Origin of the sequence: Chryseobacterium sp. OSA05B, assembly GCF_019970065.1 — a bacterium.
GTDB lineage: Bacteria > Bacteroidota > Bacteroidia > Flavobacteriales > Weeksellaceae > Chryseobacterium.
The window spans coordinates 1-43,250 of sequence record NZ_JAHXYH010000010.1 but is presented as its reverse complement, the minus strand read 5'-3'; the positions used below and the strand labels follow the sequence as shown (position 1 = coordinate 43,250).

At 34.5% G+C, this 43,250-nt stretch carries 37 protein-coding genes and 1 pseudogene; 25 read left to right on the top strand and 13 right to left on the bottom strand.

Annotated elements, in window-relative coordinates:
- The 14 genes from LC419_RS23000 to LC419_RS22935 form a co-directional block, all read left to right on the top strand.
- A partial coding sequence (locus tag LC419_RS23000; protein WP_223609552.1) for a hypothetical protein occupies positions 1–806 on the top strand: 806 nt, incomplete at its 5' end.
- A gap of 6 nt (positions 807–812) precedes the next feature.
- Positions 813–1,349, top strand: coding sequence for a hypothetical protein (locus tag LC419_RS22995; RefSeq protein WP_223609551.1), 537 nt, complete (start codon positions 813–815; stop codon positions 1,347–1,349).
- Between the two features lie 315 nt (positions 1,350–1,664).
- Entirely contained in the window at positions 1,665–2,621 is a 957-nt protein-coding gene (locus tag LC419_RS24220) for an RHS repeat domain-containing protein (protein WP_306666595.1), read from the top strand.
- 1 nt (position 2,622) lies between these two features.
- The gene (locus LC419_RS22985) at positions 2,623–3,297 is read left to right on the top strand and encodes a hypothetical protein (RefSeq protein ID WP_223609550.1); all 675 of its coding nucleotides are present in this window, start codon (positions 2,623–2,625) and stop codon (positions 3,295–3,297) included.
- Positions 3,298–3,571: 274 nt separating this feature from the next.
- Positions 3,572–4,174 (top strand): RHS repeat-associated core domain-containing protein, encoded by a 603-nt coding sequence (locus LC419_RS22980; protein WP_262901744.1) that lies wholly within the window; start codon positions 3,572–3,574, stop codon positions 4,172–4,174.
- A gap of 42 nt (positions 4,175–4,216) precedes the next feature.
- The gene (locus tag LC419_RS22975; RefSeq protein ID WP_223609549.1) at positions 4,217–4,627 is read left to right on the top strand and encodes a hypothetical protein; all 411 of its coding nucleotides are present in this window, start codon (positions 4,217–4,219) and stop codon (positions 4,625–4,627) included.
- Positions 4,628–4,630: 3 nt separating this feature from the next.
- Positions 4,631–4,957 carry an enoyl-CoA hydratase gene (locus LC419_RS22970; RefSeq protein WP_223609548.1) on the top strand — a complete coding sequence of 109 codons (327 nt, stop codon included), beginning with the start codon at positions 4,631–4,633 and terminating at the stop codon, positions 4,955–4,957.
- Between the two features lie 636 nt (positions 4,958–5,593).
- Positions 5,594–5,935 (top strand): hypothetical protein, encoded by a 342-nt coding sequence (locus LC419_RS22965; protein WP_223609547.1) that lies wholly within the window; start codon positions 5,594–5,596, stop codon positions 5,933–5,935.
- 3 nt (positions 5,936–5,938) lie between these two features.
- Positions 5,939–6,529 (top strand): hypothetical protein, encoded by a 591-nt coding sequence (locus tag LC419_RS22960; protein ID WP_223609546.1) that lies wholly within the window; start codon positions 5,939–5,941, stop codon positions 6,527–6,529.
- Positions 6,530–6,807: 278 nt separating this feature from the next.
- A complete protein-coding gene (locus tag LC419_RS22955; protein WP_262901743.1) occupies positions 6,808–6,975 on the top strand; it encodes an RHS repeat-associated core domain-containing protein in 168 nt (55 codons plus the stop codon).
- A gap of 18 nt (positions 6,976–6,993) precedes the next feature.
- Positions 6,994–7,470, top strand: a complete 477-nt coding sequence (locus LC419_RS22950) for a hypothetical protein (RefSeq protein ID WP_223609545.1) — start codon at positions 6,994–6,996, stop codon at positions 7,468–7,470.
- Between the two features lie 305 nt (positions 7,471–7,775).
- Positions 7,776–8,486 carry a hypothetical protein gene (locus LC419_RS22945; RefSeq protein WP_223609544.1) on the top strand — a complete coding sequence of 237 codons (711 nt, stop codon included), beginning with the start codon at positions 7,776–7,778 and terminating at the stop codon, positions 8,484–8,486.
- A gap of 641 nt (positions 8,487–9,127) precedes the next feature.
- A complete protein-coding gene (locus LC419_RS22940; RefSeq protein ID WP_223609543.1) occupies positions 9,128–10,432 on the top strand; it encodes a DUF3945 domain-containing protein in 1,305 nt (434 codons plus the stop codon).
- Positions 10,433–10,510: 78 nt separating this feature from the next.
- Entirely contained in the window at positions 10,511–10,825 is a 315-nt protein-coding gene (locus tag LC419_RS22935; RefSeq protein ID WP_223609542.1) for a hypothetical protein, read from the top strand.
- Between the two features lie 700 nt (positions 10,826–11,525).
- On the opposite strand, the gene LC419_RS22930 is transcribed toward LC419_RS22935, so the two are convergent.
- The 3 genes from LC419_RS22930 to LC419_RS22920 are packed head-to-tail and all read right to left on the bottom strand — an operon-like array spanning position 11,526 to position 14,825.
- A complete protein-coding gene (locus LC419_RS22930) occupies positions 11,526–13,298 on the bottom strand; it encodes an AAA family ATPase (protein ID WP_223609541.1) in 1,773 nt (590 codons plus the stop codon).
- On the bottom strand, positions 13,298–13,771 hold the full coding sequence (locus LC419_RS22925) for an ABC-three component system middle component 2 (RefSeq protein WP_223609540.1): 474 nt from the start codon (positions 13,769–13,771) through the stop codon (positions 13,298–13,300). Before LC419_RS22925 ends, LC419_RS22930 begins: the two co-directional genes overlap by 1 nt.
- Entirely contained in the window at positions 13,758–14,825 is a 1,068-nt protein-coding gene (locus tag LC419_RS22920; RefSeq protein WP_223609539.1) for an ABC-three component system protein, read from the bottom strand. The genes LC419_RS22925 and LC419_RS22920 overlap by 14 nt, the downstream gene beginning before the upstream one ends.
- Positions 14,826–15,090: 265 nt before the next feature.
- Between LC419_RS22920 and hsdR the strand changes: the two genes are divergently transcribed.
- Genes hsdR through LC419_RS22900 form a run of 4 tightly spaced genes read left to right on the top strand, consistent with a single transcriptional unit; the run spans position 15,091 to position 22,422 of the window.
- Entirely contained in the window at positions 15,091–17,445 is a 2,355-nt protein-coding gene (gene hsdR / locus LC419_RS22915) for an EcoAI/FtnUII family type I restriction enzme subunit R (protein ID WP_223609538.1), read from the top strand.
- Between the two features lie 14 nt (positions 17,446–17,459).
- A complete protein-coding gene (locus LC419_RS22910) occupies positions 17,460–18,905 on the top strand; it encodes a class I SAM-dependent DNA methyltransferase (RefSeq protein WP_223609537.1) in 1,446 nt (481 codons plus the stop codon).
- Positions 18,906–18,911: 6 nt separating this feature from the next.
- Positions 18,912–20,537 (top strand): restriction endonuclease subunit S, encoded by a 1,626-nt coding sequence (locus LC419_RS22905; protein ID WP_223609536.1) that lies wholly within the window; start codon positions 18,912–18,914, stop codon positions 20,535–20,537.
- A gap of 4 nt (positions 20,538–20,541) precedes the next feature.
- The gene (locus LC419_RS22900; protein ID WP_223609535.1) at positions 20,542–22,422 is read left to right on the top strand and encodes an ATP-binding protein; all 1,881 of its coding nucleotides are present in this window, start codon (positions 20,542–20,544) and stop codon (positions 22,420–22,422) included.
- A gap of 89 nt (positions 22,423–22,511) precedes the next feature.
- Here LC419_RS22900 and LC419_RS22895 read toward each other — a convergent pair whose 3' ends face one another.
- Complete coding sequence (locus LC419_RS22895) at positions 22,512–22,760, bottom strand: transcriptional regulator (protein ID WP_223609534.1); 249 nt, start codon at positions 22,758–22,760, stop codon at positions 22,512–22,514.
- A 653-nt stretch (positions 22,761–23,413) separates the two neighbouring features.
- On the opposite strand from LC419_RS22895, the gene LC419_RS22890 reads away from it, so the two are divergent.
- Genes LC419_RS22890 through LC419_RS22880 form a run of 3 tightly spaced genes read left to right on the top strand, consistent with a single transcriptional unit; the run spans position 23,414 to position 30,316 of the window.
- Positions 23,414–26,437 carry a SusC/RagA family TonB-linked outer membrane protein gene (locus LC419_RS22890; RefSeq protein ID WP_223609533.1) on the top strand — a complete coding sequence of 1,008 codons (3,024 nt, stop codon included), beginning with the start codon at positions 23,414–23,416 and terminating at the stop codon, positions 26,435–26,437.
- Between the two features lie 11 nt (positions 26,438–26,448).
- Positions 26,449–27,840: a RagB/SusD family nutrient uptake outer membrane protein gene (locus tag LC419_RS22885; protein ID WP_223609532.1), complete on the top strand. Its 1,392-nt coding sequence runs from the start codon at positions 26,449–26,451 to the stop codon at positions 27,838–27,840.
- Positions 27,830–30,316 carry a prolyl oligopeptidase family serine peptidase gene (locus tag LC419_RS22880; protein ID WP_223609531.1) on the top strand — a complete coding sequence of 829 codons (2,487 nt, stop codon included), beginning with the start codon at positions 27,830–27,832 and terminating at the stop codon, positions 30,314–30,316. The genes LC419_RS22885 and LC419_RS22880 overlap by 11 nt, the downstream gene beginning before the upstream one ends.
- 15 nt (positions 30,317–30,331) lie before the next feature.
- Here LC419_RS22880 and LC419_RS22875 read toward each other — a convergent pair whose 3' ends face one another.
- From LC419_RS22875 to LC419_RS22865, 3 genes are all read right to left on the bottom strand, one after another.
- Positions 30,332–30,592: a DUF6520 family protein gene (locus tag LC419_RS22875; RefSeq protein WP_223609530.1), complete on the bottom strand. Its 261-nt coding sequence runs from the start codon at positions 30,590–30,592 to the stop codon at positions 30,332–30,334.
- A 23-nt stretch (positions 30,593–30,615) separates the two neighbouring features.
- Positions 30,616–32,109, bottom strand: a complete 1,494-nt coding sequence (locus tag LC419_RS22870) for a MauE/DoxX family redox-associated membrane protein (RefSeq protein WP_223609529.1) — start codon at positions 32,107–32,109, stop codon at positions 30,616–30,618.
- A 218-nt stretch (positions 32,110–32,327) separates the two neighbouring features.
- Positions 32,328–32,531: a hypothetical protein gene (locus LC419_RS22865; RefSeq protein ID WP_223609528.1), complete on the bottom strand. Its 204-nt coding sequence runs from the start codon at positions 32,529–32,531 to the stop codon at positions 32,328–32,330.
- A gap of 279 nt (positions 32,532–32,810) precedes the next feature.
- On the opposite strand from LC419_RS22865, the gene LC419_RS22860 reads away from it, so the two are divergent.
- The 3 genes from LC419_RS22860 (at position 32,811) to LC419_RS22850 (ending at position 35,861) form a co-directional block, all read left to right on the top strand.
- Positions 32,811–34,529 carry an AraC family transcriptional regulator gene (locus LC419_RS22860; RefSeq protein ID WP_223609527.1) on the top strand — a complete coding sequence of 573 codons (1,719 nt, stop codon included), beginning with the start codon at positions 32,811–32,813 and terminating at the stop codon, positions 34,527–34,529.
- Positions 34,530–34,576: 47 nt separating this feature from the next.
- Positions 34,577–35,422 carry an RteC domain-containing protein gene (locus tag LC419_RS22855; RefSeq protein WP_223609526.1) on the top strand — a complete coding sequence of 282 codons (846 nt, stop codon included), beginning with the start codon at positions 34,577–34,579 and terminating at the stop codon, positions 35,420–35,422.
- A gap of 142 nt (positions 35,423–35,564) precedes the next feature.
- Positions 35,565–35,861, top strand: a complete 297-nt coding sequence (locus LC419_RS22850; protein WP_223609525.1) for a helix-turn-helix domain-containing protein — start codon at positions 35,565–35,567, stop codon at positions 35,859–35,861.
- A 1,109-nt stretch (positions 35,862–36,970) separates the two neighbouring features.
- Here the strand turns inward: LC419_RS22850 and LC419_RS22845 are convergent.
- Complete coding sequence (locus LC419_RS22845) at positions 36,971–37,222, bottom strand: hypothetical protein (RefSeq protein ID WP_223609524.1); 252 nt, start codon at positions 37,220–37,222, stop codon at positions 36,971–36,973.
- A 518-nt stretch (positions 37,223–37,740) separates the two neighbouring features.
- Here LC419_RS22845 and LC419_RS22840 point away from each other — a divergent pair.
- A pseudogene (locus tag LC419_RS22840) lies at positions 37,741–38,292 on the top strand (RteC domain-containing protein); the annotation flags it as partial.
- 751 nt (positions 38,293–39,043) lie between these two features.
- Here the strand turns inward: LC419_RS22840 and LC419_RS22835 are convergent.
- From LC419_RS22835 to LC419_RS22815, 5 genes are all read right to left on the bottom strand, one after another.
- Positions 39,044–39,568, bottom strand: a complete 525-nt coding sequence (locus LC419_RS22835; protein WP_223609523.1) for a hypothetical protein — start codon at positions 39,566–39,568, stop codon at positions 39,044–39,046.
- A 74-nt stretch (positions 39,569–39,642) separates the two neighbouring features.
- On the bottom strand, positions 39,643–39,885 hold the full coding sequence (locus tag LC419_RS22830; protein WP_223609522.1) for a hypothetical protein: 243 nt from the start codon (positions 39,883–39,885) through the stop codon (positions 39,643–39,645).
- Entirely contained in the window at positions 39,839–41,086 is a 1,248-nt protein-coding gene (locus LC419_RS22825) for a hypothetical protein (RefSeq protein WP_223609521.1), read from the bottom strand. Before LC419_RS22825 ends, LC419_RS22830 begins: the two co-directional genes overlap by 47 nt.
- 522 nt (positions 41,087–41,608) lie before the next feature.
- Positions 41,609–42,088, bottom strand: a complete 480-nt coding sequence (locus tag LC419_RS22820; protein ID WP_223609520.1) for a hypothetical protein — start codon at positions 42,086–42,088, stop codon at positions 41,609–41,611.
- 122 nt (positions 42,089–42,210) lie between these two features.
- The coding region (locus tag LC419_RS22815; protein WP_223609519.1) for a PDZ domain-containing protein at positions 42,211–43,250 on the bottom strand (1,040 nt) is incomplete at its 5' end.

Below are 43,250 nucleotides of genomic sequence, written 5' to 3'. Positions count from 1 at the left end.
TTGGATTAGGTGACGGAATGGGCCTATTTTATTTTAGAACCGATGGGGGTGGCAGTCCAAAAACCTTTGGTGAGACACAAGAGTATAGAAATGCAATGGCAGCCTTAGGTAACAATCCCTCTCCAAAACCTACTTTTTGGCAAAGAGCTGCAAGTTTTGTTGGAGGTTTGTTTGGTTCCAATAAAGGTGCTGGTATCACAACTATTTTAGCTGGAGCAGAGGTTAGCAGGATTGTTCAAGTTGGTGAGATTATTAATATAAATGCAAAGGCATTTTATTCTGTAACTGGTGCTGCATTAACCCGTAGCCTTTGGGCATTGCCGTTAATGTTAAATGGAGATAGTTCTCATGCACGAGGTTATGATATACCTCTTACGGGAGCAACAGATGTACCATCAGATGAATCTAGTGAGGTGGAATTTTTTTACAGAGCAATGTCTAGTAAAGAATATCTAAGTACTGGTGGATTTTTACAACAGAAGAGGGATCAAAACGGCAATTATAGAGGAGAAGGACCATTTGTTACAGACCGTTTGGATTATGCAGAAAGAGCTCTAAATGGCTTTAGTAAAAAAGACAAGTATGATATAATAGTCCAATACACGACACAACAAGGTACAACAAGCCTTCTTAATTCTATCTCTTTGCCTCATGGCCCTGGTGTAACTGGAGCATATTCTGAGAAATTAGGTTTACCTATTAGAAAAATTGAACTTGGAGGAACAAATTACGGATTTTATGGATCTAATGTTAATATTTTCAATACTAGATTAGTTGGACCTCCTATACCTATAAGATATAAATAATAAAATATGTTAAAAGAAATATTAGAAAAAACAGACGATGAGTTGATTATGCTTGGCGAACAATACAAAAAGTATTATAATACTAATATTGAAAATTTTAAAATTGAATATGAAATTTATTTTAATACGACAAAAAAGGATGTTTCACTATTAGTATTAGATCTTATCAAGATTTATCAATTGTTTGGTTATAACGAAGATGAAATATCAGCTTTTATACGTAAAAAAATAATTTCTTTCTACTTATCTAATATATCTAATTTTATTAAGGAAAGGGAAGAATTTGCAATATATTCATTTGTTGATATTTTTTATTGTGATCCTTTGTTCTTCGAAAACAAGGAAGATTTAATGATTTTTTTTGAATCTACTTATCCAATATTGTCGTTAGAATCTGAAGATATGTCATCATTCATTGCCATAGCTTCTATGAGATATATTGCTATATTAGGTGGTGAAAAAGAAGGAAAAGTATTTTTAGAAAGGTATTTACATGAAAATAAGAATGGTATTTATATAGAAGACATAAAAGAAGAGTTATAAAACATGTGATACTACCGATGAGATTGTCCAAAAAGTCTCAAAAAAATGATTTTCAACTGGAGTGATTGTTTCGTTCATATTCTTTTTAAATAAGCCACTGTTTTTTACAGTGGTTTATTTTAAACAAAGAACTATTATATAAACAAGCTTGAGAATACAAAGAGTAAATTTCGCTAGAAACAGCGCAGCTACTCTTGAAATTTTAGATACAAACAACTACGGCTTAACCATACCGTAGGAAACGGGTTAAGCAGCAGCAGATTTGGGAACTGGCAGAGTTATAAATACAATGGAAAGGAGCTTCAGGAGACAGGAATGTATGATTACGGAGCCAGAATGTATATGTCAGACATTGGCAGATGGGGCGTAATAGATCCCCTTGCTGAGCAGTACAGAAGATTTACCCCTTATAATTATGCAGCAGATAATCCAATTATGTTCATTGATCCTGATGGAAGAAAAGTTCAGGCACCAGGTAGAAATGGAGAAAGTCTGATGACGCAATATCAGGATACAACTGGAATGATCAGTTATCTAGGACCTGGAGACAGAGCCAGTGTTTCCGCTTTCCTTGGGTTGGGAGATGGAATGGGATATTTTTACGATATCGCAAATAGTGGCGGTGGCGGCGGTGGATCATATTCTGGGCTATCTATTACCAGCTTAAGTGGAATTATCTTTGCTCAGGCTTATTTTGGAAATGGTGGTTCTGTTAGTAGTTTATTTTCAATGGTTGATCAATTAAAGCAGGCTGGATTTGATAATCCAGCGAATACTAAAGCAAAGTATGCAGACAAAGATGTCCTACTTGAAAAGGTACCAGCTTTAGCTGAGTTATTTAAAGTTACAGAAGCTAGATTTGTAGAAGATTCCAAAATAAAGAGTCCTGCAGTTACACGTGGACAATTAGTACTAATAAACATTAACAATATTAATAATATTTTATCTTATGCTTTCACACTTGGACATGAAATGTATGGACATGTTTTTGCAAATCGTTTTTTTAAAAGTACATTTAGTGAGATAACAAGAATTCCTGAAGCTAGTACAAGGAGTTTTAATCTTTTTCAGGAAGTTATGGGAATTGAATGGGAAATTTCTGCAGGTAGTACAAGATATGGTAGCAAGAGTGTTTTCGAAGCTGTATCACTTTACTATGGTCCAAAAGGTGTAGGGCATGAACAATCTATAATAGATCGTGTCAACAAAGATTTAGGTCGTCTAATGTACGAATGGAAAATTATGTATAATAACAAAATAAATAAAAAATAATATGTACTCGAAATACTATACATTAATTCTGATTTTCTTTTTTTATTCTATATTTGGTCAGTTAAGACTAGAACTTAGATTAACAAATTCAATTGCCAAAGTAACCATTTATAATGAGTCGAAAGAAAACTATGTTCTTCCTATAGATGCATTTCATTTTCGTCCTTACGAAGATGATTGTAATAACTTGTCTGATCATGAATTAGAGTTTCCTTCTTTTGGGCTGATGGTTAATATTATCAAATCAACTGGTAAAAAAGAAGATTACACTATTGGTTATTACAAGACTTCAGAAAATTTTGATTCTATTAGTAATAATATCAATATAAAAAGATCGAGTTTTCAAAAAAAAATATCGAAATGGGGGAAAAATAATAATATCAAAGATTATAATGTTTCACTTATTAATTATAATCTAATTAATAATCTAATTTATTTGAAGCCAAAAGGAAAATTTTCATTTAATATTAAGCTCGATTTATACAATATTACAGCTCAAGAATTAATTTTTTATAATTATATTCTTGAAAAATCAGAAAACTATAAGTTTAATTTAAGCCTTTGTGAGTTTAAAGAAATTGATAGGTATTTAACTTCTTCACAAAAATATAAACTAAAAAAATATAAATTATTTACCAAAAAACTTGAGAGTAATTTTGTTGAATTAAAACAATAGTTCCTAACACTAATATATACTCAGGTCATAAAAATAAGCCATTGCCTTTTGCCGTGGTTTTTATTTGAAACAGAACTAATATATTTACAATTCTATCTAGAAAATTTAAGGGCAAGTTTTACAAAAAAAAAGCGTAGGTGCAACTGAAATTTTAGATACCAGGGATTATTATCCTTTTGAGCTAAACCATACCGGAGGAAATGGGCTCAACAGTAGTGGTTTTGGAAGCTGGCAGAGTTATAAAGACAACGGAAAGGAGCTTCAGGAGACAGGAATGTATGATTACGGTGCCAGAATGTATATGTCAGACATTGGCCGATTGGGCGTAATAGATCCGCTTGCTGAGCAGTACAGAAGATTTACGCCTTATAATTATGCTGCTAATAATCCGATCATGTTCATTGATCCTGATGGAAGAAAAGTTCAGGCACCCGGTAGAAATGGAGAAAGTCTGATGACGCAGTATCAGCCTACTACTGGAATGATCAGTTATCTAGGAGCTGGAGACCGTGCTAGTGTCGCGGCTTTTCTTGGATTAGGTGACGGAATGGGCCTATTTTATTTTAGAACCGATGGGGGTGGCAGTCCAAAAACCTTTGGTGAGACACAAGAGTACAGAAATGCAATGGCTGCCTTAGGTAACAATCCCTCTCCAAAGCCTACTTTTTGGCAAAGAGCTGCAAGTTTTGTTGGAGGTTTGTTTGGTTCCAATAAAGGTGCCGGTATTACAACTATTTTAGCTGGAGCAGAGGTTAGCAGAGTAGTTCAGATTGGAAAGATTATTAATATAAATGCAAATGCATTTTATTCTGTAACTGGTGCTGCATTAACCCGTAGCCTTTGGGCATTGCCGTTAATGCTAAATGGAGATAGTTAATTTGCAGCCAATTCAAAAGGAATTGTAGATATACCCATAACAATGCCAGTAGATATATCTGGAGAAGATGTTAATAGAAATGGGATACTTTTATATAGAGGAGTCTCTTCTAATGCACATTCAAAAACACAACAAATAATGTATAATGAAGCATTATTTGGTATAGCAATTCCAAATGGTTTGAGAGTAGGAAATATGGCACATTGGAATATGGATGACCATGCAATGGGAGATAATTATTCAGTTTGGACATCTTGGACAACTGATTCTAGGACAGCAAGAGACTTTGCTACAAATTATGGAACAGCGCCTGGTGTGATAATGTCAAAGAGATTTAAAGTAGGTGTAAACGCTATTCCTAATATATCTGCTACAGGAAAACAAATGCAGGAAGCTGAATGGCTAATTTTCGGGCCTGTTATTAGAGCTAACGTACAACACGTAAAACCATAGAATATGAAAACAATAGAAGATATTTTTAATTTAATAAAACAAACTGTCAATCTACCAGGAGAAATTAATGACTATCACGTGAGGCTAAGTAATGGCAGATTTGAAAGAGAAAATTTAATTGGAATATATAAAATAAGAAAAGGAAATGCAGTCGATAATAAACATCATAAACTCGCAGAACAAATGAATAATTTACTTTTCGGACTGAAAAATTATTCCGGAAGTCTTTTAAAAGGAGTAAATATTGACAATAACAATTATATAGGGACTTTTTATTTAAGTGAAGATTCGGGGGAAGTTATTGGCTACCTAGAAAGTGAAATTGATTAAAATACTATATAAATATTAATAGAAATAGTATGTAAAGGATTGTTTTCTATATTGAATTTTAATTTTTTAGAAAATTATTGTTAAACTCCTAAGAAGCTAGTTTTATTGATCCCGAAATTAATTCAATCAAAGATTTCGATGAAATGATTAATATAATCAATTCAAATTCTTTAGTATAGATTTTTTAGATATAAAGGGGAAAATTATTGCTAGGGTATTTTATTAATTTAGGGCGAAATAATGATGAAGTTGAAATCTTATTTTTCTTTGATTTAAAGGATTTGAAGGAATCTAACTTTAAGATGTGTATTCATTACTTAAAAGATTGGATAGAGGAATTTCAAAAAAAATAAAATTTCAACTATTTTATTTGCCAGCCTGATAATGAAGACTTAAATGAATATTATTTTGATATTCACGGAAAAGGAAAATTATACAATACTATTTAAATAAAATAAACCACTGCTCTCGCAGTGGTTTTATTTTAAACAAAAAAAGACATTTATATTTACAGCTATACCGACCATTTGGAAAATGCCAGATTAAGCTACTCCAGACACACCTGTAGAATTCCAAGATAGAGGAACTAAAGCACCGGGACAGTTATTAAATAATTCAAACATTATTGCTTTTAATATGAATAAAGTTGATAATGTGTTGTCTTTTGCCTTTATTATTGGACATGAAATGATTCACTTATATGATTCATACAATATAAATAAATCATTGAGAAATCATTTTGGAAATGGAACTGTAGGGTCAAATGCTATTTTATTATACAATGAGTATAGAGCATATACTTGGATGGATAATTTAGGTTATAAAACACTAAGCGGGAATAATTTAAATATTATTAATATTGTGAAAATAGGATATGCTGATAGACTTAATACAAACAAAAGTGATTTAGGGACGAAAGCCTATAATTTATTTATAGAAAAATACAAATTTCTAGATTCAATTTATAAAATGCCATAAAATATGAAACTTTTAATATTTCTTTTAGCCGTAATAAATGTAAAATCTCAATTATTGCTAAATATAAAATCTTTTGAAAATAAGAATAGTACTACAATAATTGTATTGGAGATATTTAATTCTGGTGATAAAACTTGTAAGATTCCCATAGATACAACAAGTTTCAAACCTTTTTATCATGATCATAGTTTTGATAATTTAAGACCTCTAATCGAATTAAAATATAAACATAAGACTATAAATTATGGTACGAAATTACTAGAGTTAGAGGAGAAGGAAATTGATTATGCTAATAAGGGTGAAAAAATTCCAGACGAAAAAAGTAAAAATAGTTTATTTGAAATTAAACCAAAACAAAAATTAGTAATTCCTATCAAATTTAATCCATTTGAATTTAATGTCGAAAATGGAAAATATGATTATTTTAATATTGATAAAAATAGAAATTATAGCATAACAATTTATATTGATAACGAAAAAAAGAAGGAGCAAAATTCTAATAATAATGAATCTCTTTACTTTACAGGTCAACTTAAAAGTAATTCTATTAAGGCAAAGTGGAATTTAAAGAACAGAAAAGATATAAAGTGGTAATTTAACTTTAAAGAATTAATGTCCTCATATAATTATCACTTTTATATCTTAGAAAAAGATAAACCATTATATTTACAACTATGCAACCCGTTTAGAAAATGAGCGGATATGCTATACTAAACCTCAGCATGTAGCCCAGAAGTTCTTGAAGAAAACATTTATTACCCATTTGGTTTAAACATCAAGGTTATAATGTACTTACCCGGATCAATGCCTACAATTACGAGTACAACGTAAAGTAGCTTTAGGAGACTAGAATATATAATTACGGTGCCAGAATGTATCTGGCAGATATTGGTAGGTGGGGCGTAATAGATCCGCTTGCTGAGCTGTACAGAAGATTTACACCCTATAATTATGCTGCTAATAATCCGATCATGTTCATTGATCCTGATGGAAGAAAAATTCAGGCACCCGGTAGAAATGGAGAAAGTATGATGACGTAATATCAGGATACAACTGGAATGATCAGTTATCTAGGACCTGGAGACAGAGCCAGTGTTTCCGCTTTCCTTGGGTTGGGAGATGGAATGGGATATTTTTACGATATCGCAAATAGTGGCGGTGGCGGCGGTGGATCATATTCTGGGCTATCTATTACCAGCTTAAGTGGAATTATCTTTGCTCAGGCTTATTTTGGAAATGGTGGTTCTGTTAGTAGTTTATTTTCAATGGTTGATCAATTAAAGCAGGCTGGATTTGATAATCCAGCGAATACTAAAGCAAAATTTGAACAAGCTTCAAAAATATTAAGTGTAGGCTTGCTTAGTGATCTAAATTCTATACTCAATGTTGTTGCCAATCAAAAGCCAGAAGCCAGTGTATTTTTTGAAAAAACAAAAAGAAGAGATATTATAGCAAAGGCTGAAGGCTACATAATTTTATTAAACATGGATAATATTTCTAATGTATTAGCGCTTTCTTATGCAATTGGGCATTAAATTAACCATTCAATTACTGATCATTTTTTACTACAATTTTATGAAGTCATAGGAAGGAAGGGGCGTAATGAAAGTAATGCTTTTGGGTATTTTTCAGAGTTTATTTCCTATTCTTGGGATGAAAAATGGGGTAATCCTAAAATATCAAATGCTAAGGATTATCTTTACAGAGTTCATGGTCCAGAGGCTAAAAATGAAAAAGCTGGATATGAACAAATATCGATTGATATTATCAATAATAATATAGGTAATTTAATTCAAAGATATAACATCTTTATTAACAGTGCTAAATTAAAAATTGAAAATTGAAAAAAATAATAATTCTTACGCTCTTCTTTTCATCTATTATATCTTTTGGACAAATTGATCTTAAAATAGTTTCATTAGAGAAAAGTTCCTCATCCAGGGGAGAAATGGTAATTGATATTACTAATTTAACTAATGACTATTATGCTTTACCTTTAGATAAGGAAAAGTTTAAAGGTTATAACGTAGATGAACTTAGTAATGAAATTACTTCTTTTGATCATTCGTATAATTTTTTCGCCCCTACTTTACTATTTAAGGACACCACAACTAATGAACCTCTTACGGTTTTAATGCGGAGTTATGATATAGGAGAGGATGAATATTTAATTAAAAAAATAGATAAAAAAGAAATTAAAGAAAGAAGGAAAATAGCTAAATGGAAAAAGGAAAATAACCTGAAAAGTGATTTTGAAGCTAAGAGAAATATGTTTGTGATGGATCACCTTATTTTTTTTGCACCAAAACAAAAAATGAGACTAAAAATAAAATTAGATATTTTTGATATAAGACGCGGAGATACATTCTTTTATGATTATTATATATTAAATGACAAAACTAACTATGATTTAAGTATTCAGCTAACAATAAATAATAATATTTATAATTATTTGACAGATCAACAAAAGAAAGGACTTCAGAAATATATTTTCTTTACAGGTAACCTTAAAAGCAATTCAATTTCGTTTGTATATAATTTTTTCAGTTAAGAGAGTTTATAAATTGTAAATAATATCCATCTTGTGAAAATATTAATTATCCATTGACTAGTCCTGACACTCCGATACAGATTAAAGGACAAAAATAAAACCACCACAAAGACGGTGGTTTTATTTTTATAAAAAAGAACTAATATATTTACAATCATACAGATCACTTCGGAAATGGCAGGGTAAGTTTTGCTAAAAGGCAGCGCAAGGGCTCTTGAAGTTACAGATACCAATAACTATTATCCATTTGGCTTAATCATATTGAAGGAATGCTTTTAGTAATTCTAATTTTGGAGGGTATTATAGCTATAAGTACAATGGTAAGGAGCTTCATGAGATCGGAATGTATGATTACGGAGCCAGAATGTATATGTCAGACATTCTCCGGAATTGCCTTCTATTTCAGGAGTCATTAACCAAATTTCTAGCAAGTTTACTGTTTCAACTTCCACAGCACTATGCTTTTTTGTATTACAGAACACATGCTCTCTTTTATCTGTAGATTTAGATCCTGTCGATAAATTTAGGTTTTCTGGAACACCCTAACGCCCATCATTGTCAAGAAATGCCATGGCTTACCGATTAACCATAGTGATCGTATTGCTCTATAACTTGATTTGATTATCAGATAGAGTAGAGTTATGAAAAAAGATAAGAATAATGCGTTGAACGCTGTAGAAAAAGTAGGTAATACGTTACTCGTACTACATCATAGTAGCAGTACTATTGGAATGGTTGAGGGAGTGGATCAAAATGGAGAGCTGAAAGACAGCAGTTTTAAAGAGGTAGGTTCTGACAAGCGAATTCATTTAGTTGCGCAGGATGATTCCTTTGCAGAGATATTCAGTGAGTTCTATCATCAGTTGAGAGATCCCTCTGATTTTTCATTTTTTAAGGTAACAGAGTATGAAGCCAGGCAGACAGCTGTAGACCTTCAGCATTATGTAGATCAGGCTTCTGAGGAAGATAAAGAACTGCTTAGGGAATATGAAGTTTCTATTGATACTGTAGAAGCGAATAGAGATCTTATGCCCGGAAATGAGGTTACAGTGTATAGGGTAGAAGATCGCTACCTATACAACCCTGAGCAGGTGGATTGGACGATGATGGAGAAAGTTGGTTTGAGTAGGGATAAGCTGCTTGAGATGGGGGCTTTGGAGACGATGCTTAAAGGGTATAAGACACCAATGCTCCTTCCTATTGAATTTAAAACAGGTTCGGTAGTGACTAAAATGGAGGCGAGGCTATCACTTCGGGTCAATAATGCAGGTAATTTGGAAGTCAGGTTTTTTCCGGTAAGAAAAGATCCTGATTTTACAGAGACGTTTTTAGGACATCAGTTTACCGGGGAGGATCAAAAGAATTTGATGGAGAGCGGGAATATGGGACGGGTAGTGGATTTGGTGTATCCTATCACAGGAGAAAAGATTCCTTCACTGATCTCAAGGGACAGGCTGACGAATGATTTGATTGCGGTTAGAACAGGTGAGATGAGAATTCCACTGGTGATCAAGGGAGTGACTTTGAATGAAGCGCAGACGAAAGTTCTTAGAGAAGGCAGGGCTTTGTTTATTGAGAATATGCTATCTAGCAGAGGAACGCTTTTTAATGCTTCAGTTCAGTATAATGCGGATAAGCAGTATGTGGAATTTTTGTTTAAGAAAAATATCAAGAGTCTTAACATGGTAGAGTTGAAGAATGGTATTAAAGCGGAGGTTCCGGGGACATTCAGAGGGAAGAAACTTAAGGTTTGGCAGGTGGAGAAATTGAAGACAGGGGAGAGTGCATATATTGATGGGCTGGTGGATAAGAATGGAAAGAAATATCAGGGGTACGTGAGATTTGATAAGGCGATAGGGAAGTTTGAGTTTTCGTTTAGGAATGTTTGGAAGAAAGAGGAAGACCTTAAGAAGGCTTCGGGTAAATTGAAAGGGAGGAAGTTGTGAGGAGGAAACTTTTCAATTTATATTTTATTTTACGACATATTCTGTCGCATTACCTGTATAGCTTTGAAAAAATATATTATGAAACTTAAAGCTACTATAAAGGAAGAAATTCATCCCGATGATAAAAGTGTTATTGTTGAATTTCAAGGTGATGAAAATAAACGGCATTTTGAGTTGCACTGTACATTCAGTCCGTATCAACAGGGACTCCGCAAATGGGATACCTGGGAATTTAAAATACGACTTGAATCAGAAATATTTATAGACCCTAAGACAGAGTCTAAATCATATTTTACTTATATGTTCTGTGATAAAGCTACGGAAGTAAACTCACCGTATATGAAGAGTATATCAAATAATTCAACATTGGATTCCTCAGGTCTATCCAGATAAAAGGGGTTTCTAAAGTATAACCATGTTATTAAAGAATTAAAGAAATGGCTTATAAATACGGGAATAGAGAATACTGGAAAAGCAATCCAACTTCGAGAATTTTTTACAGAAACTGACCTTTTATCAGTTATGAAAAATGCTGAGACATGCATAGAAAACCTGCTTAGTAGAAAGTATATCAGCAGAAAAAATAAAACTCTGTATCCCATCGATAAGCTATGATTTTAGAAATGCGATAAAGCGAAAAAGATCCTAATTAGGTTCATAAACAGATTGCAAGTTATATTGACTATATCGGGTTGTTTGGTGAAAATCGGTTAATAACTGCAAAAACTTGACATGCTGTTTTCCAAAATTCAGTGTATGTTTCTGCTTTATTCTATTTAAAAGGTCTATATGATTGTGGGTAATCAACGTTTTTTCAAAATCTGATTGATTAACCTTTTCTGTATGCTCACTAAGAATTATTGTTATTTTCTGTAGTCTTTCGATACCAATAGATATATTATACAAAAACTCAAATATTTCATGTTCATAACGAAATATTCAATCTGATCGAAGGAATACAATCCATTATAGATCATACTTCCTGCAAAATGAAGCTCAGTACCTAAGCGAAAATTTTTCCAAAATAGTGAAGGATCTTCGTACATATATTTTGTAATATTAATTTTTTGCAGCTACTAAGCTAGAGTATAAACTAATTTTGGGGAATAAAGCCATGTCCAAATCCTTTAAATTCAATATGATTAATTTGATCTAAAATATCGTTGGGTGGTACTTCGTTCTCTAAAATTATAGTTTGTTTGATTTTTGTTTTAGCTATATATCTGTAAAAATCCATTGCCAAATTTAATTCGATTCCTTCTCCGTTTGCATTTGCTTTTTTATACGTAACTAGCGGTGAATCTAATACGGGAACACCAATTCGGTACGTATTGTCTTCCATCAGCTCATTTAAAGCAATTATATATACTGAATAGTAAATAGCTCTATAACCTTTTCCATAGGTATTTCTAAAACTATTTCCTATTTCAAATTCAAACGATTCACTACTATAATTAACAATTTTATTTTCCCCAATTTCTTTTAATATTTCGGACATTCTTTTACAAAGTTTTTTTGTCACATTGGATGTTAAAGTAGGGTAGTTGCCTTTAGATGTTGGAATTGATGACTCTAAATCTCTGATAGTTTGCGAAAAAGAATTGGTTTTATTAATAATATCCCGAATGCCGATCAATTGACTTTTCTTGTTATTTAACGTTGTTAGAATTTCAATTGTTTTATCCAGCTCATTTCCTATTCCGTCTTTTAACTTTATTCTTAATTGCTCAAGTTCAGTTGTTGTAGATGATAGCTTTTTATCAATATCTTCCTTTTCTTTACTAATTAAACTTTGTGAAACTTTTAATTCTTTTAAAAGTGAATTTATTTTTTCGATTTCTGATTCGCAAGAAACAATAATTTGCTCTATGTCTAGTGTTTTAGTGGCAATTTCCTGCTTACATGTAGGACAAGAAGCATCATTGTTTTCAGACATAAATATACCTGATTCTATCGTAGACTTAAGTCTTAAGACATCGCTGTTATATTGTTGCTCTAATATGTAAGATCTTTTTAATAATTCCGTAATTTCGTTATGTCGTTTATTTAAATCTGTGAAATCAACATTTTTATTTTTGTAATCGCTTTCAACAGACAAATAGTCCTTTTTAATTCTAGCAAAGTTCAATGTAAAATTATTTAAGGAAACATCAATTTTCGCTAATTGGCTTTCAATATCATCAATATTCAAATTAGAATCAATATCAGTATTGTTGATAAATTCATGCAACAAATCAATCTTACCTTTTCTTTTCTGTATCTCCTGACTGGAGATCTTTTTTTGAATATTGCTATCATCATTCCCTGTAAGGAAAAACCTTAAAGTATTTGATTCTTCAGTTTCTCTCGTATAATGAGATACGATTGGAGATGCTTTTGTGATTATGCGTTCTTCATCAATTAAGGCTAATTTTATAACATTTCTGTAGGATAAATTTATCGTATCTCCTTTTACATTTTTTCTTATTTTCTTATTTTCAATATTGTTCAAGCTTAAGAAGAAACTATTCAAATTATCTTTGGAGTTAGAATCTAAATTTCTTTTCAAAATTTCAGGTTCGGAACTTAACTTATTGATTTTAGAACGATATAACTTATAAGTATTGTTATTTTTAATTTCTGTTTCAATTGTGTAGACCTGATCATCTGCTTCTATTTCAAGAAAAATATTTGAATAGCCTTTTAGTTCAGGAATTCCTTTCAATTTATCTGATGAACCTAACATAAAATCAAGGCAATCAAATATAAATGTTTTACCGGTATTGGATGGTCCGGAAATGACATTCAAACCAAGTTTAAATTGAACAACAGCGTCTTTTTTATTTTCGCCTGTTAAACGTAATTCTTTAAAGATATATCCATCCATTATTTTAAAATTCCAATGTTAAATTCTGTATGAGTTAGGTTATTTCCAGTGCTAAAAATATTTTTCAATATTATTTCATCAATAGACTCATATTTCTTAAAAAACCATTTTACACGCATTAACAATTCTTGGGTGTATTCCTCAGATAGTTTTTCCAAAAAAGGTGTAGAATCTTCAGTTGCTGTGTAAGTGATACCTTCTGCATCATAACTTATATCTGCCAAATTTTTATAAAGTAAAAAATCCATGCTGTTTTTGATTAGGTTTCTTTTTATGAAAATCTCACTTTCTCTGTAGGGAACAGGAGCATGAATACTTAAGGTGTTATCATCAAAATCCCCGGAGTGGATTATGATGTAGTCTATGTAAATTAAACTTTGCAAGGTGACTTTTTTAGGAAAAGCTTCATTTAGTATAGAGAGCAATCTTAGGCCTATCTCTAATGGATTATTGAACGGATTATTTTGACTCATCTTTCCATATTATTTTTTTGTCATTAACTAATTGATGACAAATCCCCTTTCTATCATTGACGATACTCACTGTTGTTAAAGGATTTGATGATAATTGGAGAGTTGAAGCTAATTGCTCAGAAGCTTTAATTTTCTTAAATGCATTGTCGTGGGAATCCTCAACGGTATCAATAATTCCATTATATATCTCATCCTGAAAGTCTTGAAAAGTGTTTATTGGTAAACTATCCCTGTAGAAGTTTCTGAGTTGTTCTGCATAATGAAAATTTATTCTAGTCCTATTAAAATGATTTTGATAGTTCAAATTCGTTTGTAAATCAGTTTGACTTTCATATTTGATTTTAGACTCGTCTCCATAAGAAATAAATAGCTGTTGAACATATACTAATTCGTTTTCTTTAATTTGATCAATAGCAGTTTCATCAATTTTTGGTCTGCTCGGAAGCCCCCCTCCAAATCTTATAATATGGTTAGGATGGTTTTTATGTTTATCTAAAATCTCTTTGATATTAGTCTTCTTAAAGATTCCAAAATCAAAATTTTCGAAATAGTTTAAAAATGCACCTTCCAATTTAACATCTACATTTTTAGTGATTTTTGTTTCACAACTTTGAACCCAATTATCCTTAATTTTCTGCTTCAATAGATCTTTATCTGTAAGGAATTTTGATAGTGAGGTGCCACAGCCTTTGGGCGCAACAAAAAAGTATTTTTCCGGAATCGGATAATCTTTTTTAAAAGTATAATATAGTATTTTTCCAATCTCAACATAAACATCTGATGGGTGTAATGAATGGTCATAATGTTTGCATTGGAAACAATCCCACTTGTAATTTTTTACCGTTGCTGGTTCAATATATGCTATTACATCCCTGCCATTATCGTTTGCTCCGCCAATCCTTTCAATTTCAACATAATCATCTTTAAGTACTTCTAAATACTCCTTGGTAAAAAGTTCCCACTCTTCTGGTGAGAATATTTCTATCCTCTTTATAGGAACAATGTTGGCTCCATTGGTAACTTCAAAGTTTGATGTAAATTTTTTTTCCAACATTATTTTGGGTGATTATTTATGTTTGTTTTACTGAGATTTACGCTATATAACAAATATATCAACTTTTCCATTCATCTTTTTACGGAATACCGTAAAAAAGCAAAAATAATATAATGTTAAAAATATTTTGTTGGTATTTCCCCTGAATTATCTAGGAATTTGCCTTTAAGTAATATTATAAGGAAAATGCATTTCTACAGTACATTTCTTAATAAAAGAATTATATTATATCTTAGCTAATTCTAAGGGAATAATTGGTTGCAGCATGAATAAAAAGAGTTTAACAGAACGTGATATTTGTTCTAAATTCATCACACCCGCATTAATTAATGCCGGATGGGATTTACATGTTCAAATTCGAGAAGAATTTCCACTCACCAATGGAAGAATTATTGTCCGTGGTCAATTACATACCCGTGCTAAGAATAAACGTGCTGATTATGCATTGTTCTATCAACCCGGAATTCCAATCGCAATTATCGAGGCAAAAGACAATAATCATACAGTTAGCGCTGGAATGCAGCAAGGACTTGCTTATGGAGATATGATTGATGTTCCTTTTGTATTTAGCTCCAATGGTGATGGCTTTTTATTCCACAATAGCATTGCTAAAGATGGCAAAATTGAAACTGAAATTTCCTTAGAAGAATTTCCTTCACCAGAAACATTGTGGAAAATCTGGTGTGAATATAAGGAGATAACACCAGCTCAAGAAGTTATAATAACTGAAGATTACTACAGTGATGTTGGTAACAAAATACCCCGCTACTATCAACTACTAGCAATAAATAAAACTATAGAAGCCGTTTCAAGAGGAGACAATAGAATTCTTTTGGTCATGGCAACTGGTACTGGCAAAACCTACACTGCTTTTCAAATTATTTGGAGATTATGGAAATCAAAAACTAAAAAAAGGATTTTATTTCTTGCAGATAGAAATATTTTGGTGGATCAAACTATGACGAATGACTTTAAGCCTTTTGGGTCTGCAATGACTAAAATATCAAAAAGACAAGCTAATAAGTCATATGAGATTTATTTGTCACTGTATCAAGCTGTAACAGGAAATGAAGAAGAGCAAAATATATACAAACAATTTTCACCGGAGTTCTTTGATTTAATTATAATTGATGAATGTCATAGAGGTAGCGCAGCTGCTGATTCTAATTGGAGAAAAATTTTAGAATACTTCTCTGCTGCAACACAAATTGGTTTAACTGCTACGCCAAAAGAAACACATGAGATATCAAATACTGATTATTTTGGAAAACCACTATATACTTACTCTTTGCGACAGGGTATTGATGATGGATTTCTTGCCCCTTACAAAGTAGTTAGAATCGATTTGGATAAGGATCTTACTGGTTGGAGGCCTGACAAAGATATGGTCGATAAATATGGCAATACTATTGAAGATAGGATCTACAATCAAAAAGATTTTGATAAAACATTGGTGCTTTTGAAACGGACAGAACTAGTTGCAAAGAAAATATCTGATTTCTTAAAGCAAACCAATCGATATGACAAGACAATTGTTTTTTGTGATAATATCGACCATGCTGAAAGAATGAGACAAGCTTTGGTAAATAAGAACAGTGATATTACTGCAACGAATAATAAATATGTTGTGAGGATTACTGGTGACAACGAAGAAGGGAAAGTGGAATTGGATAACTTCATTTTTCCAGAATCAAAATTTCCTGTTATTGCCACTACATCAAAACTAATGACAACAGGTGTTGATGCACAGACTTGTAAACTCATAGTCCTCGATCAACGGATTCAATCTATGACCGAATTCAAACAAATTATAGGTCGGGGTACAAGGATAAATGAAGATTATAACAAATTTTTCTTCACCATTATGGACTTCAAAAAAGCAACTGAATTATTTGCTGATCCTGATTTTGATGGAGAACCAGTTGTTATCTATGAACCAAAATCTACTGATTCACCGGTACCACCAGAAGATGATTTTGATAATTCCGACAATAATATTTCTGTAAATAATGTTGGAAATGAAAATCATGAAGATAATGCTTGCAACACACCGTCTATTAAAAAATTTTACGTAAATAATGTTTCAGTTTCAGTAGTTGCTGAAAGAGTTCAGTACTTTGATGCACAAGGCAAACTTATAACAGAATCATTAAAAGATTACACAAAAAAAACTCTTGAAAAAGAATTTACTTCTTTAGATGATTTTTTAACGAAGTGGTCAGATGCTCAGAAAAAGAAGATTATAATAGACGAATTGGCGAAAGAAGGTGTTTTCTTTGAAGCTTTAGCAGAAGAATTGGGTAGAGATCTTGATCCCTTTGATATTATTTGTCATGTCGCATGGGATAAACCACCTTTGTCGAGAAAAGAGAGAGCTGAACAGGTTAAAAAAAGAAATTATTTTACAAAATATGGTTTGCAAGCGCAACAAGTTATTCATTCATTACTTGATAAATATTCAGATGAGGGCGTTGAACCCATAGAAGAAACAAAAATCTTAACCATTCAACCTTTTACACATTATGGTACTCCACTAGAGATTATTAACATCTTTGGAGGTAAAGTGCAATATGATAATGCTGTTAAGGAATTAGAACAAGAAATTTATTCATATAAATAATTTAAATACTAGATATGTCATTAGGTACATTAATAAAAACCATACAGGATATAATGCGGAAGGACGTTGGTGTCGACGGAGATGCACAACGTATTAGCCAGATGGTTTGGTTACTTTTCTTAAAAATATTCGACGATAAAGAAAAAGAATGGGAAATTACAATTGACAATTACAAATCACCGCTACAAAGTCGTTTCAAATGGTCTAATTGGGCTGCAAACGACGAAGGGATGACAGGTGAAGAATTAATCGATTTTGTCAACAATGATTTATTCCCACACTTAAAAAAACTTTCAACTACTGCAGGAGTTTCTCCACATGGTAAAATTGTAGGTAGTGTTTTTGAAGATGCGTATAACTACATGAAATCAGGAACGCTTTTGCGCCAAGTAATCAATACTATTCAAGGTGATGTAGATTTTAATTCATCAAGTGACAGACATGTATTTAATGATATTTACGAAAAAATATTACAAGATTTACAATCAGCTGGTAATGCAGGTGAATATTATACACCACGTGCTGTAACGCAATTCATGGTTGATATTTTAAACCCACAATTAGGAGAAAGAGTATTTGACCCAGCTTGTGGTACCGGTGGTTTTTTGGTGAATGTAATTGAACACAAGAAAAAATCATTTAAAACTGATAAAGATATTGCCAAACTGCAAGACAACATTCACGGTATAGAAAAAAAGCCTTTACCACATATGCTTGCCATGACTAATATGATGTTACATGGAATTGATGTACCGAGCAATATCAGACATGATAATACCTTGAGCAAACCGCTTAAAGATTACGGACCAAAAGACCGAATGGACGTCATTATTACCAATCCACCATTTGGAGGTGTTGAAGAAGACGGGATTGAAAAAAACTTTCCTAAAAAATACCAAACTCGTGAGACTGCCGATTTGTTTATGGCGTTAATCATGCACTTATTAAGAGCTGATACTGGAAGAGCTGCTGTGGTTTTACCTGATGGCTTTTTATTTGGAGAAGGCGTAAAAACCACTTTAAAAAGGGAGTTGTTAAAAGAATTCAATCTTCATACTATTGTTCGTTTGCCAAAAGGAGTATTTAGTCCTTATACAGGTATTAATACTAATATTTTATTTTTTGATAAAGGAGAACCTACCAAACAGGTTTGGTATTATGAACATCCTTATCCTGATGGTTACAAATCCTATTCAAGAAGCAAGCCTTTAAGAATTGAAGAATTTGATTTAGAAAAAAAGTGGTGGAACAAGCGCAAGCAAAACGAATATGCGTGGAAAGTTTCTATAAAAGAAATCGAAGATAAAAATTATAATTTAGATTTCAAAAACCCGCATAGCGTTGATATTATTTATACCGATCCAGAGATATTAATGCATGACTATGAGCAAATAAGCAGAGAACTTATTGCCACTAGAGATTTATTGAAAAAAGAATTAATGCAAGCATTAGGAAATTAATACTAGATGAAATTATTAGAAAAACATTTTGAAATTGCATTAGAAACTCCTGAAGGTATTGCCCGATTGCGTGAACTAATATTGAAATTAGCGATGCAAGGAAAGTTAGTTGAACAAAACCCTAATGATCAGCCGGCAAATTTGCTTTTAGAAGAAATTGAAAAAGAAAAAGAACGCCTTTTAAAAAGTAAACTAATGAAAAAACAAAGTTCATTAGATACAATTAAAAAAGAACAAATACCATATTTGATACCTAGTAATTGGAAATGGATCAAATTAGAAAATATTTGCACACTAATAACGGATGGAGCACACCACACACCAAATTACATTGATGATGGTGTTCCATTTTTATCAGTTAAAAACTTAAGTTCTGGTAAAATTGATTTTGATGACACAAAGTTTATTTCAGAAGCTGAGCATCTAGAACTTACTAAAAGATGCAAACCGGAATATAATGATATTTTATTAACTAAAATTGGAACAACTGGGATTGCTGTAACAATTGACACCGATAAGCAATTTAGCATATTTGTAAGTGTTGCCTTGTTAAAAATAATAAGCGATAAAGTTTATCCTAAATTTATAGAGAATTTAATTAATTCACCTTTAGTAAAGAAATATTCAAAAGATGGAACAGAAGGTGTAGGAAATAAAAATTTAGTTTTAAGAAAAATTAGAGAATATATTATTCCACTACCACCACTAGAAGAACAAAAAAGAATAGTTGAAAAAATAGACCAACTTATGCTATTATGTGATAAGTTGGAAGAAGAACGGAATCGCAAAAACAAATTACAACTTCAAATCAATTCGGCAGCTATTAATAATCTTATCAAAGCTAATGATGAAATTTCTTTTAATAAAGCTTGGAGTTTTATTACCAATCAATTTGATACTTTATATACTGTAAAACAAAATGTGACTGTATTAAAAGATGCTACATTAAATCTTGCAATAAAAGGAAAACTCATTACTAAAAATGTTCAGAATAATGAAATAGATATCATATCTAGTAAAAAACATATAGTTAATGAAAAAGATTATCCATTTTCGTTACCAAAAGGATGGAAATGGTTAGTATTAGATGATCTTGGTTTAACCCAAACAGGAACAACACCAGCAACTAAAAATTCAGAGTATTACGGCGATTATATTCCTTTTATAGGTCCAGGTGATATAAAAAATCAAGTAATAAATTATACTAATCTATCGCTTACTGAATTAGGACTTGAAAAAGCAAGGTTAATACCTAGCTATTCTATAATGATGGTTTGTATTGGTGGAAGTATCGGTAAACTTGCAATTAATGATAGAGATGTTGCTTGTAATCAACAAATCAATACAATTACGCCGTATTCTAATATTGATCTAAAATATTTATTTGCCGTTTTACAATCCTCATATTTTCAAAACCAAATAGTATCAAATTCTAGTGGTTCGGCAACTCCAATTATTAATAAACAAAAATGGATCTCAATACCTATTCCTGTTCCTCCTTATGAAGTTCAAAAAGTAATTTCAAACAAAGTAGATGAATTATTTAAATTATGTGATATGTTAGAGAAAAATATTGAGCAATCTTCAAAAAAGCAATCTCAGATCCTTAATTCAGTTTTAGCACAAGTATAGTAACATGAGATTAAAACATTTACACATTATAGGTGAATACAAAAACCTAAAAGATTTTAAATTAGATTTTGATGGTACTAGTTTTATAGATGTTTTTGTGGGTAAGAATGGTACAGGAAAATCTAATTTGTTTGAGGCTTTTTTAGAAATATTCAAACATTTATTCGATAATACTTATACCATTAATTTCAACTATAAAATTCATTATGAAATTAATGGCACTAATGTGCAATTGAAGTGGCTAGATAACAATTGGGTAAATTCAGAAGATGTTAAATCGCCTTTCATTCCGCCAAATCTTTTGCCAGATAACATTTTAATATATTATTCAGGTCACAACAATATGATTAAAAATTATATTTACCTGAGTGATGAAAAGCATAAAGAAAAAATTAATAGAAATAGAAACAACCCTGCATTCAATCAAGATGATGCAAGACGTTTCTTTGGTATTGGTTCAGAATATAAAACATTATTATTAGCCACTCTATTACTTCAAAATAAAGATTTTAATGCTAAAAAAATTATACTGGAGAAATTGGGAATAAAATCTATTGGTACTGAAGTTAAAATGATATTCACCAGACCTGATTATGCAAAAGGAAAAGAGTTAGATTTTGATGAGTTCAACGATGAGGCAAGATTTTGGGGTGCTGATGGTTTTTTTAGAACCTTCCTTAATCAAATATGGAATATCGATAAATTAGAAAATCGACCTGTTCGAGAGGAAGGTTACATTAATAATGAGTATAGGGAAGAATATCTTCTATTTAGAAGCATAAATTCATTTCAGCATGTATTTAATGACATGCCTTTACTTGAATTATTTGTTTCATTAGATAATTTAAAATCAATTGACTTATTGAAAGATATATCCCTTGAAGTTGAATTGAATTCAGGAAAAAAAATAAACATCAGTCAATTTAGTGATGGTCAGTTTCAATCAATTTATATACTTGCAATTACAGAACTTTTTAAGGATAAGAACTGTATAACGTTGTTAGATGAACCTGATTCTTTTTTACATCCAGAATGGCAATTTGATTTTTTTAAACAACTAACAGATATATCTACCGAATCGAGCGAAAGCAATCATTTATTGATGAGCAGCCATAGTGCAATAACTTTAATTAAACTGCTGAAAGATAGAGTAAGATATTTTGACTTTAATAATGAAGGTAACATTAATGCATACACTGTTCCTAAAAGGATAGCGATAGATAAATTGAGTGAAAAGCTAATTAAGTACAGCGAACATGAACAGATACTAAGTATTATTAATACTATTCAAATTGAGAAAAAACCAGTTCTTTTTACTGAGGGTAAGACAGACCCAATTATTATAAAAGAAGCTTGGTATAAGTTAAATCCTCAAAAGGAAATTCCTTTTATACCGTTTTATGCATTTGGTCACAAATATTTAGCTCAATTAATGAAGGATCCAGAAGTTATTAAAGATATGGAAGGATTACCTATTTTCGGATTATTTGATTTTGACAAAGCATATAATACTTGGAATGGTTTTTCTACCATAGATATTTGCACAGATCCATATTTGGGCTTAATCAAACAAATGAAAGAAAATGAAGTTTATGCTATAATGCTTCCTGTTCCAAAAGGAAAACCAATAGAAAACCAAGTTATTAATACTGATGGCGGAGGAACATTTGGAGAAAATGCAGTAATGGCGATTGAACATCTTTTCAGTCATTTACCTGAATTAGATCCAATGTTTGTAGAAGACAAAAGGTTACCTTCAAAATTTAAACGCTTTCACGGAGAAAAAGTTGAATTTGCAAAAGTTAAAGTGCCAACATTTCCAGATGAATGTTTTGGAGTTTTTAAACCTGTCTTTGATTTTATTGAGAGTAGAATACCGAATTAATAAATTTCGTTCTTTAATTAATCTTTTTATCTTGATTTTATTATTAACTAAAAACTAAATTAAATAAAGATCCTTACATCATAAGGATTTTAGGTATTTATATTTGCGAAAAAAAATTCTAAACTTATTTCTTGTTTTTTACAAATTCTAATTAAAGTTCTTAGAGACATATTGTAGTCGGTCTTTGAAGTTCCTAATGCAATATTTTTAATTCTTCTTGCAGTACTTTCCTCTATACCGCATTTGGACGCAAACTCCCTCTGCGATTCCGCCTTTGAAATCCAGTTAGTATAAATGTACTTACAAATAGTAAAAATTACGTCTTTCTCATCTTCCATTACAACAAATTAAAAGAAAGAGTAAAAAAATATTGCGGTTTTCTGTGCGCAATAGTAAAATATTATTATATTTGCAAAATAAGTTACAATAAATGTAACTTTGCGATACTTCAACGAATATTAGAAGCTATTGCTTAGAGTCTCGATTCGAAAACTGGTAATTTTTAACATGCGAGAAGATAAGCAAGAGGCTCACGACCTAGGCGTGGGCTCTCTTATCTGCATGTAAGGTATACCAGTACCCCGAATCGGATAATGTAGAGTCCCACGCCGTTTTATTTCCAATGCTGTCCGCTATCTCTACTAATTTCTAAGTTGCTTCCACAAAATACAGTATCATACGACACGATACAATAGGAATGTACAGCCTATTGCGGCTTAATAGCTTTCACGGGAACACAAATTTCATTCATATTTCAATTGATGGGCTTAGGTTAGGGGGTTATGCCGTGTGCTTAGACTTCCTCCTGGGCCTTCATCAATCAGAGATTAAGAACTAATTAAAACAATAGATTTTTAAGAAACAGAAAGTGTAAAGTATAGTAACCATAGAAACATAAAAGATAAAAGCCCTTTCCGCACCAGAGTTTATTCGAATCTACGCTGTGCAGGAAAGAGCCTAAGTGCTTAATTAAATTAAACTTTTCAAAAGTATGAAAAAAAACTTTTGCAGCCAAGGTCATATTCAGTTGGCTTTTGGCTTCACATTGCTGGTGTCTTGTACAGCAATAGGACAGGTGCGTGAAATTTCAGGCACAGTCACAGAGAATAATCTGCCTGTTAAGGGAGTTTCCGTATTTCAGCAGGGAAGTGATGCAGTAGCTTTGACCGGGGCTTCCGGTAAATATGTAGTTTCGGTTTCAGGAGAAAATCCCGTGCTTATATTCCGTCATCCGGACTATGGGGAGCGGAGGGAATCCGTTGAAGAGGGGAACGTTCTTAATGTCTCTTTAGTATTAGATGATAAAAGGGCAACCAGTGTTGGGGAAGTGGTCCTTAATGCGGGCTACTATAAGGTGAAAGACAGGGAGAGGACCGGGAGTATTGCTAAGGTTTCGGCCAGGGATATTGCCAATCAGCCGGTAGGGAATGTTTTATCCGCAGCGCAGGGGAGAATGGCCGGAGTCAGCATTACGCAGGGAGGAGGAATACCCGGAGGGGGATTTGATATTCAGATCCGGGGAAGAAACAGTCTGCGTACCACGGCTAATAGTGAAATAGACGGTAATCATCCTTTGTATGTGATTGATGGGGTTCCTGTAGGTGGAGATATGAAGTCGGAGTTTTCCACCCTGGTGATTCCGCTTCGGAGTATTAATCCTTTGAACTCAATTAATCCTAATGATATAGAGAGTATTGAGATCTTAAAGGATGCGGATGCTACGGCCATTTATGGCTCAAGAGGGGCTAATGGGGTGATATTGGTGACCACCAAAAGTGGGAAGTCAGGAAAAACGGAATTAAGCCTGAACACGAGTTACGGACTCAGCAGGGCCATGATCGGGCTTAAGATGATGGATACCGGGCAGTATCTGGGGATGCGGGCGCAGGCCTATGCGAATGACGGCTTTACGGCATATCCTGTTAACGCCTATGATATCAATGGGAAATGGTCCCGGGACCGGTATACCAACTGGCCTGAGAAACTCATTGGGAATGTTGCTGCTTCTTCCTCGGTACAGCTCTCGCTTAAAGGAGGAAGTGAAACCACCAGCTTTTTACTGAGCCTGGGGCGTAATGAGCAGACGACAGTTTTTGCGAAGGATTTTACCTATATCAGCCATACCGTGTCCGGTAATATATCCCACCGATCGAAGGATAAGAAATTACAGCTCACACTTTCCAATCAGTTCTCACTTCAGAAAAGTAATGTACTTAATGAAGATAGTACCCAAAAATCATTGCTCCTGGCTCCTAATGCTCCGGAGCTCTATAAACCGGATGGTAGTCTGAACTGGGAGAATAATACTTTTACCAATCCTCTCGCGGTATACAACAGTACATATACCAATGAAAGCCTTCAGTTTCTGAGCAACCTTAATGTTCAGTTTGAACTGCTTCCCCATACTTTGGTGAAGCTTAACGGGGGGATTAATTATAAAGCCTTTGAAGAGTGGTCCCTGCGGCCCAATACAATTTATAATCCTGCCTTTGTGACGGGGCAGTCAAGCTTTTATTCCAGTGCTTCAAAGAGTAATAACAACCGGTTTTCCTATATTGTGGAACCACAGTTGGAATGGAATTTTAAAAGGACAGGACATGAGCTGACCGCGCTTTTGGGAAGCAGTATACAGGTGGAGCAGAATACAAGGGAATCGATGCGCGGAAGTGGTTTTGAGAGCAATGCATTTTTGCACAATATCGGAGCGGCGCAGACCAAAACAATATCGGATCAGGTCACAACAGAGTACCGGTATGCCGCCCTGTTCGGAAGACTGAATTATCAGTATAAAAATAGATATATACTTAATCTGACCGGAAGACGTGACGGAAGCAGCCGCTTTGGAGAAAACAGGAAGCTGGCTTCATTTGGCGCCGTAGGGGTGGCGTGGCTGTTTTCTCATGAGAGTTTTCTAAGCAGTAGATCATGGTTGAGCTTTGGGAAACTCAGAGGAAGTTACGGGATTACCGGAAGTGATAATATCGGAGATTATCAGTATCTGGATAACTATTTAGTCTCTGAATATATCTATAATTCGGTAACAGGGCTGGTGCCTTCGAGGCTCTACAATCCGGATTACAGCTGGGAGAAGACCAGAAAGCTGGAAACAGCTCTGGAGATGGGACTTTTTAAAGACCGGGTGAATCTCAGCGCGTCATGGTACCGGAATATAAGCTCCAATCAGCTGATAGGCTATCAGCTTCCTTCCATGACAGGGTTTACTTCCGTGCTTTCCAATATGGATGCCGTGGTGGAAAATAAAGGCTGGGAACTGGAGATTAGCGCAAGGCCTCTGTCAGGACAGTCTGTGAAGTGGACTTCAGGTTTTAATATCAGTTTTCCAAAGAATAAGCTTTTGTCCTTTCCGGGTCTTGAAGGATCGCCGTATGAGAATAAACTGGTGATAGGAATGCCCGTATCGGTGGTAAGGCTTTTTGAGCTGGAAGGAGTAGATCCCCAGACAGGGCTCTACCGGTTTAAGGATTTTAACGGAGATGGGAAGATCACGGCTCCTGAAGATAATAAAGTAACGGAAAATATTGGAGTGCGTTACTTTGGTGGCTGGAGCAATACGCTTCAGTACCGGGAATGGGATCTTTCCGTGCTGTTTCAGTTTGTGAAGCAGAGGAATCTCAATTATAACAGCTCCATGCCTTTACCGGGAGGAATGTTTAATCAACCTGTAGAAGTTCTGGATGTCTGGTCACCTGACCATCCTTCGGGATACTATATGCCCTACAGTACCGGTACGGTGGGAGATCAGAATACGGCTCAGGATAATTTCAGAAACAGTACCGCAAGTGTTTCCGATGCATCATTTATCCGCCTCAAAAATATCCAGCTGACCTATACATTACCGATACAGAGCAGGGTGGTGAAGAATGTGAAAATATACTTTCAGGGTCAGAATCTCCTCACGTGGACAAAATACTTCGGAATGGATCCTGAATTTACAGCAGGAGGATTTTTACCGCCTTTGAGAACCTATTCTTTTGGAACACAGATTAATTTTTAAAACCAGAAATCATGAAATTATTTAAAGCGATTACTATAAGAAAGATTGTTGCTGTATGGGCAGTCCTGCACGTATTGGCAGGATGTGAAAATCTGCTGGAAGTCGATACCCCTTCCGACCAGCTGGATACCGGGCAGGTTTTCGAGAGTGTGAAGACGGCCAATGCAGCTTTGGCGGGGCTTTATGCTAACTTATGGGATAATTCCCCCCTGTCAGGAGGAACGCAGGGAAGTGGAGTGCTATTGGGGAGCTATACGGATGACCTGGTCTGCTATTACGCTTCCGGGGAGAGCAGTGGAGCGCTTGATCTCTATAAGAACCTTCAGATCGCATCAAATTCTGCGGTATATATGTACTGGTCTTCAGCCTACAAAGAGGTATATATGGCCAATGCTATTATGGAAGGAGCGGAGAACTCAAAATCACTACCGCAGTCTGAAAAAAGCAGGATAAAAGGGGAGGCTCTGCTGATAAGATCCCTTCTTTTTTTCTACCTCCAGCAGGTTTTCGGAGATATCCCAATGCCACTCACAACGGATTATAAGGTCAATCAGTCCTTATCCAAAACCTCCGCTGCAGAAGTTGTTTTGAGACTGGAATCTGACTTTAAGGAGTCTTCGGATCTTTTGTCTGACCAGTACAGGAGTGCTGAAAGAATTTTTCCTAACCGTAAAGTCGCACAGCTGATGCTGGCCAAAATATACATGCTCCAGGGAAAGTGGAATGAAGCAGAAGATGTTTTAAAAACCATTGCATCCAGTCCCTCGTATACTTTTGAACAGGACATTACTAAAGTTTTTCAAAAATCAGGGACCCATATCCTCTGGCAGCTTAAACCTAAAAATAATAATGACCCGACCAGTGAGGTACAGACCTATTATTTCTCTGATTCGGCTCCTGGACTGTATGCCCTAAACAATGATCTGGTGAGCGCTTTCTCACCAGGTGATAAGCGAAGACAGAACTGGATCATGCCCGTAACGGTCAATCAGAATACCTGGTACCGCGCTGATAAATATAAGAACCGCGCAGCAAATCCTACGGAGTATTCTGTTGTCTTTAGGGTGGAGGAAGTTTATCTGAGTCTGGCTGAAGCTCTGGCCAGGCAAAATAAACTCTCTGAGGCTCTTCCCTATATCAATTATACCAGACTTCGTGCGGGGCTTTCTGCTTTAACGGGGATGAATTCCCAGCAGGCAGTGCTGGATGAGATCGTTTCTGAGAACCGAAGAGAATTCTTCTGTGAAATGGGTCACCGTTTTATGGATCTTAAAAGATTCGGGAGTCTTGCTACACTTCCTCCGGTAAAGCCCAACTGGAAAGAATATCACAGGGTGTGGCCGGTTCCGCAAAAGGAACTGCTGCTGAATTCTAATCTTAAACCTCAGAATAATGGCTATTAAGAGAATAAGGAAACGCTGTCTTTTTGTATGGTTTGTGGTAATAGTAGGTTTGGTTTCGGGGCAACAGGGAGCACAGAGGGATACCTTAGATCAGTGGATCTCAAAATTTTATGAGACAGATGGTCTTTCCATGTCTCCGGATGGGAGATGGGTAGCGGTGAAGAAAAGATATACTGATCAGGACAGCATCCTTATTTTTGATACGAAGAATAAAAAGGGAGATAAGTATATGGCTGCTAAAGCTTCTATGATTGAGCTGTTGGATGATCACCATGCAATGCTTACCGGGCAAGGGCAGGCATCCTGGTGGAATCTTCTGTCAAAGAAAAATATCAGCTACGGCGAGGTGAAACAGAGCGGGGTATGGTCTGCTGATGGATATTGTATTTTAAACCGATCCGGGCAATTACAGATCATGGATGCCGAAGGCAAGATCTTAGCCCAATATGCTGGTGTGGAATATTATATTACCGACGGGAAAGGAAATCTTATGGTGCAGGCAAAAACCCAAGAAGGCCATGAAATCCTGAAATTCCAGAACCCCGGTTTTAGAAAATTGCTGGATCTGGATGATTTTGAGCGCATGGAGTTTACGGATTCAGATCGGTATGTGGCCATTTACAGGCAATCGTCAGGAAAAGGTTTTCGTAATATCATGCTGATGGATATAGGAAAGGAAACGTGGTCTTATCCGCTGGGAAAAGAAGGGACTCTGGCAGATTACCTGACCTTAAAGGAAATTGGTAAAGGAGACTCATTCTTAATTGAGGCGGTTAAGAATGTTCCATACCCTGAAAATGAAGTTGAAATCTGGTATGGGAATGACCGGAATCTTGAAAGCAGAGAGTTTGGGAGAAAACCGTCTCGAAGATACTGGAACTGGAAGTCTGGCCGTGATAGAGCAATCCCTTTTAGCACTCTGGAAAATGAAACCATAAGCTCGATTGGCAGCGATCGTTATTTCGTGGTCTTTCGTGGAGATGAGTTACAGGATTATGTACATCATATTCCTGACCTGAATCTATCCCTTTATGATACTTTAACAGGAAAGAGAATAAGCATAGGCAGAGTAGGGAACAGATCAGTGAGTTCAAAAGACGGAAGTCTGATCTTATTCACAGACACACGTGGTATTTGGCATCTGCTTCATGTAAAAACATTGGAAAAGCAGAAGATTCGGGGGGAAGGATTGAAAAAACCTTATTTCAGTGAGGATTCAAAAACCATCTATTTTGAAAGTGATTCAGGGATATGGATGTACTCTGTGCAATCGCGGAAGACGGATAGGCTTAGTATCAGTAGAGGACAAAAGGTTCAGATGATTGGAGGGGAGCAAAAGTCATTGTGCACAGGATATAATTTTTATCAGAGCGTTGTACATGATCATAACGGCTTAGTCTTAAAAATAGAGGATAGTGAGAAGGGAGAAGTTTCCTATGAGTTTTTTAAGAATGGAAAAAGCAAATTAATGTATTTCTCCTCCAATCATGTAAAATCAATAGTCTTTAGCAGGGACTTGACGAAAATGGCTGGTTTGGAAGAAAACTTTAACAAACCTCCCGAACTCTGGATGGTGGAAGCCAGGGAACATGAAAAGAAACTTTTACTGGAGAGTGAATCATCGGATCGGAAAGCGGTATTACTCAGGCAACAGATTATTTCATATACAACTTCTTTGGGAATACCGCTAAAGGGGATTTTATATTACCCCGTCAATTATAATCCCTTACAGGAATATCCTGTTATTGTTCATATTTATCAGAAGCAGTCCGATCAGGCTAAAAATTATCTACTGCCCAGATATGATGAGATAGGTTTTAATATCAGGACCTTAGTGGAAAGAGGATATTTTGTCTATCTTCCGGATGTTGTGATCGAAAACGGTTCTCCGGGCACCTCCGGTCTGGATGCAGTGGAGCGCTCTTTGGATGCTTTAAAGAAATATCCCTTGAAACTTAATAGATTTGGATTAATAGGACACTCATTCGGGAGTTACTTAACGAATTTTATAGCCACTCATTCTAATCGTTTTTCAGCCTATATTTCCGGTTCCGGAGTAAGTGATCTGGTCAGTTCTTATTTCTCATATAACAGGAATTATTCCAGTCCTCATTACTGGCAGTTGGAAACCGGACAGTATGAAATGGAGCGTTCTTTTTTTAAGGATAAAGAATTGTACATGAGGAACAACCCCATCCTGAATGCAGATAGGGTAGGCGCTCCCATCTTATTGTGGACCGGGCTGAAGGATCAGAACGTGGTGCCTGAACAGACTATGGAATTTTATATAGCTCTGAAAAGAAGCGGTAAACAGGTTGTGGCGTTATTGTACAGGAATGGAGGACATGATTTGGGAATCGGGACCAGGGAGAATAGAGACTTAAATCGGAGAATGATTGACTGGTGGGATTACTTTTTAAAAGATAAATCAGATATTGAATGGATAGATCAACAAATGAAAAAGGATGCTCAGTAGCATCCTCTTTCTTTTTTAAGGTTTAAATAAAACACTGCCACACTCGGTAGGGCTTATCGGAGCACGATGTAGAGGTGTTACTCCGTCTGCTGTCCACCTGCAGACTACATTCTGAATGGTACTGCATTCCTGTCCAACCTGTACGCAGAGTCCCGATTCGGGGTCCATACGATACGTTGGAATTACTGCACCTTTGGTGTTGTTTGCTGCTTTGGTTGCAAAAGCAGCGCCTGTGCCCAGTAATACTAAAGCAGCAGGGATCATTAGCTTTTTCATAATAAAAAAATATTTAGTGATGCCTACTCTGTTGTAAGGTTTTCGGCTTCCCCTTTTAATGGTTTTCTAAATTGATATCTGAGTAATTGTTTTCCTGAAATTATATACAGGCCCTCAGAGGTTACTATGATGTCATCGACCTTTTGCTTTGGGAGATAAAAGCTTGCGATATATTCATTACGATCTATTTTGTAGATGTCCACGGCCTTTCTTCCTTTTCGCAGTCTGGCAGGTTCGAATTTTCCAGGCAACCCCGAAATATTGTAGGTATAGTTTCCGTAAAATGCGGATTGGATATTGACCCTTACCGGGGGAGCATTCATAATGTGGGTGCCGTTTGAAAGCTGTGTGATATTCATTTGGGCTTTAGAAATGGGATCAATGGTAGACTGTCTTTTTACATGGGGCAAACTATCATTAATCATGACGAGCTGGTTCCTGTAGAAATACGTGTAGAGAAATTCTCCGGGATATTGCTGATTTTCGATCAGTTTACCATCACAGTCAAAAATACCATCGATCTGCTTTTCTAAAATAGTGGGAAATAGAGTGACATTAGTTTTCTGCCCGGTACTAAGTCGTGCGATGGTATATTCATGTGTCCTGCTATCCTGGGTCCGAAGAATAAAGTTTGATGAATCTATTACCGCCAACTGGGAAAAGAAGGCATCCCCCTTGCTGATTGTTTTAGCGGCAGAATCGTTTAATGTCCCCCGATAAATGACAGGCACAGTTCCGTCATAAAGATAATAGTAAGGATGCTTAACTTTAACCTGTAAACTTTTGAAAGAATAATCTGAGTGGTCAGGAATAATTCTGAATGATTCTGTTTGTTTGAACCTGTAATCGGTTTTCGTCAGAATTAAAGGGGTACTGCGGCTTCCTAAGTATATTCCCTTATTATCTTTACCGGCAAAATAATAATCACCATGGTCAAGATCTGTCTTTTCGCGTTCTGTGATAAAATTTGGCAGAAACTTTCTTGTAAAATTATTTTCCTTTTTGATAATATGTTCGGATTGTAAAAAAAGGATGATCACCATTAAGCACGATAAGATCATTATAATAGCTGACGAAATGATATATTTTATTTTTCTGGTCTGCCTGTGTTTCTCAATAATAATTACGGCGATTAATGAAAGAAAAATGCAGACAATATTAAAGAGGAGATGTTCAGTCCAACCCATTTTCTCCAAAATACCACCGCAGGAACACGGAACAAAATCACTGTAATTCAAAATAAGATAGATGTAAATGGTAAAGGCGGTCATCATACCCAGCGAAGCATACAGCCCCAGTAAACGAAGTTTTGGAATAAGCAAAAAACCAACAATGATTATCTCCGTGAGAATTACACTATATGATACAAATCCCGCAAATGCGCTGAGTAGGGGAGACTGAGCAATTTGTACCTGGAAATTCTCAAAATCAAGGACTTTGCTGATGCCAGCATAACAGAATAGCAGTACAAAGAAGTAGGCTATAAGTAATGATACGATGTGGGCAATATTTTTCATAATGATAGAGGTTGTATGATGATTTATCCTATCTGAATAAGTTTCCATTTTAACTTTTGGCCACAATAGTCAGGCATTTTATGGCCTTTAGCTATAGGGCGGGTTGTTTTAAAATTCCCCATACTCTCCCAGATGCCGCTGGTCGGGCATGTTGATCCGGTTGAACATATAGTGGTTGCATGATTTGGACTCATTTTTAATGGAAATTAGAGGTTAATTTATTGATAAAGCCGCCAATCCTGTCCATCCTTTATGGGGGGATCTTTTTGTTGTTGGGTTGTATCGGATTTACAGTTTATCTCCGTTCTGTTTCGACTTAAAACATGTTTTTTCGGCTCGTTTTCTTCCAGGCTATCTACCTGGCGGCAACTGATCGCGGTTAATAAAATGATACTGATAATCAAAGGGATGTACTTTTTCATGATTAAATTTTTAAAGATTAAAAGTGATCCCGGCCGGGATTTGATAGAATTCTTATTCCAAAATTATCTCAGTTAACAGCGGAAAAAAACAGCACTGTGACAGGCTTTAAAAATAAAGACGTCCTAATTTTTAAATTTTGACGCCAATACTTGATAAATAATTGTTTATTTATCAAGTATTTTATAAAAATGAGACATATTCTTTATAAATATTTTTATATCACTGTATTTTGACATAAAATGTTTAAATTTGGAGGGTCTGGTTTATAAAATTTCTTTATGTCGGTTACTAGATTTCTATTATTTGCCTTTATACTACATTTTAATAGTTTTTTTTCTCAGCCTGGAAATGAGGACTATCTCAGTATTCGGAGAAAATATGAAAATCTGGAAAAAAATAATACAGATGCTTTACCTTCTGTAAGACTGTTTATCAAAAAAGCTAAAAAAGAAAAAGACTATTCGCGTCTTGTTCAGGGGTACAAGGACGCCGTACTTTTTTCTTCATCGGGTCATGATAAAATGCGATATGCTGACAGTACGATTCTGGCCGCGCTGAAATCTGAAGACAATGATCTGATCAGCACGGCGTATCTTGGCAAGGGAATCATTCATTATTTTAATTTTAAAAAATTTGAGCCTGCACTGGATGAATATCTAAAAGCGTATCAGTATGCTAAAAATACAAAAGATGACTATTTAAGGTATAAAGTAAAATACCACTTAGGCGTTGTCAAAAGTTACCTCGGGTATTATCAGGACGCTCTGGAACTATTCGGTGAGTGTAGTGTTTTTTTTGAGAATAAATGCAAACAAAACCTACACCCCAATGAGCTATATAATAATACAAGGGGATATTACAACAGTCTTCATCAGATGATTGTTTGCTATCAGCATCTTAAAAATTTTAAGGTATCAGACAGTTTGATCAACGTATCGCTCTCCAAGACTTATGATATGGATGAATTTTCTTTGGAGCGTGGATACTTTTTTAAATGTAAAGGACTTTTGGAGTATAATCATAAAAACTACAATGCTGCCATATCAGATCTTAACCAATCCTTACAGCCAATCCTCAAAGCAAAGGATTTTGCCTGGGCTTCTGTTGTGTACTATTATTTAGGTAAAAGCTATACCTCTATTAATACAACTAAAAGACTGCAATATTTTATAAAAGTAGATTCGATTTTTAATACTCATCATTTTATCTTACCTGACGTCAGACCCGGCTACGAGGAATTGATTAAAAATAGTAAGAAAGAGAAAAACCTGGAAAAAGAACTGTATTATACCCGGCAACTTTTAAAAGTTGATAGTGTACTCAGCAAAGATTTCACTTATTTGTCAGCTAAAATTCATAAAGAGTATGATACCAAATTGCTTATCGACAAGAAAGAGATGTTGGAGCAGAAAAGTGAGGGAAGACTCATTTCAATGATTATTTTCATTGTTTTAACTTTGTTATTTCTGGGACTATTTATTATCCGGTTTTTAAAAGAGCGGAAAATCCAGAGAAAATATGCGGAGCTACAGCACAGATTGAGTGAAGAAGGAAGGAAAGCCACCAGTAATACAGAAGAAGTTAAAAGAAAGAATGTATTACCTGGTGAAGAGCGAAAAAGTGTACTGACAGCTGAACAAATTCATGAACTATCCGCCAAGTTGGATCTGTTTGAAATCAATAACAGTTTCATACAGAAGGGGCTCACTCAAAATAAATTAGCGGCAAAACTCGGCACCAATACATCCTATTTATCGACCTATATCAATGAACATAAAAAGGTCAATTTTAACCGCTATATAGGAGAACTTCGTATTTCTTATATCACAAAACTTTTAAATTCCAATAAAAAATATCTCAATTATACCATTGAAGCCTTGGCAGAGGAGTGCGGAATCTCTTCGAGACAGAATTTTTCCGATTTGTTTTACGAAATCAACGGGATAAGGCCCAAAGACTTTATCAGGAAGAGAAAAGAAGAACTCGAAGGAATTTGATGCTCAGTATGATCAATCTAAATCTTTGTAATTTTCTAAAAAAAGGTATGGTAACAAAAACATTTTTTAGAAAAGTATGTGAGCTTAGGGAAGATTTAGAAAAGCAGATTGTGATTATAACACAGCAGTATGACAATATTGTCACTTCTTCTGAAGGTATACTTCTGAAGATTGATGAAAGCATAAGAGAACTCAAAAAACTGGTCAAGGATTTTACCTTTGAGTCTATTGCTGATGAGGTTCAATTTTTTAAAGAGCATAAACCTTATTTTATTTCCAGGTATATCTATTATTCTGCAATACTACATATCGAGACCTCAAAACCACAAGCTGGAGATAAATCTTTAAGAAAGTTTTATGAATCTGAGCTGTTAAAATTAAAGACGTATTATGCTGAACAGATAGATTTTTATAATTATTATCGTAGAAAAGCAACGTATCTCGATCATAAGTATTTTGCCAGAAGATCTTACGACTTAAAGATGAAACTCTCCACGGGTCTGTATAATCTTGATGAAGATTTTAACACTTCTCATGATCACAAAATAGCGATAATACAAGCCAATGAGCTGCTTGAGAATTTTGTGATTAAATCTATCCGGAATATGGGTCAAGATATAAAGCCGGATGAGAATGGATATAAATTAGCATGGACCTCATCAAAAGTTTCACTAATTGAATTGATATATGCACTTCATAGGACCAGGTGTTTTAATGGTGGGAATGTAGACTTTAGTGAAGTTGTAAGATTTGCGGAAAAATGGTTAGAAATTGATTTAGGAAACTGTTATAAGACCATTGGTGAAATTAAGAGTCGAAAGTATACTAAAACCAAATTTTTGCAGCTCCTGACAGAAAACCTTGATAAGGCTTTAGAGGAAGGAGAAGACTAATGATTTCTATCTGTTGCTCTGAGTGATTCTAGAGTCCATAAATGATGGAACTTATAAAAAATCCTTCGGTAGTACCGATAAACTACCGAAGGAATTTCGTGACTTTTGTCAAACTTTGTTACGACCATAAAAACAAAATATCATGAATATTGACAGAACAGAATTTATTTCATGGATGGAACGAGTGATGACAAGATTCGATATCCTAAGTGAAAAAATAAAGGAAAATCAAAATGAATTAAATAGTATTGATGGTGAGCAGTTGCTCGATAATCAAGATGTTTTACAGCTGCTCAAAATCAGTTCGAGATCTCTGCAGCGCTATCGTTCTGATAAAAAATTACCTTATTATACCATCAGTGGTAAGTTATACTATAAATTGTCAGATGTGCATCAGTTGATCAGGGATAGTTTTAGAAGAGGTTACCGACAATCATAAATATTGATCATTAACTGTTTTTGACTGTGATTTTTTAAGATATTTTTTAAAAAAGTCAAACTTTATATCGTATGATTGCTAATGTGTTAAAGATTGTGTGGATCCTGTATGAGAACTTTTACAACTCTTTCATTTAGAGAGTAACCAGGGGGAATTTATCTTATCCATTAAATGAATTATCATATGATGGACTAAAAAAAAATTAATATGTTTATTCTTGCTTAATTTCTTACTGATAAAAGCGCAAGATGAAACTTTTGTTGTTAATAAAAACAGATACCCTGTAATCAATCTTATTGTTAAACCTCAAAACTCCTTGTCAGGGGGCGAGGTTTTTTGATGTTTTAAAGGATGATAAGAATTTTACTACTGGCATTCAGCTAAGAGATGATATAAATCCATCAGTTAATATAGAAAATTACTTGTTTGTTAAGTCTCAAATAAGCCATCAAACCCGATTATATCGAGTTTCTGGCTGATTAGTTTATTCAAACTATCCCCAGCCCAAACTAAGGTTACTATCACTTTAATTAGCATTACGCCAAGTGCTCAAAGCACAAAAGATATAGATGTTGACAAAACATTTTCTAACGGAAGATTTGAAAATATTTTAAAGAAATCAGTAATATCAAATAGGCCGATAATGGAACTACGTCGCCGAATTGATCAATAAATTTCGGACGGACCTTTTCTCATAGTTCTGTATTTCGATCAGTAATGAATTTTTCTTTCACCGTTTTTTGAGATTATTTTGAATGGTTTTTGAAATACTTTGAACAGATTCCGTACCATCGCAAAAGATTGATGTTTAATCTCAAAACACTCCTGCGGAAATGCTCGCAATTTCATAAGTACAGATTTTAAATTATCAAGAATTATGGCCGACAGGAGTATATCTAAAAAGGCGAATGGCATTTTCTATGTATAAAATATTCCTTTCTCTAGATGAGAGAAGCTTCAGTATATATATACTTGATCGCATTGCTACCAAGATTTCTCATAGTTTTTTTTCCAAGTCATTTATTTTAAATGATTACTTCTTCTGATGGAGTTAACCAATCTTAGCAAAAAAGTTAGATTGTTTTTATAGTAAGCTTAAGATTTTCTTTTCATATTCTATAAACATCCCATCCAATGGCTCTCCAATTTAGCTCTTCATAATAATCTGCAGTTTTTTTTATAGAATCTTCAAAAATTGAGAAATTGGTATTAAAATCTTTTTTTAATTTTTGATTATCTGTAATAACATTCATTCCGTCCCATAAAGAAGTAATTTCGTGATAGGAGCAAATATTATTTTTTTTAAGAAAATCATTAGGCGTATCTATATAAGTTGGCTTTGTTCCAGTTATATTCTCCATTATTTTAAGATTATCAAGTATAGACTTACTGGCTTGTGTGTTGTAGTATTGTATATATTGCAATGATTTTTTATTTCAATAGATTGTGTAATTATATCCGCCAAGTCTTCAACAAAAGTGTTGTTTTGAATATCAATTCCATTCTCTGGAACTAATATTTCATTTTGTTTTTTCACTCTATACAGCCAGTAATAATACCGGTCACAAAATCATATTTCCCATAGATTATATCTGGCCTTAAAATGATAGGGTCTAACCAATCCGTATTCAGCAAAAGCTTTTCACATTCAGCTTTTTTCTTGCCATATAAATGAAGTGCTGGTTTAAGAAGATTGCCAAACTTTAACGTGGATGAATCCTGTAGATCTTTTTTTGTATAGCTTAATAATTCACAGTCTTCTCTTAATGCTCCATTTATTTTCGAAAAATCATAAACAGAAATAGTAGAAATGAAAATATATCTACATATGGAGATATCAAAACCACGAGCTGGCGATAGATGATTAAGAAAGTTTTATGAATCTGGGCTGTTAAAATTAAAGGCGTATTATGCTGAACAGACAGGTTTTATAATTATTATCGTAGAAAAACAACGTATCTTGATCATAAGTATTTTGCCAGAAGGATCTTACGACTTAAAGATAACACTCTCCTCAGGTCTGTATAATCTTAATGAAGATTTTACCACTTCTCATGATCACAAAATAGCGATAATACAGGACAATGAGCTTCTTGAGAATTTTATGATTAGATCTATCCGGAATATTGGTCATGATACAAAGGGGGATGAGAATGGATATAAATTAGCATGGACCTCTTCAAAAGTGTCATTAATAGAACTGATGTATGCACTTCACAGGCCCAGGTGTTTTAATGGTGGAAATATTGATTTTAGTGAATTGATAAGATTTACAGAAAGATCATTAGAGATTGATTTAGGAAATGTTTACAAGACCGTTGATGAAATTAAGAGTCGAAAATATATTAAAACCAAATTTTTGCAGCTCCTGACAGAAAATCTTGATAAGTTGGTTCGTTTAATTCAAATTAAGCAAAAATTACAAAGCTAATTTTTTTCATTTAATATTTATTGTAAGGCAAGACAATTTAAATTCGATATAAAAATGAAGAATATAAAATCTATTATCAAAGATCTTATTAATATTTCCTGCATTTCTTTTGAAGTATTTTTGCCACTTTGCTGATAATAAAAATACTCCCAAATTATATTTTGGGAGTATGTATGTAAAACATTGTACACGAAAAGCCCACAGTGATATCTTTATATTGTCCCCTAATTTTTCATTTGAAATGATGCCTTAAGAGATTATCTACTTTTCATGGGTATTCTATAGTCATGTCCAGTAAAGAGATATGATGAGTACTAAAATCTTTTGACCAAAATGCCGAATGTAGCGAAGCTCATTCTTGAAAAAACAGGGACGAAAAAAAAGATTACTAATGATTAGAAATTTCATAGATGCAAAATGATTAAAATAATAATGATTAGTTGAGGAAGATAATGATGGCATCAATCCCTGATTGATCAGATGAATCGTGCATTTTATCCTACAGTTTAATTAGCGATAGATTGACTTGCTTTACCTTGTTTAAAACTTAACATTTTCTAAATAAACTTTATCTGATCCACAACTTCCCCTGTGCCTTCCAAAATTGAATATTCTCATTATATGAGTATGTATTTTCATTCCCAAAAAAATAAAGTGACCTTCTCTGAAAAGGTGTCAAACCAAACCGATTAGAATCTCCTAATTTAATTACATGAAAAGACCTTATCTTGATGTAATCTTCCGAGAAATGTTATTTTAATCTCTTTAATGTTACTTGGCTGATAGCTCCGGAGCCAGTAGCACCTGCGCTAAAGGCTTTTACGGTACAGGCAATTCCAGCAGCAGCTCTCCTAGTATGGGTAGAATCCATATCAACAGATGTTATCATGGTGTAGGTTTGTCGTCGTAAATTAGAACCATTAACTTCGGTTGCCGTGTAAAGATCATTACCACGAACAATCCAATCCGCTGTTGTATCATCCCAAACTCCTACAACGGGATTTGAACTTGCAGTTTGAGATAGTTGTATATTCAATATAACCTGATAAACACCACTTGAAGATACAGTAAATGAGTTAGTAGTTGCTGTACTATTGTATTTACCTTCATTGTCAATAATTTCTACATTAAGATTTCCTATAGGAGTGGCTACCGCGCTAGAAATGGTAAAATCAGCTGACAATTGGGCAGTTATCTCCTGAGCTATCAATAACTGTCCATTGACTGCGATTACAGTACCATTTGAAGTAGGTAAATTCCAGCTAAACTTTGCCAAGTGGGAGCAACACCCGGACCGTTGGAAGAAAGGAATTGTCCCGCTACCCCTGCATTTCCGGCAGTTGTTGCATTTCAACCAATGTTCAGTTCATTCGTTATCTGCAAAGTACCATTGACATGAAGGTTTTTTTGAGGAGTAATTGTTCCTATACCGATTCTGTTATTGGCTGCATCAACTGAAAATGTAGTACCGTCAACAGAAAATCCGTTGGCAGCATTATTTCCAGTAAAAGATAAAGGAAATGTTCCTTGAGATACTGTTCTTGCACTATTTAACACACCATCTGTATTGTAGATATTTGCATTTGCAGCCATCGTTGTCCATGTTGGTGCTGATCCTGCGCCTCCAGAATGTTGTCCCTGCGCTTCCGGCAGTTGATGCATTTCCTCCAACATTGAATTCATTGGTTAACTGTAAGGTTCCGTTTACATGCATATTTCTCTGAGGTGTCGTTGTGCCTATACCTAATTTATTATTAAGTGCATCTAAAGAAAAGGTATTTCCATCAACAGAAAATCCATTTGTAACATTCCCTCCCGTGAAAGTCAAAGTATTAGTTCCTTGGCTAACAGTTCGGTTATTTAAAAGAGTTCCGTCTGCATTGTAAATGTTATTATTAACACCTGCTGACACCGTTGTCCATGTTGGTGCTGATCCTGCGCCTCCAGAAGTAAGAAACTGTCCTGTTGTACCTGCATTTCCTAAGACAGATGGACTTTCCCCCACTTTTAAATCATTGATTAACTGCATATCTCCATTCACCACCAACTTGCTCAACGGTGCAGTTGCACCAATTCCTATCCTACGATTAGTCTGATCTATTGACAGTATAGAGTTGATTTTATTTTCAGTACCAGAGACCGTATTAAAATGTAGACCTTCCGCTATCGTGAAATCTGCGCTCTGAGCAGTTTCATGTCTTATATTAATACCATAATTTGAGTCTAATTCTCTAAATTCTAAAATACCACCTGCACCATATGAATTACTATTTGACTGAAGTCTTATATTAGGGTTTTGCTCTGTGGTTTTATTACCTATTTCTAGGGACGCCACAGGAGTTGTTGTTCCAATACCAACTTTATTATTAGCCGCATCTACTGACAATGTTGTTCCGTCAACAGAAAAAGAATTGTTAACCGTTCCGATGAAAGCTAAAGTATTAGAACCCTGAGTTACGATTCTGTTCCCTGTGAGTAATCCGTCCGCGTTATAAATATTACTGGGAATACCTGCAGATGTTGATAGCTTAGTCCATACAGTTCCGTTATAATAATAGTATCCGGTAGCATCAATATTCAATGCAATTCCAGTTTGAGTTCCTGTACTGATGTTATCAACATACAGAATGGTTGAAGTAGCAACCCCGCTCATAGATTGGGCACGCTGCCTATCCACTCTAGGTATAAGTAAACCTTCTGCGTTGGTTGTAGATCCTGTAGGGTTTTTAGCAGCTATTTCCAGCGAAGCTTTTGGTGATGTGGTATTAATTCCAACTTTTAAATAGTTTTTCATATGATGAGTATTTGGTTATAAGTAGATTAAACGTTGTATTTAATTATACAGGAGTTATAAAATGCACTTGCTTCTTTGAAAGTCAGTCTTCTCGTATATTGCTGATCGGAATAATACTTCCACTGCCAATATTTTCATTAGTTTAGGAAGGTAAAAACATTATCTTGTTAATCTACGTTAGAAATGCTCGTTGAAAGGCTATCTTTTCCGGAATCAAAATATTTACTGTTTATTTCCTGCGTGAGAGTTAAAAGAAAACAGACAAAGCGAGAACTGCTTACAAGTGATCATAATTGTTGATTTTCATGGTGTTTTGTTTAAGTTGCAATTTTCAATATGATAAGTGCCAAACCTCATTTTACCTTCCGAAACTTGATAATACATTATCTGTTATTTCCAAGATTAACTATTATTGATAGAACTCGATGAGAAAATTTCTGATAGTTGTCGGTTTAATAAGCACATGAAAAAAGACTGAAAGTTCTTCAGTCTTTTTTCATGTGCTTAAACACTAATTACTATTTATCCACCTGAGCCAAATACAAAGTCTATAATTGTGGTGTAAGTATCCGCGATAGTAGCCCTACCTGAGCAGTAGAAACGTAGAGCATATTTATCTTTGGGATACTCAGTACTTACTGTAACCGATGACTGATGGAAGGTAAAGACCACATTTTTTCCTTCAAGTGTTGCTTGATATATGCCTTTTCTTGATTTGGTAGCCTGTATATAAAGTGTGCAGGTTGTTTTTTTCTTATCTGCACGGGATCTGATTTTAACTGATATTTTATGATCATCGATATTCTGGATGATGATACCAACCCAGTTAACCTTCACTTCTTTTTGATAGTCTGGAGTGAGGTAACTTCCATCCACTTTGATTTTAGTCGTTGTCTTCTTTTCAGTGACCACAGATTTTTCAATTGTAGCCGGTTTTTGTGTACAGCTATTGGTTGCAAAAATCAACGTGCCAGATAATTCTAGTCCTTTTAAAATGTTCATATAGTTCAGTTGATATTTTACATCATTAACTTAGCAAAAGGCTTACCAAGGATTCAAATAAGCAAAGGGGGAGAATAAAAGTTTTAAAGGTATTGCTATCTATAGAATCTTCTTACTAATCATTATTTCTTACCTGTTAGCCATTGATTTTGCAGTTTCACTTCTGCCGGACTTGGATTTGCTCTGAACTGTAAGGTTTCTACTATTGTTTGATATAATACTGCTTTTCCTTTAAGATCAATTTTATCCGTTTTGTCGCCATTTTTTCTAAGAATGGTCACTGTCACATCTTGACCTTCTTTAATTGATTTAGCATAATTGATAAAATCTTGCATTTTCTGGATATCGATTGTTTTTCCGTCCAAGGAAACAATTTCGTCTGTGATTTTAAATCCAACGTTTTTTGAAAAGGGTGATAGCTCAGAGTTTTCATTAAATTTGAAAGTATTATTCTTATCGTTGTAACCAGTCTGGTTTGGGTCTTTGATGAACCATAAAAGAGGAGGTGTATCCTTCTTTTTCGCTTCTACGCCTACCATATTAAGATACTCTGCATAAGGGGTAGGCTGGTTTCCTGCGATATATTTGTTATAGAAATCCTTCACCTGAGGATAACCGGTTACGGTTACCAGTTCGTCGATCAGTTTGTCATCTTTGAAAGGTTTGTTTTCTCCGAATCTCTGGGACAGCTTTCTGATCATATCACGGTAACCCATTTCACCGTTAGATAGTTTTCTCAGTTCAATATCCAGACACATAGCCAGTAAAGCTCCTTTTTCGTAAACGTTTCTGTACTGATCTTTGTATTCGTCTTGCAGGATATTTTTACTCATGACTGTAAATGGCATCGTATCATCAAAACCCTTTGAGTTCGCGATCTTCTTATTGATTCTTTTAAGGAAATCATCTTTGTTGATCAGGCCTTCCTGAATCTGGAAAAGGTTGGCAAAATATTCTGTTCCTCCTTCATACATCCATAAATGCTGAGACATTTTAGGATCTGAATAATCAAAATAATGGATCTCTTCAGAATGCGTTTTCAAAGGATTCACCGTGTGGAAGAATTCATGCGAAACAACATCTGTAATCGTTTTGTCGATCGCTTCTTTCGGCATCATTTCAGGAAGTACCACACTGGTAGATTCATGGTGCTCCAATGCTC

Excerpts from the sequence above, each read along its gene's own strand:
- LC419_RS22960 (WP_223609546.1), top strand. The coding sequence starts at position 5,939 with ATGAAACTTTTAATATTTCTTTTAGCCGTAATAAATGTAAAATCTCAA.
- LC419_RS22820 (WP_223609520.1), bottom strand. The coding sequence starts at position 42,088 with ATGAACATTTTAAAAGGACTAGAATTATCTGGCACGTTGATTTTTGCA.
- LC419_RS22985 (WP_223609550.1), top strand. The coding sequence starts at position 2,623 with ATGTACTCGAAATACTATACATTAATTCTGATTTTCTTTTTTTATTCT.
- LC419_RS22955 (WP_262901743.1), top strand. The coding sequence starts at position 6,808 with ATGTATCTGGCAGATATTGGTAGGTGGGGCGTAATAGATCCGCTTGCT.
- LC419_RS22920 (WP_223609539.1), bottom strand. The coding sequence starts at position 14,825 with ATGTTGGAAAAAAAATTTACATCAAACTTTGAAGTTACCAATGGAGCC.
- LC419_RS22930 (WP_223609541.1), bottom strand. The coding sequence starts at position 13,298 with ATGGATGGATATATCTTTAAAGAATTACGTTTAACAGGCGAAAATAAA.
- LC419_RS22905 (WP_223609536.1), top strand. The coding sequence starts at position 18,912 with ATGAAATTATTAGAAAAACATTTTGAAATTGCATTAGAAACTCCTGAA.
- LC419_RS22850 (WP_223609525.1), top strand. The coding sequence starts at position 35,565 with ATGAATATTGACAGAACAGAATTTATTTCATGGATGGAACGAGTGATG.
- LC419_RS24220 (WP_306666595.1), top strand. The coding sequence starts at position 1,665 with ATGTATGATTACGGAGCCAGAATGTATATGTCAGACATTGGCAGATGG.
- LC419_RS22975 (WP_223609549.1), top strand. The coding sequence starts at position 4,217 with ATGCCAGTAGATATATCTGGAGAAGATGTTAATAGAAATGGGATACTT.
- LC419_RS22885 (WP_223609532.1), top strand. The coding sequence starts at position 26,449 with ATGAAATTATTTAAAGCGATTACTATAAGAAAGATTGTTGCTGTATGG.
- LC419_RS22880 (WP_223609531.1), top strand. The coding sequence starts at position 27,830 with ATGGCTATTAAGAGAATAAGGAAACGCTGTCTTTTTGTATGGTTTGTG.
- LC419_RS22875 (WP_223609530.1), bottom strand. The coding sequence starts at position 30,592 with ATGAAAAAGCTAATGATCCCTGCTGCTTTAGTATTACTGGGCACAGGC.
- hsdR (WP_223609538.1), top strand. The coding sequence starts at position 15,091 with ATGAATAAAAAGAGTTTAACAGAACGTGATATTTGTTCTAAATTCATC.
- LC419_RS22825 (WP_223609521.1), bottom strand. The coding sequence starts at position 41,086 with ATGAAAAACTATTTAAAAGTTGGAATTAATACCACATCACCAAAAGCT.
- LC419_RS22865 (WP_223609528.1), bottom strand. The coding sequence starts at position 32,531 with ATGAAAAAGTACATCCCTTTGATTATCAGTATCATTTTATTAACCGCG.
- LC419_RS22965 (WP_223609547.1), top strand. The coding sequence starts at position 5,594 with ATGAATAAAGTTGATAATGTGTTGTCTTTTGCCTTTATTATTGGACAT.
- LC419_RS22910 (WP_223609537.1), top strand. The coding sequence starts at position 17,460 with ATGTCATTAGGTACATTAATAAAAACCATACAGGATATAATGCGGAAG.
- LC419_RS22855 (WP_223609526.1), top strand. The coding sequence starts at position 34,577 with ATGGTAACAAAAACATTTTTTAGAAAAGTATGTGAGCTTAGGGAAGAT.
- LC419_RS22925 (WP_223609540.1), bottom strand. The coding sequence starts at position 13,771 with ATGAGTCAAAATAATCCGTTCAATAATCCATTAGAGATAGGCCTAAGA.
- LC419_RS22935 (WP_223609542.1), top strand. The coding sequence starts at position 10,511 with ATGAAACTTAAAGCTACTATAAAGGAAGAAATTCATCCCGATGATAAA.
- LC419_RS22845 (WP_223609524.1), bottom strand. The coding sequence starts at position 37,222 with ATGGAGAATATAACTGGAACAAAGCCAACTTATATAGATACGCCTAAT.
- LC419_RS22995 (WP_223609551.1), top strand. The coding sequence starts at position 813 with ATGTTAAAAGAAATATTAGAAAAAACAGACGATGAGTTGATTATGCTT.
- LC419_RS22860 (WP_223609527.1), top strand. The coding sequence starts at position 32,811 with ATGTCGGTTACTAGATTTCTATTATTTGCCTTTATACTACATTTTAAT.
- LC419_RS22950 (WP_223609545.1), top strand. The coding sequence starts at position 6,994 with ATGATCAGTTATCTAGGACCTGGAGACAGAGCCAGTGTTTCCGCTTTC.
- LC419_RS22830 (WP_223609522.1), bottom strand. The coding sequence starts at position 39,885 with ATGGCTGCAAATGCAAATATCTACAATACAGATGGTGTGTTAAATAGT.
- LC419_RS22900 (WP_223609535.1), top strand. The coding sequence starts at position 20,542 with ATGAGATTAAAACATTTACACATTATAGGTGAATACAAAAACCTAAAA.
- LC419_RS22870 (WP_223609529.1), bottom strand. The coding sequence starts at position 32,109 with ATGAAAAATATTGCCCACATCGTATCATTACTTATAGCCTACTTCTTT.
- LC419_RS22940 (WP_223609543.1), top strand. The coding sequence starts at position 9,128 with ATGAAAAAAGATAAGAATAATGCGTTGAACGCTGTAGAAAAAGTAGGT.
- LC419_RS22980 (WP_262901744.1), top strand. The coding sequence starts at position 3,572 with ATGTATGATTACGGTGCCAGAATGTATATGTCAGACATTGGCCGATTG.
- LC419_RS22890 (WP_223609533.1), top strand. The coding sequence starts at position 23,414 with ATGAAAAAAAACTTTTGCAGCCAAGGTCATATTCAGTTGGCTTTTGGC.
- LC419_RS22895 (WP_223609534.1), bottom strand. The coding sequence starts at position 22,760 with ATGGAAGATGAGAAAGACGTAATTTTTACTATTTGTAAGTACATTTAT.
- LC419_RS22970 (WP_223609548.1), top strand. The coding sequence starts at position 4,631 with ATGAAAACAATAGAAGATATTTTTAATTTAATAAAACAAACTGTCAAT.